The sequence below is a fragment of the Flavobacterium sp. PL02 genome (assembly GCF_035013205.1).
In the GTDB taxonomy this organism is placed as follows: Bacteria; Bacteroidota; Bacteroidia; order Flavobacteriales; family Flavobacteriaceae; genus Flavobacterium.
Window position 1 is genome coordinate 1 of the sequence record NZ_JAYGJP010000011.1, and the last position, 57517, is coordinate 57517.

Annotated in this window: 58 protein-coding genes and 1 tRNA gene (1 of these 59 cut by a window edge); 30 read left to right on the forward strand and 29 right to left on the reverse strand. The window is 32.4% G+C overall.

Features of this window, described 5'->3' with window-relative positions; all coding sequences use genetic code 11:
• Positions 1–81 precede the first annotated feature (81 nt).
• Positions 82–1407 (reverse strand): cytochrome P450, encoded by a 1326-nt coding sequence (locus tag SHI72_RS21210; protein ID WP_323491329.1) that lies wholly within the window; start codon positions 1405–1407, stop codon positions 82–84.
• A gap of 459 nt (positions 1408–1866) precedes the next feature.
• Here SHI72_RS21210 and SHI72_RS21215 point away from each other — a divergent pair, with 459 nt between their 5' ends.
• The gene (locus tag SHI72_RS21215) at positions 1867–2094 is read left to right on the forward strand and encodes a hypothetical protein (protein ID WP_323491330.1); all 228 of its coding nucleotides are present in this window, start codon (positions 1867–1869) and stop codon (positions 2092–2094) included.
• Positions 2095–2124: 30 nt separating this feature from the next.
• Here SHI72_RS21215 and SHI72_RS21220 read toward each other — a convergent pair whose 3' ends face one another.
• The gene (locus SHI72_RS21220) at positions 2125–2712 is read right to left on the reverse strand and encodes a riboflavin synthase (RefSeq protein WP_323491331.1); all 588 of its coding nucleotides are present in this window, start codon (positions 2710–2712) and stop codon (positions 2125–2127) included.
• A gap of 58 nt (positions 2713–2770) precedes the next feature.
• Between SHI72_RS21220 and pdxA the strand changes: the two genes are divergently transcribed.
• From pdxA to SHI72_RS21280, 12 genes are all read left to right on the forward strand, one after another.
• On the forward strand, positions 2771–3820 hold the full coding sequence (gene pdxA / locus SHI72_RS21225; RefSeq protein ID WP_039113098.1) for a 4-hydroxythreonine-4-phosphate dehydrogenase PdxA: 1050 nt from the start codon (positions 2771–2773) through the stop codon (positions 3818–3820).
• A 107-nt stretch (positions 3821–3927) separates the two neighbouring features.
• Positions 3928–4470 carry a YceD family protein gene (locus SHI72_RS21230; protein ID WP_039113097.1) on the forward strand — a complete coding sequence of 181 codons (543 nt, stop codon included), beginning with the start codon at positions 3928–3930 and terminating at the stop codon, positions 4468–4470.
• 9 nt (positions 4471–4479) lie between these two features.
• The gene (gene rpmF, locus SHI72_RS21235; RefSeq protein WP_007137315.1) at positions 4480–4674 is read left to right on the forward strand and encodes a 50S ribosomal protein L32; all 195 of its coding nucleotides are present in this window, start codon (positions 4480–4482) and stop codon (positions 4672–4674) included.
• Between the two features lie 172 nt (positions 4675–4846).
• A complete protein-coding gene (locus SHI72_RS21240) occupies positions 4847–5845 on the forward strand; it encodes a beta-ketoacyl-ACP synthase III (protein ID WP_323491332.1) in 999 nt (332 codons plus the stop codon).
• A gap of 22 nt (positions 5846–5867) precedes the next feature.
• Entirely contained in the window at positions 5868–6347 is a 480-nt protein-coding gene (accB, locus tag SHI72_RS21245) for an acetyl-CoA carboxylase biotin carboxyl carrier protein (RefSeq protein WP_035617503.1), read from the forward strand.
• An 89-nt stretch (positions 6348–6436) separates the two neighbouring features.
• Positions 6437–7783, forward strand: a complete 1347-nt coding sequence (gene accC / locus SHI72_RS21250) for an acetyl-CoA carboxylase biotin carboxylase subunit (RefSeq protein ID WP_039113095.1) — start codon at positions 6437–6439, stop codon at positions 7781–7783.
• A 261-nt stretch (positions 7784–8044) separates the two neighbouring features.
• Entirely contained in the window at positions 8045–8341 is a 297-nt protein-coding gene (locus SHI72_RS21255; RefSeq protein WP_086895680.1) for a hypothetical protein, read from the forward strand.
• A 56-nt stretch (positions 8342–8397) separates the two neighbouring features.
• The gene (locus tag SHI72_RS21260) at positions 8398–8694 is read left to right on the forward strand and encodes a hypothetical protein (protein WP_035617491.1); all 297 of its coding nucleotides are present in this window, start codon (positions 8398–8400) and stop codon (positions 8692–8694) included.
• A 56-nt stretch (positions 8695–8750) separates the two neighbouring features.
• Entirely contained in the window at positions 8751–9047 is a 297-nt protein-coding gene (locus SHI72_RS21265; protein WP_035617491.1) for a hypothetical protein, read from the forward strand.
• A gap of 48 nt (positions 9048–9095) precedes the next feature.
• Positions 9096–9392 (forward strand): hypothetical protein, encoded by a 297-nt coding sequence (locus SHI72_RS21270; RefSeq protein ID WP_039115474.1) that lies wholly within the window; start codon positions 9096–9098, stop codon positions 9390–9392.
• Positions 9393–9425: 33 nt separating this feature from the next.
• Positions 9426–9722 (forward strand): hypothetical protein, encoded by a 297-nt coding sequence (locus tag SHI72_RS21275; RefSeq protein ID WP_039115472.1) that lies wholly within the window; start codon positions 9426–9428, stop codon positions 9720–9722.
• A gap of 123 nt (positions 9723–9845) precedes the next feature.
• A complete protein-coding gene (locus tag SHI72_RS21280) occupies positions 9846–11177 on the forward strand; it encodes a sigma-54 dependent transcriptional regulator (RefSeq protein WP_323491333.1) in 1332 nt (443 codons plus the stop codon).
• On the opposite strand, the gene SHI72_RS21285 is transcribed toward SHI72_RS21280, so the two are convergent.
• Both SHI72_RS21285 and SHI72_RS21290 read right to left on the reverse strand, forming a co-directional pair.
• Positions 11174–13624 carry an ATP-binding protein gene (locus tag SHI72_RS21285; RefSeq protein ID WP_323491334.1) on the reverse strand — a complete coding sequence of 817 codons (2451 nt, stop codon included), beginning with the start codon at positions 13622–13624 and terminating at the stop codon, positions 11174–11176. The genes SHI72_RS21280 and SHI72_RS21285 overlap by 4 nt on opposite strands.
• 47 nt (positions 13625–13671) lie before the next feature.
• Positions 13672–15573 carry a S9 family peptidase gene (locus SHI72_RS21290; RefSeq protein WP_323491335.1) on the reverse strand — a complete coding sequence of 634 codons (1902 nt, stop codon included), beginning with the start codon at positions 15571–15573 and terminating at the stop codon, positions 13672–13674.
• Between the two features lie 312 nt (positions 15574–15885).
• On the opposite strand from SHI72_RS21290, the gene SHI72_RS21295 reads away from it, so the two are divergent.
• The 4 genes from SHI72_RS21295 to SHI72_RS21310 all read left to right on the forward strand — a co-directional run bounded on the left by SHI72_RS21295 (position 15886) and on the right by SHI72_RS21310 (position 19861).
• Positions 15886–16998, forward strand: a complete 1113-nt coding sequence (locus SHI72_RS21295; RefSeq protein WP_323491336.1) for an FAD-dependent oxidoreductase — start codon at positions 15886–15888, stop codon at positions 16996–16998.
• A complete protein-coding gene (gene mtgA, locus SHI72_RS21300; protein ID WP_039115465.1) occupies positions 16998–17795 on the forward strand; it encodes a monofunctional biosynthetic peptidoglycan transglycosylase in 798 nt (265 codons plus the stop codon). Before SHI72_RS21295 ends, mtgA begins: the two co-directional genes overlap by 1 nt.
• Complete coding sequence (locus tag SHI72_RS21305; protein ID WP_323491337.1) at positions 17770–18729, forward strand: lipid A deacylase LpxR family protein; 960 nt, start codon at positions 17770–17772, stop codon at positions 18727–18729. Before mtgA ends, SHI72_RS21305 begins: the two co-directional genes overlap by 26 nt.
• Before the next feature lie 115 nt (positions 18730–18844).
• The gene (locus tag SHI72_RS21310; RefSeq protein ID WP_086895673.1) at positions 18845–19861 is read left to right on the forward strand and encodes a type I restriction enzyme HsdR N-terminal domain-containing protein; all 1017 of its coding nucleotides are present in this window, start codon (positions 18845–18847) and stop codon (positions 19859–19861) included.
• Positions 19862–19934: 73 nt separating this feature from the next.
• Here SHI72_RS21310 and SHI72_RS21315 read toward each other — a convergent pair whose 3' ends face one another.
• A complete protein-coding gene (locus SHI72_RS21315; RefSeq protein ID WP_323491338.1) occupies positions 19935–20306 on the reverse strand; it encodes a VOC family protein in 372 nt (123 codons plus the stop codon).
• Between the two features lie 632 nt (positions 20307–20938).
• Positions 20939–21316 carry a membrane lipoprotein lipid attachment site-containing protein gene (locus SHI72_RS21320; protein ID WP_323491339.1) on the reverse strand — a complete coding sequence of 126 codons (378 nt, stop codon included), beginning with the start codon at positions 21314–21316 and terminating at the stop codon, positions 20939–20941.
• 351 nt (positions 21317–21667) lie between these two features.
• Between SHI72_RS21320 and SHI72_RS21325 the strand changes: the two genes are divergently transcribed.
• Genes SHI72_RS21325 through SHI72_RS21335 form a run of 3 tightly spaced genes read left to right on the forward strand, consistent with a single transcriptional unit; the run spans position 21668 to position 23801 of the window.
• The gene (locus SHI72_RS21325) at positions 21668–22123 is read left to right on the forward strand and encodes a carboxymuconolactone decarboxylase family protein (protein ID WP_039115462.1); all 456 of its coding nucleotides are present in this window, start codon (positions 21668–21670) and stop codon (positions 22121–22123) included.
• Between the two features lie 33 nt (positions 22124–22156).
• Positions 22157–22510 (forward strand): YciI family protein, encoded by a 354-nt coding sequence (locus SHI72_RS21330; RefSeq protein WP_035617460.1) that lies wholly within the window; start codon positions 22157–22159, stop codon positions 22508–22510.
• Positions 22511–22562: 52 nt separating this feature from the next.
• Positions 22563–23801, forward strand: a complete 1239-nt coding sequence (locus SHI72_RS21335; RefSeq protein WP_323491401.1) for an RNA polymerase sigma factor — start codon at positions 22563–22565, stop codon at positions 23799–23801.
• A 67-nt stretch (positions 23802–23868) separates the two neighbouring features.
• Here the strand turns inward: SHI72_RS21335 and SHI72_RS21340 are convergent, their stop codons facing one another.
• The 3 genes from SHI72_RS21340 to SHI72_RS21350 form a co-directional block, all read right to left on the reverse strand.
• Positions 23869–25377: a flotillin family protein gene (locus tag SHI72_RS21340; RefSeq protein WP_205625790.1), complete on the reverse strand. Its 1509-nt coding sequence runs from the start codon at positions 25375–25377 to the stop codon at positions 23869–23871.
• An 8-nt stretch (positions 25378–25385) separates the two neighbouring features.
• Positions 25386–25952: an NfeD family protein gene (locus SHI72_RS21345; protein WP_323491340.1), complete on the reverse strand. Its 567-nt coding sequence runs from the start codon at positions 25950–25952 to the stop codon at positions 25386–25388.
• Between the two features lie 232 nt (positions 25953–26184).
• Positions 26185–26258: transfer RNA gene (locus SHI72_RS21350), tRNA-Ala, on the reverse strand.
• Between the two features lie 104 nt (positions 26259–26362).
• On the opposite strand from SHI72_RS21350, the gene SHI72_RS21355 reads away from it, so the two are divergent.
• Genes SHI72_RS21355 through SHI72_RS21370 form a run of 4 tightly spaced genes read left to right on the forward strand, consistent with a single transcriptional unit; the run spans position 26363 to position 28571 of the window.
• The gene (locus SHI72_RS21355) at positions 26363–27130 is read left to right on the forward strand and encodes an enoyl-CoA hydratase/isomerase family protein (RefSeq protein ID WP_323491341.1); all 768 of its coding nucleotides are present in this window, start codon (positions 26363–26365) and stop codon (positions 27128–27130) included.
• 5 nt (positions 27131–27135) lie between these two features.
• Positions 27136–27312 (forward strand): hypothetical protein, encoded by a 177-nt coding sequence (locus SHI72_RS21360; protein WP_165572123.1) that lies wholly within the window; start codon positions 27136–27138, stop codon positions 27310–27312.
• 32 nt (positions 27313–27344) lie between these two features.
• A complete protein-coding gene (locus SHI72_RS21365) occupies positions 27345–27797 on the forward strand; it encodes a 6-pyruvoyl trahydropterin synthase family protein (RefSeq protein ID WP_039115454.1) in 453 nt (150 codons plus the stop codon).
• A gap of 15 nt (positions 27798–27812) precedes the next feature.
• The gene (locus SHI72_RS21370) at positions 27813–28571 is read left to right on the forward strand and encodes a UDP-2,3-diacylglucosamine diphosphatase (protein WP_323491342.1); all 759 of its coding nucleotides are present in this window, start codon (positions 27813–27815) and stop codon (positions 28569–28571) included.
• A 299-nt stretch (positions 28572–28870) separates the two neighbouring features.
• Here SHI72_RS21370 and SHI72_RS21375 read toward each other — a convergent pair whose 3' ends face one another.
• The 9 genes from SHI72_RS21375 to SHI72_RS21415 all read right to left on the reverse strand — a co-directional run bounded on the left by SHI72_RS21375 (position 28871) and on the right by SHI72_RS21415 (position 37901).
• Positions 28871–30082 carry a cytochrome c3 family protein gene (locus SHI72_RS21375; protein ID WP_323491343.1) on the reverse strand — a complete coding sequence of 404 codons (1212 nt, stop codon included), beginning with the start codon at positions 30080–30082 and terminating at the stop codon, positions 28871–28873.
• Positions 30083–30165: 83 nt separating this feature from the next.
• The gene (locus SHI72_RS21380; RefSeq protein WP_039115449.1) at positions 30166–30522 is read right to left on the reverse strand and encodes a hypothetical protein; all 357 of its coding nucleotides are present in this window, start codon (positions 30520–30522) and stop codon (positions 30166–30168) included.
• A gap of 279 nt (positions 30523–30801) precedes the next feature.
• Positions 30802–31725, reverse strand: a complete 924-nt coding sequence (locus SHI72_RS21385) for an alpha/beta hydrolase (protein ID WP_323491344.1) — start codon at positions 31723–31725, stop codon at positions 30802–30804.
• Positions 31726–31728: 3 nt separating this feature from the next.
• Positions 31729–33006 (reverse strand): MFS transporter, encoded by a 1278-nt coding sequence (locus tag SHI72_RS21390; RefSeq protein ID WP_323491345.1) that lies wholly within the window; start codon positions 33004–33006, stop codon positions 31729–31731.
• Between the two features lies 1 nt (position 33007).
• Positions 33008–34705 (reverse strand): single-stranded-DNA-specific exonuclease RecJ, encoded by a 1698-nt coding sequence (gene recJ / locus SHI72_RS21395; RefSeq protein ID WP_323491346.1) that lies wholly within the window; start codon positions 34703–34705, stop codon positions 33008–33010.
• A gap of 37 nt (positions 34706–34742) precedes the next feature.
• Positions 34743–35228, reverse strand: coding sequence for a hypothetical protein (locus tag SHI72_RS21400; RefSeq protein ID WP_323491347.1), 486 nt, complete (start codon positions 35226–35228; stop codon positions 34743–34745).
• Between the two features lie 26 nt (positions 35229–35254).
• Positions 35255–35599, reverse strand: coding sequence for a HopJ type III effector protein (locus tag SHI72_RS21405; protein WP_323491348.1), 345 nt, complete (start codon positions 35597–35599; stop codon positions 35255–35257).
• Positions 35600–35745: 146 nt separating this feature from the next.
• Complete coding sequence (gene rsmI, locus SHI72_RS21410; protein ID WP_039115477.1) at positions 35746–36483, reverse strand: 16S rRNA (cytidine(1402)-2'-O)-methyltransferase; 738 nt, start codon at positions 36481–36483, stop codon at positions 35746–35748.
• Between the two features lie 296 nt (positions 36484–36779).
• Positions 36780–37901 carry a hypothetical protein gene (locus tag SHI72_RS21415; protein WP_323491349.1) on the reverse strand — a complete coding sequence of 374 codons (1122 nt, stop codon included), beginning with the start codon at positions 37899–37901 and terminating at the stop codon, positions 36780–36782.
• A gap of 245 nt (positions 37902–38146) precedes the next feature.
• Here SHI72_RS21415 and SHI72_RS21420 point away from each other — a divergent pair, with 245 nt between their 5' ends.
• Together SHI72_RS21420 and SHI72_RS21425 are read left to right on the forward strand one after the other, a co-directional pair.
• Positions 38147–38737: a thymidine kinase gene (locus SHI72_RS21420; protein ID WP_039115440.1), complete on the forward strand. Its 591-nt coding sequence runs from the start codon at positions 38147–38149 to the stop codon at positions 38735–38737.
• 40 nt (positions 38738–38777) lie between these two features.
• Positions 38778–39224, forward strand: coding sequence for a hypothetical protein (locus SHI72_RS21425; protein ID WP_086894733.1), 447 nt, complete (start codon positions 38778–38780; stop codon positions 39222–39224).
• Between the two features lie 119 nt (positions 39225–39343).
• On the opposite strand, the gene rpoN is transcribed toward SHI72_RS21425, so the two are convergent.
• The 7 genes from rpoN to SHI72_RS21460 all read right to left on the reverse strand — a co-directional run bounded on the left by rpoN (position 39344) and on the right by SHI72_RS21460 (position 48730).
• The gene (gene rpoN, locus SHI72_RS21430) at positions 39344–40807 is read right to left on the reverse strand and encodes an RNA polymerase factor sigma-54 (protein ID WP_039115436.1); all 1464 of its coding nucleotides are present in this window, start codon (positions 40805–40807) and stop codon (positions 39344–39346) included.
• A gap of 138 nt (positions 40808–40945) precedes the next feature.
• Positions 40946–42394 (reverse strand): asparagine--tRNA ligase, encoded by a 1449-nt coding sequence (gene asnS / locus SHI72_RS21435; RefSeq protein WP_323491350.1) that lies wholly within the window; start codon positions 42392–42394, stop codon positions 40946–40948.
• Positions 42395–42876: 482 nt separating this feature from the next.
• Positions 42877–43938 (reverse strand): hypothetical protein, encoded by a 1062-nt coding sequence (locus SHI72_RS21440; protein ID WP_323491351.1) that lies wholly within the window; start codon positions 43936–43938, stop codon positions 42877–42879.
• 8 nt (positions 43939–43946) lie between these two features.
• The gene (locus tag SHI72_RS21445; protein WP_323491352.1) at positions 43947–45080 is read right to left on the reverse strand and encodes an SPFH domain-containing protein; all 1134 of its coding nucleotides are present in this window, start codon (positions 45078–45080) and stop codon (positions 43947–43949) included.
• A gap of 244 nt (positions 45081–45324) precedes the next feature.
• Complete coding sequence (locus tag SHI72_RS21450; RefSeq protein WP_323491353.1) at positions 45325–46011, reverse strand: zinc metallopeptidase; 687 nt, start codon at positions 46009–46011, stop codon at positions 45325–45327.
• A 96-nt stretch (positions 46012–46107) separates the two neighbouring features.
• On the reverse strand, positions 46108–46740 hold the full coding sequence (locus tag SHI72_RS21455; protein WP_323491354.1) for a response regulator transcription factor: 633 nt from the start codon (positions 46738–46740) through the stop codon (positions 46108–46110).
• Positions 46727–48730, reverse strand: coding sequence for an ATP-binding protein (locus SHI72_RS21460; RefSeq protein WP_323491355.1), 2004 nt, complete (start codon positions 48728–48730; stop codon positions 46727–46729). The genes SHI72_RS21455 and SHI72_RS21460 overlap by 14 nt, the downstream gene beginning before the upstream one ends.
• 174 nt (positions 48731–48904) lie before the next feature.
• Here SHI72_RS21460 and SHI72_RS21465 point away from each other — a divergent pair, with 174 nt between their 5' ends.
• The gene (locus SHI72_RS21465; RefSeq protein ID WP_323491356.1) at positions 48905–49312 is read left to right on the forward strand and encodes an MmpS family transport accessory protein; all 408 of its coding nucleotides are present in this window, start codon (positions 48905–48907) and stop codon (positions 49310–49312) included.
• 57 nt (positions 49313–49369) lie between these two features.
• Here the strand turns inward: SHI72_RS21465 and SHI72_RS21470 are convergent, their stop codons facing one another.
• The 4 genes from SHI72_RS21470 to SHI72_RS21485 form a co-directional block, all read right to left on the reverse strand.
• The gene (locus SHI72_RS21470; RefSeq protein ID WP_323491357.1) at positions 49370–49960 is read right to left on the reverse strand and encodes a hypothetical protein; all 591 of its coding nucleotides are present in this window, start codon (positions 49958–49960) and stop codon (positions 49370–49372) included.
• Positions 49950–50420, reverse strand: a complete 471-nt coding sequence (locus SHI72_RS21475) for an RNA polymerase sigma factor (protein ID WP_323491358.1) — start codon at positions 50418–50420, stop codon at positions 49950–49952. The genes SHI72_RS21470 and SHI72_RS21475 overlap by 11 nt, the downstream gene beginning before the upstream one ends.
• Positions 50421–50425: 5 nt before the next feature.
• Positions 50426–51271 carry an alpha/beta hydrolase gene (locus tag SHI72_RS21480; protein WP_323491359.1) on the reverse strand — a complete coding sequence of 282 codons (846 nt, stop codon included), beginning with the start codon at positions 51269–51271 and terminating at the stop codon, positions 50426–50428.
• Between the two features lie 227 nt (positions 51272–51498).
• Positions 51499–54651 carry a leucine--tRNA ligase gene (locus SHI72_RS21485; RefSeq protein ID WP_323491360.1) on the reverse strand — a complete coding sequence of 1051 codons (3153 nt, stop codon included), beginning with the start codon at positions 54649–54651 and terminating at the stop codon, positions 51499–51501.
• Between the two features lie 270 nt (positions 54652–54921).
• Between SHI72_RS21485 and SHI72_RS21490 the strand changes: the two genes are divergently transcribed.
• The 3 genes from SHI72_RS21490 to SHI72_RS21500 form a co-directional block, all read left to right on the forward strand.
• Positions 54922–55269, forward strand: a complete 348-nt coding sequence (locus SHI72_RS21490) for a winged helix-turn-helix domain-containing protein (RefSeq protein ID WP_039115420.1) — start codon at positions 54922–54924, stop codon at positions 55267–55269.
• A 118-nt stretch (positions 55270–55387) separates the two neighbouring features.
• Complete coding sequence (locus tag SHI72_RS21495) at positions 55388–57388, forward strand: TonB-dependent receptor (protein ID WP_323491361.1); 2001 nt, start codon at positions 55388–55390, stop codon at positions 57386–57388.
• Positions 57389–57405: 17 nt separating this feature from the next.
• A protein-coding gene (locus SHI72_RS21500) for a molybdopterin-dependent oxidoreductase (RefSeq protein ID WP_323491362.1) crosses the window boundary here: on the forward strand, positions 57406–57517 show its start. The gene runs 485 nt beyond the window's last position; the window shows 112 of its 597 coding nt (coding positions 1–112); the start codon lies at positions 57406–57408; the stop codon falls past the right edge of the window.

The following is a 57517-nucleotide window of genomic DNA, read 5'->3' on the forward strand; positions in this document are numbered from 1 at the left end:
TTCTACTAAAAAATCAGGCAGCATAAATTTTAAAAGGTCTATAGGAGTCATCTCAAATTCTTAGATTACAAAGTTCTTATTTTATTTTGACATTCCTCCCCAGGTTTTGTTCTTGATCCAAAAAACAACAGGAAAATTTTTTAATCCTCGTACAATTGTGCTAGCTCTCCATTTGGGGAGATTGGATTCAGTATCGAGTTTTATGTTTGGTAAACGTTTTAAGATGGTATTTAAGGCTATTTCGCATTCTAAACGCGCTAAAGGAGCTCCAATACAAAAATGGATTCCGTAACCGAAAGCAAGGTGCTGGGATGGTTTACGTGTAATGTCAAATCTTAAAGGGGTGTCAAATTGGGTTTCGTCTTGATTTGCAGAAGATAATAATGCTAGCACGCCTTCTCCTTTTTTAATTTTGATGTTGTTAATAATGATGTCTACTGAGGCTAATCGCAATGTTGAGGTTAGCACTGGTCCATTATATCTTAGTATTTCTTCGACTGCTGAGTGAATTAAATGAGGGTTGTTTTTTAATAGATTCAACTGTTCTGGATGAGTAAGTAAAGCATGCATTCCGTTGCTAATTAGGTTAACGGTGGTTTCGTGTCCAGCAATTATGAGTAAGAAGATTGTAGCATAAAGTTCGTCTTCAGTCATATGATCCTCAGTTTCTTCTAGCTTTAAAAAACTGCTAATTAGATCGTTTCCAGGGATTTTTCTGCGTAAAGCAAAAACATTTTTTAAATAATCGGTAAAGGCTTGTGAGTTTTCATTGATAGATTGTTTATTTTTCTCGGTTACCTGAATTTCAATTAAGATGTCGGACCAATTTCTGATTTTTTCTCGATCCTCGATCGGGAGGCCTAGTAATTCTGAAATTACGATAATGGGTAATTGGTATGCAAAATCATCAATAAAATCTATTTTTCGGGTGTTGTAGATGTTGTCTATTAGTTCATCAGTAATTTGTTGAATTCGAGAACGCATTTCTTTAATTATTTTTGGAGTAAATGCTTTTTTGGAAAAGTCTCTTAATCGAGTGTGCTGCGGGGGGTCTTTGGCAAGCATGTGCCATCTTCGGAGTATGTAAGCTGAGGTATTTTTTTCTGTTTTGCCTTTTAAAGGTTCGTTGGTTGATATTCTTAAGTTGTCAGGAGATTTAATAAATCTAGGATCTCGTAACACGCTTGTTATGTCTTCGTATCTGGAAATTAACCAGATAGGGAAGTCGTCATCTAATGTGATTTGCTGAATTGGAGCAATGTTTCTTAGTTTTTGAAACGTTAATTCAGGATTTGTAATAAATGATTCGTCGTAAAAATCAAATGGAACATTTGATTTCGTAGCATAAGGACAAGTGCTTTGGTTTTTGGTAAAGTCAATCTTGTTGTTGATAACGGGATTTTTCATAGTAGGTATTTTTAAAGGAGTTGTGTTTGGGTGAAACTCATTATAAAAATAAGGAAAAATCGCTCAATTTTAAATTAAAGCATTGATTTTTAGTAAATTAATTATTTTTGTACTTCTGAAGTAAATAAGAATTTGATAATGAAGAGCGGTTTTTGAGTTTTAGCTTATGTCTTGGTAATGTTTTTTTTGTGTAGGATTTTTAGTTTATTAAATACTGAATTGTATGGATGTGATAAGAAGTAAAATAACTTATAGTCAGGTGGTTGTGTTTTTTTTTGGTGATAATTGTTGTGTTTTTTAGAATTTGTTTAAGCTTTTTTTATTAAGGTATTGCAGCTTTCTATTAAATTTATACATTTGTCCAGCAATTTTGTTTTGAGTTTTTTCATTGCAAGATTTAATAAAAAAAACGGATTTCCTTTATTTATTGTGTTGAACTCAGGTAGCTAATATTTTTATATGAAAATTATTTCAAGTAAGTTTTTAATGGTTTTTTTCTTCATGTTTAATGTTGTTACTGTTTTGGCAGGTTCGACTCCGCCGGGGCCTCCGCAAAAAGGGCCAGCAGGACCAATAGGACCACCTACACCTATCGATGAAAATCTGGTATTTTTGCTTGTAGGGGCATTATCGTTCGGGATATATAGTATATATAAACATAAATCAAAACAAAAAACTCCAGCATAGCTGGAGTTTTTTGTTTATTAATACTTTTTTTTAGTTGTTTTTGTATAATCTTGATACATATTTCCCGATTACATCAAACTCTAGATTTATTTTAGTTCCAACTTTAAAATCTTTGAAATTAGTATTCTCAAAAGTATAAGGGATTATCGATACGCTAAATTGGTTTTTCTTAGAGTTTACAACGGTTAAGCTAACTCCGTTTACGGTAATTGACCCTTTTTCGATTGTAATATTATTCAGGTTTTCGTCATATTCGAAGGTGTAATTCCAGCTACCGTTCGCTTCTTCTATTGCAATACAGTTTCCTGTTTGATCTACGTGGCCTTGTACAATGTGTCCATCAAGACGATCGCTTAGTTTCATGCCTCTTTCTAGATTGATAATATCACCAGTTTTCCAATCTCCAATATTTGTCTTTTGTATTGTTTCAGCGATGGCTGTAACGGTGTAGAGTGAGTCCTGTGTATTTACAATAGTTAAGCAAATACCATTATGGGATACGCTTTGGTCTATTTTAAGTTCGTTTGTGATTGTAGAATCTACAGTTATATGAAGATTGTCTCTGTCTTTTCTTATTTCGGTTACTTTGCCAAGGGTTTCTATGATTCCTGTAAACATTTCTTATTTTATTTTACTAAATTTGCACATCAAAATTAGTAATAAATAACCTGAGGTCATGATAAAAAATGCAGAAAATATAATCGTTGGAATTTCAATAGGAGATTTAAACGGTATTGGAAGCGAAGTTGTTCTTAAAACATTCGAAGATTCTCGGATGCTTGAGCTGTGTACACCAGTTATTTTTGCAAATGTAAAAATTCTCTCTTTTATCAAAAAGAATTTTACTTCATCGGTAATGTTGCATGGAATTGATAAATTAGATCAGATTTTGCCAGGAAAAATTAATGTTTTTAATCTTTGGAGAGAAGGGATTGATATTAATCTGGGGGCTAATGATGATAAAGTAGGGGAGTATGCAATAAAGTCTTTTGTTGCAGCTACTAAAGCTTTAAAAGAAGGAATTGTGGATGTTTTGGTAACTGCACCTATCAATAAATATAATATTCAATCGGAAACGTTTAAATTTCCTGGGCATACAGATTATTTAGATCAGGAGTTAGAGGGTAATGCCTTGATGATGATGGTTCAGGATAATCTAAGAGTTGGTTTGTTAACAGATCATATTCCGTTAAGTGAGGTTGCATCGCATCTTACAGAAGAATTAATAGAGCGTAAAATCCAAACGATTAAACAATCATTGATTCAGGATTTTAGTATCAATAAACCGAAAATTGCAGTTTTAGGAGTTAATCCGCATTGTGGAGATGGTGGTGTAATTGGTAAAGAAGATGATGCGATTTTAAAGCCGACATTAAAGAAAATATTTGATAAAGGGACATTGGTTTTTGGACCTTTTCCTGCAGATGGTTTTTTTGGAAGTGGTCAATATGAAAAATATGATGCAATTGTAGCTACATATCATGATCAGGGATTGATTCCTTTTAAAACACTAGCGTTTGGTAAAGGAGTTAATTATACGGCTGGTTTAAACAAGGTGAGAACCTCGCCGGATCACGGTACAGCTTATGATATTGCAGGGAAAGACGTTGCAGATTACAATTCATTTAAAGAGGCTGTTTATTTGGCAATAGACATATTTCGCTCTCGTAATCAATATGAGGAGATTAGCAAAAAACCTCTTAAAATAAAAGAAAAACAGTTATAAACAAAAAAAGGTGAATAAGATTATTAGTTTTACAATAATTTTATATCTTTGCACCCCGATTCAGACTTCTGTGGTTCAGAATATGAATTAGGAAAAATGATGTTGAAATGAGCAAGACAAAAGAATATTTAATTCCTTTCGTAGGATTAAAGTTAGGGAAACACCATTTTGAGTATCAAATAAATAATGTGTTCTTTGAGAACTTTGATTATGAAGAATTTCAAAATTCTGATATCAAGGTAAATGTAGTTTTAGAGAAGAAAAGCAACATGTTAGAGTTGGGTTTCAAACACAAGGGTACGGTAAATGTACCATGTGACTTAACAAGCGAAGATTTTGATTTACCATTAAAGGGTAATATGAAGTTGATAGTGCGTTTTGGAGAAGCTTTTAATAATGACAATGAAGAATTGCTTATTCTGCCTTATGGTGAATTCGAAATAGATATAGCACAATATATCTATGAAATGATTGCACTTTCGGTTCCTCTAAAAAGAATTCATCCAGGAATTAAAGACGGAAGTTTGAAAACGGAAGCTTTGGATAAGCTGAATGAGTTAACTATAAAAGAACAAAAAGTAGAGAGTACAAAAGAAGAAGATATTGACCCTCGTTGGGACAAATTAAAGAAACTATTAACGGATAAATAATATAGTAAAATGGCACATCCTAAGAGAAAAATCTCGAAAACAAGAAGAGATAAGAGAAGAACACATTATAAAGCTACTGTAGCTCAAATCGCTACATGTCCTATTACTGGAGAAGCACATTTATACCACAGAGCTTACTGGCATGAAGGGAAAATGTACTACAGAGGGCAAGTTGTTATAGATAAATCTGTAGCTGTTGCTTAATACATTTTTGTAAATGATATTAGAACTCTCACTATGTGAGAGTTTTTTTTGTTAGTAATAATTTTCTTTATTTAAGAAAATTAAGACATTACGTTTAGAATTTTTTTTGTAATTTTCAAGTCTTTTAAAAATTTTTCAAATACCAGTATTTGGAAGGAAATAATTGAATATAATGAATACAATCACAGCCGCAATAACCGCTGTTGGAGCTTATGTTCCAGACTTTGTACTTTCAAACAAAGTCTTAGAAACTATGGTAGATACCAACGATGAATGGATTACTACCCGCACCGGAATAAAAGAAAGAAGAATTCTTAAAGATACTGATAAAGGAACCTCATTCCTTGCCATAAAAGCAGCACAAGATTTAATAGCCAAAGCTAATATTGATCCTCTGGAGATTGATATGATAATAATGGCAACCGCTACAGCAGATATGCCAGTAGCTTCTACAGGAGTTTATGTTGCTACAGAAATAGGCGCAACAAATGCATTCGCATACGATTTACAAGCAGCTTGTTCTAGTTTCCTTTACGGAATGTCTACAGCTGCAGCATACATTCAATCAGGAAGATATAAAAAAGTAGTACTAATAGGAGCAGATAAAATGTCTTCGATAGTAGATTATACAGACAGATCAACTTGTATTATTTTTGGAGATGGAGCAGGAGCAGTATTATTTGAACCAAATTACGAAGGTTTAGGCTTGCAAGACGAATACTTGCGTAGTGATGGAGTAGGGCGTGATTTCTTAAAAATACCAGCAGGTGGTTCTTTAATCCCAACTACTTTAGAAACAGTTCAAAATAATAGACATAATATTATTCAAGATGGGAAAACAGTATTTAAATATGCTGTTACCAATATGGCTGATTCAAGCGAATTGATTCTTAAGAGAAATAACTTAACAAATCAAGACGTAAATTGGTTAGTTCCACATCAGGCAAATAAGCGTATTATAGATGCTACTGCACACAGAATGAATTTAGAAGACTCAAAAGTATTAATGAACATCGAAAGATACGGAAATACAACTTCGGCTACATTACCATTGGTACTTAGCGATTTTGAGCATTTATTCAAAAAAGGAGATAACATTATTTTTGCCGCTTTTGGAGGTGGATTCACTTGGGGATCTATTTACCTAAAATGGGCTTACGATAAAAAATAAATTTAAACTAAAAACGAATATTATGGATTTAAAAGAAATTCAAAACCTAATCAAATTTGTAGCAAATTCGGGAGTTGCTGAAGTAAAGTTGGAGATGGACGATGTTAAAATCACCATTAGAACAACTTTAGAGGGTAATGTAACAGAAACCACGTATGTTCAACAATTGCCTACTCAAGCAACGTTACCACAAGCTGTAGTACCACAGGCTATTCCAGTAGTAACAAATACAGAAGCTCCAGCAGCAGCTGAAAATTCTAAATTTATCACTATAAAATCTCCAATTATTGGAACTTTTTATAGAAAACCTTCACCAGACAAACCAGCTTTCGCAGAGGTAGGTTCAACAATTGCAAAAGGAGATGTTCTTTGCGTTATTGAAGCAATGAAATTATTCAATGAAATTGAATCTGAAGTTTCTGGTAAAATTGTTAAGATTTTAGTAGACGATATGTCTCCAGTTGAGTTTGATCAACCATTGTTTTTAGTAGATCCATCATAAAAATTTAGATTTTAGATTTTGGGTTTTAGAAATTTTCTATAATCTAATGATCAAACTATCTAATTATCTAATTATCTAATTTTAAAAAGATGTTTAAAAAAATATTAATTGCGAATAGAGGGGAAATTGCACTTCGTGTAATTCGTACATGTAAGGAAATGGGGATTAAAACTGTTGCAGTTTATTCTACAGCCGATGCTGAAAGTTTGCATGTTAAATTTGCAGATGAAGCGGTTTGTATAGGTCCACCTCCGAGTAACTTATCGTATTTGAAAATGTCAAATATTATTGCTGCTGCCGAAATTACTAATGCAGATGCAATACATCCGGGATACGGATTTCTTTCTGAGAATTCAAAGTTTTCTAAAATATGTCAGGAACATGGTATCAAATTTATTGGTGCTGCTCCTGAAATGATTGACAGAATGGGGGATAAAGCTTCTGCTAAAGCTACAATGAAAGAAGCAGGAGTTCCTTGTGTACCAGGTTCAGATGGTTTATTAGAATCATTCGAACAAACACAAAAATTAGCTGAAGAATTTGGTTATCCAGTAATGCTTAAAGCTACTGCCGGTGGTGGTGGAAAAGGTATGAGAGCTGTTTGGAAAGCTGAAGAACTTCAAAAAGCTTGGGATAGTGCTCGTCAAGAATCATTAGCTGCTTTTGGTAATGACGGAATGTACCTTGAAAAATTAATCGAGGAACCACGTCATATCGAAATTCAGATTGTTGGTGATGCTTACGGTAAAGCATGTCACCTTTCTGAAAGAGATTGTTCTGTACAACGTCGTCACCAAAAATTAACTGAAGAAACTCCTTCGCCATTCATGACAGATGAATTGCGTGAAAAAATGGGTGAAGCTGCTGTAAAAGCTGCTGAATTTATTAAGTATGAAGGAGCTGGAACAGTAGAATTCTTGGTAGATAAACACAGAAATTTCTACTTCATGGAGATGAATACGCGTATTCAGGTTGAGCACCCGATTACAGAACAAGTTATTGATTATGACTTGATCCGTGAGCAAATTATGGTGGCAGCTGGAATTCCAATCTCTGGAAAAAATTACTTGCCACAATTACACGCTATAGAATGTCGTATTAATGCTGAAGATCCTTATAATGATTTTCGCCCTTCACCAGGAAAAATTACTACGCTTCATATGCCAGGAGGTCACGGTGTACGTTTAGATACTCACGTGTACTCAGGATATAGCATTCCGCCAAACTATGATTCTATGATTGCTAAATTAATTACTACTGCACAATCTCGTGAAGAAGCAATTAGCAAGATGAGAAGAGCTTTGGATGAATTTGTAATCGAAGGAGTAAAAACTACAATTCCTTTCCATAGACAATTAATGGATGATCCACGTTATATTGCAGGAGATTATACAACTGCTTTTATGGATACATTTAAAATGAAAGATCCAGAATAAAACATTACTATATTATTGTAAAAGCCTCACAGCAATGTGAGGCTTTTTTTGTTTCTGCTCTTTTCTAATGAATCTGTGTATACTTTTTACACACTTTTTATCCAGTTTACACACTTTGTAACTGGGTAGAATATAATTTGTTTTGTTTAAATAACTGATAATTAGTTAATTGGCTTGTTTTGTGGTTCGTTGAATTTTGCGGCATAATAATTTCTTTATCTGAAGTGTAAAAACAATACAAATAATTTAAAATCTATTATTATGAAAAAGTTAATCTTATCAGCCGCAATCGTATTAGGAAGTTTATCTTCATTTGCAACAACTTTACCAACTTCAGTTATAGATGTTAAAACTACATCAGTTCAAGAAGAATACACAGAAGTAAAAATCGAAGAATTGCCAGCAGCTATTACTGCAGCCTTGAAAAAAGCATATCCAGATGCAGTACTTAATAAAGCATATGTAAATGCTAACAAAGAGTACAAACTAGATGTTACTGTAGGAGATAAAGTAGGAAATCTTTTTGCTGATGCTACAGGAAATTGGATTAAAAAATAATTTAATCTAGAAACTATAAACCCAAAATAAAATAAAAACATTAAAAATATATCATTATGAAAAAGTTAATCTTATCAGCCGCAATCGTATTAGGAAGTTTATCTTCATTTGCAACAACTTTACCAACTTCAGTTTTAGATGTTAAAACTACATCAGTTCAAGAAGAATACACAGAAGTAAAAATCGAAGAATTGCCAGCAGCTATCACAGCAGCTTTGAAAAAAGCATATCCAGATGCAGTTCTTAATAAAGCATATGTAAATGCAAACAAAGAATACAAACTAGATGTTACTGTAGGAGATAAAGTAGGAAATCTTTTTGCTGATGCTACAGGAAATTGGATTAAAAAATAATTCAATCTAGAAACTATAAACCCAAAATAGAATAAAAACATTAAAAATATATCATTATGAAAAAGTTAATCTTATCAGCCGCAATCGTATTAGGAAGTTTATCTTCATTTGCAACAACTTTACCAACTTCAGTTTTAGATGTTAAAACTACATCCGTTCAAGAAGAATACACAGAAGTAAAAATCGAAGAATTGCCAGCAGCTATTACTGCAGCTTTGAAAAAAGCATATCCAGATGCAGTACTTAATAAAGCATATGTAAATGCAAACAAAGAATACAAACTAGATGTTACTGTAGGTGATAAAGTAGGAAATCTTTTTGCAGACGCTACTGGAAACTGGATTAAAAAATAATCTAACTTAGTGGTTTAAAATAAATTAAAAACATTAAAATCTATTATTATGAAAAAGTTAATCTTATCAGCAGCAATCGTATTAGGTGGTTTATCAGTTAATGCTGCAACTGTAGCGAGTACAGAACCAACAGTAAAAGTAATTAGTATTCAAGACGAATACACAGAAATTGGAGCAGATGCACTTCCTGCAGAGGTAAAAGCTACTCTGGAAAAATCTTTTCCAGGAGCAAAACTTGAAAAAGCATACAAAAATGAGAAAAATGTGTATAAACTAGAAATCGCTCATGGTGATAAAAAGTATACTATTTTCTCTGATGCATCAGGAAATTTGATTAAGAAGTAATTATAAGCCAAATAAATTAAAACATATATCATTATGAAAAAGTTAATCTTATCCGCAGCAGTTGTTTTTGGGAGTTTGTCAATTTACGCAGCAACTATAACAACTACAGAGCCAGTTGCTAAAGTTGTAACAGTGCAAGATGGTTACACAGAAGTTAGCGTAGATGTAGTACCGGTACCGGTAAAAACAGCTTTACAAAAGGCTTATCCGGATGCGAAACTTGATAAGGCATATGTGAATGAAAAGAAAGAATATAAATTAGAAATTTCAGTTGGTGACCAAAAGGCTACTGTCTATTCAGATGTCAATGGCAATTGGATAAAAATATAATTTAGGTAGATTAGTTTAGGTTTTTTTAAAAAGAGATTGCATCTGCAATCTCTTTTTTTTTGCAAAATTTTATGAGAATACAATTATTTTAGTCTTATTTTAGCATGAAAAGCCCAAACACTAATGCCAAAGATTTTATTAATAGAAGATGATATTTCGTTTTGTAAATTGTTAGATAAATTTCTAACAAAAAAATCATATACAGTTGTGACTGCTTTTTCTGCAGCCGAAGCACGAAATATAATTAAAGAAGAATCTTTTGATCTTATTATTACAGACTTAAGACTTCCTGATTCTGATGGAATTGGATTGATGTCTGAATTTAAAAAAATGTATCCTGAAATTCCAGTTATTTTAATGACAGGATATTCAGATGTAAATACTGCTGTAAAAGCAATAAAAAATGGCGCTGCAGATTATATTTCAAAACCATTTAATCCAGAAGAAGTTTTACTTGTAATTGCAAATGCTTTGCAAACTTCACCCGATCTTCCTGAGAAAGAACAAAAAGCTAAAGTTCAAAAAAAATCTAGTGAATTTGAATTTGTAAAAGGAATTTCTAAAGCTTCAAAAAAATTAGCAGAACATATCGAGTTAGTAAGTCCAACCAATATGTCAGTTTTAATTATTGGCGAAAGCGGTACAGGAAAAGAAATCATTGCCAAGAGTATCCATGAACAAAGCCCTAGGAAAGGCAATAGTTTTATTGCGGTAGATTGTGGTGCAATACCAAAAGAATTGGCTGCAAGTGAGTTTTTCGGACATTTAAAAGGTTCTTTTACAGGAGCAGTAACTGATAAAATAGGTTATTTTGAAGCGGCAAATGGGGGAACAATATTTCTGGATGAAATAGGGAATCTTTCGTATGAAAACCAAATTCAACTTTTAAGAGCCTTACAAGAACGAAAGATAAAACCTGTAGGTAGTAATAAAGAAATTGATGTTGATATACGTATTGTAACTGCGACCAACGAAGATTTGCGAGAAGCTGTAAAAAAGGGAGATTTTCGTGAAGATTTATACCACCGAATTAATGAGTTCTCTATACATTCACCTTCATTGATTGATAGAGAAGAAGATTTAATGCTTTTTGCAGATTTCTTTCTTGAAAAAGCAAATGATCAATTGAACAAAAATATTATTGGTTTTTCGGATGAAGTAATTACTATTTTTCAGAAATATAGGTGGCCAGGAAACTTAAGAGAACTTCAAAATTGTGTAAAGAGAGCAACGCTTTTATCACAAGGAGATTTTATAGAAAGTACTGTATTGCCAGTTGAATTTTTTCAGGTTCAGAAACAAGTTCCAAATGATTTCTCATTATCTGAAAATGAAAAAGAGGCTATTATTCATGCTTTAGCAAAAGCGAAAAACAATAAATCTGAAGCTGCAAAAATGCTTAAGATTACCCGAAAAACATTATATAATAAGCTGAAACAATACGATATAGATTAAGTTATTTCTTTTTCCAGAATTAAAAGTAGCGAACTAATCTTCGTTTTTAATGTAGTGAAAATTGTTTCTAAATCGGTGTCAGGGTATTTCTTTTGCTCTAGATTATCTAAAATTTTGCTGATTTCCGAAGCTTGAATTTGTTTAAACATTGGAGCAATTCTATGTGCAATAGCACTTATTTCCATGCTATCTTTCTCTGTAATACTTTTTTCTAAAATGACTAAGTTATCTTTTGTTGTTTTTATGAAAGTTTTAATTACCTCTCGCAGTGCTTCTTTGTCATTGGTTAAAAATGATTTTAAAGAGTCAAGAGAGAATCCTTTTTCTAAATTAGTATTATTGCTTTCATCATCTTCGGGAGTGATTTCGGTTGAATTATCAAAAAGTGAAAGTATTGTTTGTAGTAATACTTTAGGCGAGTATGGTTTTTTTACAACAGTTGTAAATCCTGCATCAGTATAAACTTTCAGATCTAAATCGTCTCTTCCTGTTAAAGCAATTATAGGTTGGTTTTTATATTGAGAATTGTTGGTTTCTTTTAGCTTTTCTAAAAACTGAAATCCATCAATTTCTGGCATTTGAATATCGGTTAAAATAAAATCAAAAGCAGTGTTCTCAATCGTTTTTAGCGCTTCATTGGCATTGCCAAAAGCTAGAACCGTGTAATTATGCTGTTTTAGAACCTCAGAAGTTAAACCTAATAAATTACTATCATCATCTATTACAATTGCGGTTTTGGCCGTGATAATAGGTGCGATGTGAGGCTCTTTATTTGTTTCTTCTAGTTCTGATTCTGTGTTAGTGTCGAAAACTAAAGGAAGTTGAATTTCAAAAGTGCTTCCTTTTCCAAAAACGCTTTTTAGATGTAAATCACCACCCAAAAGAGTTGCTATTTTTTTAGATATAGCAAGTCCCAGACCAGTTCCACCATATTTTTTTTCAATGCCTTCATTTGCCTGAGCAAATTCTTCAAACACAAGATTTTGGTTTTTTTTCTCAATCCCAATACCTGAATCTTCTATCTTAATAAAAACAAATTCTCCATTATGATTAATTGTAGCATCGATTTTTATAAATCCTTCTTCGGTAAATTTATAAGCATTCCCGATGATATTGCTTAAGATTTGTTTTAATCGAAACGAATCTCCAATTACTCTTTGGTTTAATCTCTCATCGGTTTTAATTATAAGTTCTATATCTTTTTGCTTATAAACAGATTGAATGTTTTTAGCAACATCAGTTATAATTTCAGGAAGCAAGAAAGGTTTTTTCTCAATTGCAATTTTCCCAGCTTCGATTTGAGAAAAATCTAGCAAATCCTGTACTAATTGCGAAATGTATTCAGATGAATTTTTGATATTCTTAATAAAATACGATTGCTTCGTGTTTAAGTCAGAATTGCCCAAAAGCTCAGTATAACCTACAATTGTACTCAAAGGGGTTTTTAAATCGTGACTTACCGTAGAGATAAGTTGCTCACGACTTTTTAGGAGGTTTTTGGTCTTAAAATTGGCAATTTCTAATTGCTTCTTATACAGCTGTGTTTTAGAATAATCACTGGCAATAAGTATAGAGAAAAAGACTGTAAGCAATAAACCAACAACGGCTGCTCCAGTTACAATTTGATTGATTTTTTTTAATGATTTTTCTTTATCCGTATTGTATTTTATCGAGTTAATTATGATTTCCCGCTCAATAATTCGCAATACTTTTCGGAGTTGTTCGGATATTAAAATCTCATTTTTAAGTAGTTTATTCTCCTGATAATTTAGAGATTCTTTTTTCTTTTCAGTTTCTCTTTTTACAGAACTTAATAATTTTTTGGATGTAGATAAAATCGAATCAGATGCTTTTTTACTTAACGTATTTGTACTGTCATCTGGGATATTTTGGTTGAGATAATCAACATATTTTTGCAGTACATTACGCTGATAGCTCCCCAGTTGTCCTGGGTTTTTGGTAAAATCTTCAAGTTGTAATTTACGTAATGAAAATTCCAGTTTTGTTAATTCGTCAATGGCATTGTTTACCGTAACTTCATCATTAGCCTTGTTTTTGATGGTTTTTAATTGACGAATATTTTTGGTCTTTTCTGCCAATAAATAATTTACGCTATCTAGTAGAACAATTTGTGATTGTGTAGTAACAATTTTTTTTATAGAATCAATTCGAATTCGTAAAGAATCCGATTCTCTAATGTAATGTTCAAAGTCTGATTCCGAATTAGACTGAATTGTCTTTCGGGCAAGACTTTCGGTTTTGTATACATTCGAAAAAAGCTGACTAACTTTTAAAATTTTAGTTTTTTCAAAAGCAATTTTGCTTTCTATTTTCGAATAACTGACATTTTCTGAATATAAAACCCACCCCACACTAATTACAAGCGAAGCTAATGCAATGTAGCTTATAAAAACTTTAAGCGGAATGTAACTCTTCTTACTTTCCATATTGTATGGTTGAAATAATTAGTATGAGATGTGTTTTTAAATTTTAATTATAGGGTCTCGTTTAACCATTTAAAGAATTCACTTTGCCAAACTTGAGCATTTTGAGGTTTTAAAACCCAGTGATTTTCTTCAGGGAAATACAATAATCTACTTTTTATACCGCGCAATTGAGCAGCTTGAAATGCTTCTTGAGATTGTCCAATTGGTACACGGAAATCTTTTCCACCCTGAATAATCAAGATTGGTTTATTCCATTTATCAACATGGTTTATGGGGTTAAAAGTAGTGTATGTTTTTTGAGCAATTGCATTGTCTTTTTCCCAGTATGCACCACCAAAATCCCAGTTGTTAAAGAAAACTTCTTCAGTAGTTCCAAACATACTTTGCGTGTTGAAAACACCATCATGAGCGATAAAAGTTTTGAAACGGTTCTTGTGGATTCCAGCTAAATAGAAAACAGAATAACCACCATAACTTGCTCCTACGCAACCTAAACGAGTTTTGTCTACATAGTTTTCTTTGGCAACATCATCAATAGCCGATAAGTAATCGTCCATAACCTGTCCGCCCCAATCTTTACTAATTTGTTCGTTCCATTCTACACCATGACCTGGCATTCCGCGGCGGTTAGGAGCAACAACAACATAACCTTTGGCAGCCATTAATGAAAAATTCCAACGGAAAGAATACGATTGTGTTAAAGCAGATTGAGGTCCGCCTTGGCAATATAAAAGAGTTGGATATTTTTTTGAAGCATCAAAATTTGGAGGTAAGATTACCCAAACCAACATTTTTTTGCCATCAGTTGTAGTAACATAACGTCTTTCGGTTTTGCTTAAAGTTAAAGTACTGTAAGTAGCTGTATTTACATTTGATAATTGTTCCCAAGTGTTTTTCTTTAAATTGAAAGAAAAAATCTCGTTTGCATGATTCATATCCGATCTTGTTACAATGATATTATCACCTACAAAACCAACGATATCATTTACATCATAATTACCATTTGTAATTTGAAGTACTTTTATAGCAATTTTAGTTAATCCAGGAAAGTTTACTTCAAATAATTGTTTTGTACCATCTATAGGAGCTGTAAAAAATACTTTTTTACCGTCTTTGCTCCACGTAAAGCTATCAACAGTTCCGTCCCAATTAGCGGTTAGGTTCATTTTCATACCTTTAAAATCAACAATAATGTCGTTTTTATCAGCCTCATAACCATCACGCTTCATTTGTAACCAAGTTAGGTTTCCGGTTGGTGAAAATTGTGGTGCCATATCGTAACCTAAATTTCCTTCGGTTTTGTTTGTTGTTTTACCAGTTTCAAGATTGTACTCGTAAATATCAGTATTGGTAGAAATAGCATATTGAGTTCCAGCTTTTTTCTTGCTTACATACAAGATACTTTTACCATCAGGTGACCAGATATAATCTTCGTCTCCACCAAAAGGTTTTTGCGGACTATCAAAAGTTTCTCCTTTTAAAATATCAATTCCAACGGCTCCATCTTTGTTTTCTTTGTAAAAAACATGATTAAATTTACCTTCATTCCAAGTATCCCAATGACGGTAATCCAGACCATTGTATATTTGAGCATCAGATTTATCCAGATTAGGGTAAAAATCTTTCCCTAAAACTTTATCGATTTTTACTTCTTCATTATACACTAAAAATTTCCCGTCTGGCGAAATGTTTTTATCTGCCAAAATGGTTTTTGTATCTGAAATTTCGGTTGCATTTCCACCATTTACAGGTAAAGTATAATATTTAGATGTCGAATTATTTTCGGCAATAGATGGTGTTGTAACCTTGTAAACAACGTTTTTTCCATCTTTTGAAAGTCCAAGTGCTGTAACTCTTCCTAATTTCCACAATAATTCTGGTGACATTACATTCTGTGCCATGGTGCTTAAACTCATCATTACTAAGGTTGTAAATAGTACTTTTTTCATAAATTTAATCTAAAAATTTTAAGGTTTTAAAAGTACAAAATTAATTCCATCAAGCTGGCTATAGTGTGTCGCCGATAGTCTTAAATAAATTATAAAGTTAACTACAGATTAAAGTGACCATAAAGATTTTCATTTTAATAATACCATTAAGAAATTAAGAGAAATTAAGCTTTGCTACTTAATGAAACTTAATTTCTTAATGGTGAAAAATATTTTTAAATGTTTAATAGTCGCTTTAATCTGTGGCTTGAAAATAAATTTAACTTGTATCGTAAGTGCTCAGAAAACATTATTTTTATAAAAAATATCGAAATGGAATTAAGCTATTGGGAACTTAAAAATTGGTTTACAAATGTAGATTTCACCATTGTAGGTAGTGGAATTGTAGGTTTGCATGCAGGATTGCGCTTACGCGAAAAATTTCCGAAAGCTAAAATTTTGATTCTCGAGAAAGGAATGTTGCCACAAGGAGCCAGTACCAAGAATGCTGGTTTTGCTTGCTTCGGAAGTCTTTCGGAAATAATTGAAGATTTAAAAACACATACCGAAGAAGATGTAATCCAGCTTATCGAAAAACGCTGGAGAGGGCTACAATTATTACGTAAACGTTTAGGAGATTATGCAATCGATTTTAAGCCTTATGGAGGATATGAATTATTCTTAAAGGAAGATGAAAATGGATATGACGAATGTTCAAGCAAATTATCTTTTGTAAATGAAATTCTCAGACCACTTTTTAAAACAGATGTTTTTGCTAAAGAAATAGATCGTTTTGAGTTTAAAGGTATTCATGAGTATTTAGTTTTTAATCCTTTTGAAGGACAAATTGATACTGGTAATATGATGCAGGCATTGCTAAAAGAAGCAATTGAAGCTGATATTTTAATCTTGAATCAACAAACAGTAACTTCCTATTTGGATACAGGGAAGAATGTCGAAATAATGTTGAAGGATTTTACTTTTACTACAAATAAAATTCTTTTTGCTACCAATGGATTTGCTAATACACTTACAAACGGTGGAGTTAAACCTGCCAGAGCACAGGTTTTAATTACCGAACCAATTCCTGATTTAGAAATTAAAGGCACATTTCATTTAGATAGAGGGTATTATTATTTTAGAAATGTGGGTAATAGGATTTTATTGGGAGGAGGACGAAACCTGGATTTTGAGACAGAAACTACCACTGAATTTGGGAACACAGAAATAATACAAAATAAATTGGAAGATTTGTTGAAAAATGTAATTTTACCAAATCAAAAAACAGATATCGCTCATAGATGGAGCGGGATAATGGGAGTAGGAAATAGTAAAAACCCTATTGTAACTCAATTATCAGAAAATGTATATTGCGGCGTTCGATTAGGAGGAATGGGAGTAGCAATAGGAAGTTTAATAGGAACAGAATTAGCAGATTTAATATAATGGCAGTAACCAAAAAACCGGCACCAAAAAAACCGGCACCAAAAAAAACAACACCAAGTAAAGCAAAACCAGCAGCGAAAAAGAAAAATCGCTCGTTTGGGAGCAAAATTGCTCGTTTCTTTTTTAAGCTACTTTTATGGTTCTTTGGGCTTTCAATATTTTTTGTAGTTTTCTTTAAATATGTTCCTGTGCCCTTTACGCCTTTAATGGTAATTCGTGGTATTGAAAATAAGTTGGCAGGCAAAGAAAATTATTTTAGTCACGATTGGGAACCAATAGAAAATTTATCGATGAACTTGCAAAAAGCAGTTATTGCAAGTGAAGATGGAACTTTCTTAACACACAATGGTTTTGACTTTAAGGCATTGCAAAAAGCATATAAAAGTAACGAACGCGGTAGAAGAATAAGAGGAGGAAGTACGATATCGCAACAAACTGCCAAAAATGTATTTTTATGGCAAGGGAAAAGCTATTTCCGTAAAGGGCTAGAAGCTTATTTTACAGTTTTAATCGAATTGGTTTGGGGAAAAGAACGTATTATGGAGGTATATCTTAATAGTATCGAAATGGGCGATGGTGTTTATGGAGCCGAGGCTGCAGCGCAACATTGGTACCGTAAGAGCGCAAAGAGTCTTACACCTATACAAGCTGCGGGAATTGCAGCTATCTTGCCAAATCCACGAAAATTTAAAGCAACTGGGTCATCTAGTTATATTAATAAAAGAAAAAATAAGATTGTTAAAGTAATGCGTAGCGTTGGTAAAATTAATTATGATGGTACCAAAAAAGGGACTTAGTATTCTGTTTATTTTAGCAACCACTTTTGTTTTTGCCCAAAGTAGAACCAGTGAGATTGGATTGATTACCGATAATGATTTATATACATCGTCTAAAAATGACATGTATTATACAAATGGTTTAGAGCTTTTCTACCGTTTTTTATCTAAGAATGACAACGAAAAGATAAACAAGAAAATTACAGAATTTCGTCTTGGACAATATATCTATAATCCAAGATTTATTAATCAATCGGCTGTTGATAAAAATGACCGTCCTTTTACAGGATATCTTTTTGTTGAAGCAGGTCGAAGTTTTTTTTATCAAAGCGAATCGGTTTTAAAGACAGATTTTCAGTTAGGTTTTATGGGCCCAAATGCTTTAGGGAAAGAAACCCAGGAAAGTTTCCACCATTTAATAGGGTATAAAAATGTTTATGGTTGGGAAAATCAGCTTAGTAATGCTTTTGCCGTGCAGGCGCATGTTATGTATTCTAAGAAATTATTCCCAACGAAATACAATGATTTTATTGATCTTCATTTTCAGTCTGAAGCAAATCTTGGGACTATTTTTACGGGAGTTTCTACAGGATTATTAACTCGAATTGGTTTTAAGAGATTACTCTCAATTTATGACTCTAATTTGCATGATGCTTCAGTAAGTTTCGAACCACAATTCAATATTAGAGAGTTTTACTTTTACGCAATGCCAAGCGTTAATTATCAATTTTATGATGCTACGATTCAGGGTAGTATGTTTAACAATTCAAGTCCAATAACTTTTGACCTACAACCGCTTCGTTTTAATGCAGAGTTTGGTTTAAAATACCGCCACAATAATTTTAATATGTCTTATTCTTTTATTTATCGTGGCAAAGAATTAAAGGGAGACCCTTATAATACCAATACGGGGTATTTTTACGGTTCTATTCGATTTGGGTATTTGTTGAAGTAGGACTTATTTTCTTAATGATATTTTGAGTTTATCTTTTTAAAAAAATTAGGAATTGATTTATTTTGATTAGATTAGACTTTGTTTTGAAAAATCTAACTAAGAAAATAACCTATAAATGACTACAAACATACCTAAACAATCTATTAATCAATTAAAAAAAACTCTTGAGAATTTTAAAATTAGCGATGCAATTGAATTGTGTACTAATGAAGCTCAAACACGTAAATTTTTAATTGAACCATTTTTCGAAATGTTAAACTTTGTTTCGAATGATTTAATACCAGAATACAATGCTGATTTTGGTGAACGCATAAGTCAAAAAATTGATTATGCTATTTTGCTAAATAAGAAAGATACAATTTTAGTAGAGGCAAAAAAGTATAATAGTAGATTAAGTGATAAAGAAGCGGGTCAGCTAAACGGGTATTTTAATAATACTAAAAATTCAAGAATTGCGGTATTGACAAATGGAATCGAATATAGATTTTATTCAGATGTTTTGCAGCCAAATGTAATTGATAATAAGCCTTTTTTTGTTTTTAACTTATCTAATTATTCAGATAGAGATTTAGAGACGCTAATTAAGTTTGATAAGAGGTATGTTGTTATTAATGAAATTATTAAAACTGCACAAGAAGCAGTTTTTGTCGAAGATTTTGAAAATAGTCTATTAAAAGAATTGATTGCTCCTTCAAAGGATTTATTGAAAATTATTCATAGAAATATGAATTTTAAAACTAAATTCAATGACGATACTCAAGGTAAAATGATAAGTATGATTAATTCATCTTTATTAAAATCTCTTTATGATAAAAAAGTCATTGCTGAATCAAACTCCAATACTGGTGGAATTATTACAACTGAATCTGAAATTCAAGCATATCATACAATAAGAACATTACTTATTCAAAATAAAAAAATTCCAAATGAAAGAATTTTTTATAGAGATTTTAAAAGCTTCTTTAATATTAGTATTGATGATAATGTCAAAAAAGTGATTTGTAAGTTGGTTTTTAATGATTCAAAAATGAAGATTCTTATTGAAAATAATGAGTATCTGCTAACGAGCATTGATGATGTTTTGAAATATAAAAATGAATTAACTAATAGAACACTTTCTTTGATAGAATAAATAAAAATAAATTAGAGTGAGTACGAAGTCAGGAGACTTCGTACAGCGGATTAAATAAATCACTATTGTTTATTTACCATTCCATAAAAGCAATAAAGTGATTATCAGGATCTTTTAGGAAAAGTACTTTTCCACCAGGAAAATCCCATGGACCTGAAAATGTGCCTGCAGGTAATTTTTCTATATCAGATTCATTGCTTTGAGGGAGTTGGTTTTTTATAAGTGTGTCGTATAATTGGTCTACCGATGCTTCATATATTTCTATATTTCCTTCATTAATAGGTTTTTGTAAGGTACTTATTTTTAATTCGACATGACTGTTAATCGGTGCAAAGAAGGTTTTTGCTTTGTTAGTAAAGGTTTCGGTTTTGAGATCAAAAACTTTTTGATAAAAATCAAAAGAAGCTTCGAGATTAGAACTATAAAGCCAGAAATGAATTTTCATACAACTATTTTTAAGTAAAGTTAAATTAGATAGTCCAGATTTGCAATTTGTATCCGCTATCAATATCAAAAAAAAGTTCTTGTAAAATCTAAAACCTCTAATCTAGCCCTGATGGAAACGACATCCTTTTTATCCGTCTTTTTGCGGATAAAAAGATATAGTGTACAGCGGGAAATAGGTCTTTTAAAAATGAAACCTTCTGCTTCTTAAAAAAATAAGCCGCAATCACATAAGAGCGATTACGGCTTTATATCTGTCTTTTCTGGAACATTTTTAATTTGTATTTAATTTCTACGTACTAATTCAGAAATATTTAAAAATGTTATATCATAAAAAAACAAATAAATTTTTATATCAATACTCAGTCGATTTATATTGAGTAGTTTGTGTTTTGTGTAACTATATTTCATAAGACTACTATAGAAACTAATTGTTACAGTGTTACAGTGTTATTTTTATCTTTTTACTTAAAAAACACAACTTACTGTAATAAAATCGTGTTTTTGTAATAAAAATCACAAGGAGTTGTTTGTGAATTTGTACTAGTGGACATAAAAAACCGTAAATCATTTAATTTAAAAATAATTTACGGTTTTGAACTCACTTTTATTTGAGCAAGAATTTCTAGATACTTATTGTTTTATGTAATTTCCAGGCAGATGTCCTTTTGATTCCATTTTTGTATCGGATGTTTTTACAAAGTTAAATCGGATTATGGAACCTTCTTTACCTTGAGAAAAATCAGATACATATAAATTTGGGCTAGAAGATATTTCTTGTGGTAATGTATTAGAGAACTTGGTTGTTTGTTTGCTAAAAGAAAAAGAATCACCTGTTGTGGTATATTTTATATCACGTGATGTAAAAGTTAATATTGCTCCAGAAGTTTCCTCTTTCCAAGTTCCTTGAATCCAGTTAGGGGGATTAAAAATGCCATAAGTATCTTCATCGTTAGATGAGCAAGAAGTAATAATAAGCATTAAACTAAATAATAGAATAATTTTTTTCATGTATAATAATTAAAAGATTAAATAATGGAAATATAACAAGAGGCTATGTTTTGTTATATTGCTCCTTAAATTCAAAAAACGTACCATTTATTAAGCATTAACTACGTTTTAACTCTTGTTTTATCAAGATTTAGAACAAGAAGCTTTGTTTGCAATAATTAGAAAACAGAGTATTTATTTTCTTAACTTAGTTTTTTTAACAGAAATATTAAAATAATTTTAAGATATAAATAATTGTATTTCAGTTGATTGGTTTTTATTTTAAAAATAAATGAAAAATATTTTATTTAATATGTCCAATTCTGAAAGTTCGATTGTTATTAGGGTATAACAATTAAAAATTTAAACAAAATGGAATCAAGAATTAACATTCAGGAAAAAGGACAAAGCGCATTAAAACCACTTTTTGGAATTGGAGCATATTTAAAAAAATCGGCAGTAGAAGAAATGCTATTAGAATTAGTTTACTTTAGAGTATCACAAATTAATGGTTGTGCTTATTGTCTGGATATGCATTCTAAAGATTTGCGTGCCAAAGGAGAAACAGAGCAACGTATATATGGTTTGAGTGCTTGGCGTGAGACTCCGTATTATACTGAGAGAGAAAGAGCAGCACTGGCCTGGGCTGAAGCATTAACAAAATGTGAAGTGCCAGATTCAGTTTACAACGAAGTGAAAAGTCAATTTTCAGATGAAGATTTAATCGATTTAACGATGGCAATTACAACAATCAATACTTGGAATCGTATTAATCTTGCATTTCCATATGGAGTAGGTACCTATCAGGTTGGACAATTTGGAGGTTAATTAAACGATTCAATAATAGTAAAATAATAAGAAATGGAAGAATTTGTATTGATATTTAGAAGAGATAGCATAACCAAAGAAATTCAGCCTTCGCCAGAAGAAATGCAATCATCAATTAAATTATGGCAAGATTGGTTAGGCGGAATCGCTGCTCAGGATAAATTGGCTAGACCACTACAACGCTGGGATGGTGAAGGTAGAGTTGTGAAGCAAAATAATAATGTAACTAATGGACCTTTTGTAGAAATTAAAGAAGCAATAGGTGGTTTAATTATGATTAAAGTAGCTAATTATGACGAGGCAGTAGAAGTTGCCAAAGGTTGCCCAATCCTTTTATGGGGCGGAAATGTAGAAATACGAATGGCTGTTGTTTTTGAGGGTCATTAACTAAAAATGAAAAATGCTTTTGTATTTTATGAAAGCATCAGGATTTTATTTTATGGAAGACAATCAGCTTTTACCACATTTATTTAGAACAGAGTATCGAAAAATAGTTTCGGTGCTCTGTTATTTATTTGGGATTAATCATATCGAAATTGCCGAAGATATTGTGAGTGATACATTTCTTTCGGCTACCGAATTGTGGAGTTTAAAAGGGATTCCCGATAATCCGACTGCTTGGCTTTATACGGTTGCCAAAAATAAGACAAAAAATTATTTAAAACGTGATGCTCTTTTTGAGCAAAAACTTTCGGTAGAAATAAAACATAATGCTCCTAAAGCCGAAGAAATCGAGATAGATTTATCTAGCAAAAATATTATAGATAGTCAGCTTGCTATGATTTTTACGGTTTGTGACCCTTGTATTTCGTCTGAATCGCAGGTTGCGCTTGCGCTAAATTTGCTTTGTGGTTTTGGAATCCAAGAGATTGCGGACGCTTTTTTGACTAATAAAGAGGTTATTTATAAACGTATAAATCGAGCGAAAGACAAGCTAAAAACGGAGCAAATAAAAATTGAACAACCCTCTTTAAATGAGATTGATAAAAGATTAGATACTGTTTTAACAACCATATATTTATTGTTTTCTGAAGGATATTATTCGACTTCCCAGAATACGATTTTGCGTAAAGACCTTTGCGTCGAAGCAATGCGATTGTGTTACTTACTTATCGAAAACGAAGGGACCAATAAACCAGCGGTAAATGCTTTATTTGCGTTGATGTGTTTTCACTCTTCGAGATTTGAAGCTAGAATGAACGAAAATGGCGAAACGATTTTATATGAAGATCAAGATGAAACTCTCTGGAACAAAGAATTAATAAATAAAGGTGAAGAGTATTTAAGTAAATCCTCAACTGGAAATAAAATATCAAAATATCATCTTGAGGCAGGAATAGGGTATTGGCATACGCATAAAGAAGATACAGCCGAAAAATGGGAGAATATTCTGCAATTATATAATAGTTTATTGATTCTGGAATATTCGCCAATTGCAGCTTTAAACAGAACTTATGCTTTGGCAAAAACTAGTGGAAAAACCGTAGCGATACAAGAAGCAGAAAAATTAAATCTCTCCGATAATCATTTTTACTATTCATTATTAGGTAATCTATACACAGATATCGATAATGAGAAAGCGTTGCAACATTTTAAAATAGCTTTAAAACTAGCCAATACAACAGCAGATAAATCGACAATTATTAAAAATATAGATAGACTTATTATTTCAGAATAATAATAAAATTAAATAGGGTTCCGCTTTAATTAAAGTGGAACCCTATTATTTTTAAATATACACGATTTTAGTCTTCGTTCTTTTTGTCTAAATGTTCTTCAGGACTGTCTATTCCTTTTAAATATGTTGGTAAATTTAATCCTGCCATATTAAACAAGTCGTTTAAAGGAGGAACAGTTTTCATCATCCCAGAAACAAAGTTTGCGGTAGATGAATTACCGTTTTCATTTTGTCCGCTGCCAGAATCCCAAACAGTAATTTTATCAATTTTAATATTTTTAACAGCCTCAACTTGTATTCTTACTAGTTCTGGTAGTTTTTCTAATAACAGTAATTGGAATGCTTTACTTGGATCTCCACCAGCTGCAGCCACAACTTCTTTGTAACCTTCTGCTTGTTTCGTTAAAATCTCAAAAAGGCCTTTTGCTTCAGCTTCCATTTTAGCAAAAATCGCATCTGCTTCTCCTTTTGCATTTTCTCTTATCGTTTCTGCAGCAGCTTGTGCTTCGATAATGGCTCTTTGTTTAGCAATTTCGGCAGGAATTACAATGTTTGCAATTTGTGTAGAACGTTCTCTTTCTGAACGTGCTAATTCGGCTATTTGTTCTGCTACATAAGATTCTTCCAGAGCTTTTGCTTGTTGTACTTTTTCGGCAGTAATTGCAATACGTAGTGATTCCGCTTCTTTTTCTCTACGAAGTGCTTCTGAATTTGCAATAGCAATTCTTGCTTGGTTTTCTCCCTCAATAGCAATCGCATTAGCCTCTGATGTTTTAACTCTGGTATCTCTGTCTGCTTCTGCTTTTCCAATGGTTTCATCTTTTGCAGCAGTTGCAATACTAATTTCTCTGTCTTTTTGGGTAATAGCAATCTTTACATCTCTATCTCTGTGAGTTTCGGCTATTTGAGTGTCTTTTTCTCTATCGGCTAGTGCTTTTCCTGTTTCTCCTATTTTTTCTTGTTCAGCGACACTAATTTTGGCTTCGTTAATTGCTTTTGCGGCAGCTTCTTTTCCTAATGCTTCAATATAACCTGATTCATCTTTAATGTCGGTAACGTTTACGTTGATTAATTTTAAACCGATTTTTTTCAGTTCACTATCAACGTTTTTAGAAATGTTGTCAAGGAATTTATCACGGTCAGAGTTAATTTCCTCAATAGTCATTGTTGCAATTACCAAACGTAATTGACCAAACAAAATATCTTTGGCTAATTCCTGAATTTGTTCAGATGATAATCCTAAAAGTCTTTCTGCTGCAGTATTCATACTATCAGATTCGGTAGAAATAGCAATTGTAAAACGACAAGGAACATCTACTCTAATGTTCTGGCGGCTTAAAGCATTTGTTAAGTTTGCCTCGATTGATAAAGGTTTTAAGTCTAAGAATGCATAGTCTTGGATTACTGGCCAGATAAAAGCACCTCCACCGTGAACACATTTTGCTGATGTACCTCCAGTACGCCCGTAAATGACTAATATTTTGTCAGATGGGCAACGTTTGTATCTCGATACTAATGCTGAGATTGTTGCAAATAAAACTACAGCTGCAACGACTATGATTATCATTGGTGTCATCATGTTTATTAAATTATTTCTACTATTAGGATATTGTCGTTTTCTATTTTTACGACTTTTACGACTGCACCAGATGCAATTGTATTCTTTTCGGTCATTGCTTCTAATTCGTGAAATGCACCATTTACACTAATCATAATTTTACCTTTTCCTTTCTTACTTTCGGGAATCGTTAAATAAACTTCGGCAGTTTTGTTTAATGTATTTATGATTTTAAAAGAATTGTCTTCGGCTAATTTTTGTAGTTGTTTAATAATTATGAAAAACAAAAAGACAAACACAATTCCGACCAATAGAGCTAAAATGACAATTAAGGTTTTATTAGGAACGGTTGCATAAAAGGAAATTCCTGTCCAGCTAAAGCCTAAAAGAAAATTAATTAAATTCCTTAATGAGAATAAATGAAACTGTTCGTCAGTGCCTCCTAAATCAGTATCAAAATCAGCATCAAGCCCATGAAAGGAGTCAGCACCAATAAATGATAGGATAGTTTGAATAATAAAAATTACACTTGTAGGTATAGCAACAAACCAAAAGGCGCGGAGCAAAGGATCTAAGTTCTCTAACATTTCCATAATTGTGATTCTTTTTAGCTAAAAAAGCCTTTAGCTTCTTTATAAATAGATAGCATTTTGTATTTGCTATAAATTTTTTGCAAAAGTAGAGCTAGTTTAAATCAGCAAGGACCACAATAAGGTTTTAAAGTAAAAGAATAAGTTTGAATATATGTGAGTGATTTTTAGAGTATTATAAAAAAAAGAAAACCCTTGTAAAAACTAATTTACAAGGGTTTATTGTTTTATTTTGTGGAGAATACCGGATTCGAACCGGTCACCTCTTGCCTGCCAGGCAAGCACTCTAGCCAAATGAGCTAATCCCCCAAAGTGATTGCAAATAAAGTCAATTAATTATCAAAAAACAAATTTCAAATAGTATCGACTGAAAATATTCTTCAAAACCGTAACTTTACAATAAAAACAACAATATGAGTTCAGAAAATCAAAATGGTTTACTTCATACCATAATCCAAAATAAAATAGCAACTATTGAGTTTGGTCATCCGGCTAGTAATTCTTTTCCTAGAACTTTGCTTAATAAACTAACTAAGGAAATTGATAATTTGAGTAAAGATAAGTCTGTAACAGTTATTATTTTAAGAAGTGAAGGAAGTGGTGCTTTTTGTGCAGGAGCTTCTTTTGATGAACTTTTAGCAGTTGAAAATGAAGAACAGGGAACCGAATTTTTCTCTGGATTTGCACATCTTATCAATGCTATGCGCAATTGTTCTAAAATAATTATAGGGCGTATTCAGGGCAAAGTTGTTGGAGGTGGAGTTGGTATTGCTGCTGCTTGCGATTATGCTTTTGCAACGCAAGATAGTTCTGCTAAACTTTCGGAACTTGCTATCGGGATTGGACCTTTTGTTATAGAACCAGCTGTTTCTAGAAAAATAGGGAAAACGGCAATGACTGAGATGACTCTTGCTGCTCACGAATGGAAATCGGCAATTTGGGCAAACCACAAAGGTCTTTTTGCCAAAGTGCTTGAAAATGAACTGGAGTTGGATGAAGAATTATCTCATTTTGCTTTAAAATTAGCAAGTTATAATCCTGATGCATTGGCAGAGATGAAGAAAGTTATTTGGGAAGGAACAGAAAATTGGGATTCATTACTTTCTGAACGCGCTCGTATTTCAGGAAAATTAGTTTTGTCTGATTTTACAAAAAAAGCCTTGGCACAATTTAAAAATTAATAAATATGAATATTGTTTTATTCGCTCTTAAAGTGGACGTTGCAGAGAAAATGAAGTCTGCTCCCGATGCAAGTTATCAAATAGGAGTAGTTATAGGTTCCTTTATTCCGTTCGTGATTTTAGTAGGAGTTGCCTATTGGATGTATAGTAGAGCCAAAAAAAGAGAAAAAAACGGTTTTTAATTTTGTAAATTTGCAATCTAAAATACAACTCGATGAGTAATATCAGAATTACAAAACAATTTAGTTTCGAAACAGGACATGCGCTTTACGGATATGATGGAAAATGTAAAAATGTCCACGGACATAGTTATAAACTTTCTGTAACAGTTATTGGCTCTCCAATTACAGACCGTGATAATGTAAAGCATGGAATGGTAATTGATTTTTCGGATTTAAAGAAAATTGTAAAAGAAGAAATCGTTGATCAGTTTGATCATGCTACCGTTTTTAATGAAACGACACCACATATAGAATTAGCAAAGGAATTAAAAAACCGTGGACATCACGTGATTTTAGTTGATTATCAGCCAACAAGTGAAAATATGGTTGTTGATTTTTCTGAAAGAATTATCAAAAGATTGCCAACAAATATCTCTCTTTTCTCTTTAAAACTTCAAGAAACTGAATCATCATTTGCTGAATGGTACGCAAGCGATAATTTGTAATCGAAATCTATTTTCATGCAATTACCCAATAATAAAAAAGTATATTTTGCTTCCGATCAACATTTTGGAGCACCAACACCTGAGTTAAGTTTTCCCCGCGAACAAAAATTTGTTGCGTGGCTTGATGAGGTAAAAAAAGATGCTGAAGCAATTTTTTTATTAGGTGATTTATTCGATTTTTGGTTCGAGTATAAAACCGTTGTGCCAAAAGGATTTATTCGTGTTTTGGGTAAATTGGCAGAAATTCGCGATAGCGGAATCCCTATATATTTCTTTGTAGGGAACCATGATTTATGGATGAGTGACTATTTTCAGACTGAACTTAATATTCCTGTTTATCATGATAATGCAGAATTCACTTTTGGAGTTAAAACATTTCTGATTGGTCATGGCGACGGAAAAGGTCCTGGAGATAAAGGATATAAAAGAATGAAAAAAGTCTTTACAAATCCGTTCTCAAAATGGATTTTTCGTTGGCTCCACCCAGATGTTGGTGTAAAATTAGCCCAATACTTATCTGTAAAAAACAAATTGATTTCTGGCGACGAAGACGTGAAATTCTTGGGTGAAGAAAACGAATGGTTGGTATTGTATGCTAAACGCAAACTTGAAACCAAGCATTATAATTATTTTGTTTTTGGTCACCGTCATTTGCCTATGATTATTTCTGTAGGTGAGGATTCTAATTATGTAAACCTAGGGGATTGGATAGGATATTTTACCTACGGTGTTTTCGACGGTGAAACTTTTGAACTAAAAGAATTCGGGAAATAATTGCCTTGTTCGTTTAACTACTTAAGTTTGATTATAACAAGTATTCAAAAGTTTATATTCTCTTAAATTGTTTAAGTAGATTGGGTAAGAGTGAACCATTTAAGTTATGTAAGTTCATTTAATGCAAGTATTCTAAATCTTATATTTTCTTAAATGACTTATATGGTTGGAATAATTTTATTGAATTATGTTGAAGTTTTAGAAAAACTTAGATAGTTAATGATATAAGTTCATTTAAGCCGAATACTTTAAAACTTATATTTTCTTAAATGACTTATATGTTTAAAGCTACCTAATAATTACTTTTTCTTATTCGGGTAAATAGCAATTTTATGTGTTCTTAACATATAATTGGAGTCTTTGGATGCTTTAGAAAGTCGAAAACTAATTACTCCCGATGGTTTTTTCGGCATATGACATTCTATGCAATTATCTTTTAGTAAGTTATCCGAGATTGTTTTAATTGTTGGCGTATTGTGTTTTACAGTGTTATGGCAACTCATACATATTTTTGAGTATGTAGCTAAGTTTTTTGTTGCATTTTCATGTGGATTATGACAAGAAATACAATCCATAGTTTCGCTTTTTGTAAAACATTTACTTTGTAGTAATAACTTAAATTGGTTTCCGTGCACATCAAAATCGGTTGTGTCGGTTGGGCTATGCGAACTTCTAAAATACTCCGAAAGATTGTCTCCGGGTTTAAAGTCAAATCTAGATTTCATTTTCATTCCGTCATTTCCAGAATGACATAATGCACAAGCGTCTAATTTTTGTTGTCTGGTCAATGATTTATAGGTAACAATGTTTTTTGCAACTTTTAAGTCAGGGAATTTTAAGTGTTGGTTAACGTGTTCTTTGGCAGGTCCGTGGCAACGCTCACAGTCAATACCATAAACGATTGTTTTTTTATTAATCACATCTTCTACATCCATAGACATAAAGTTCTTGTCTTTAGAGCTTTGGTCTACATTTCTGCTGCTTATATTAGAGCTATGGCATCCGTAACAATCTTTGACCACCTTTCGGTCAAAATAAGGTTTTTCAGCCGAAAACCCTGGGCTTGTTGCCCAACTATGAACAGATGTGTAATAGGAAAGCGGCAATTCGTATGTATTGTTATTACGCCAGAATACGGAAGTTTGAGCGTGTTTGGTTCCAAAAACTATTTCGAGTTTGCGGGCTTCAACTTCTTTTCCGTTTTTGTATAAAACCTGATAAAGACTATCATTTCGTTCTTCCATGACCATCTTGGTGTTTTTATCGTAAACAAAAACATGGTCTCCAGAATTAAAATTACCTAAAACATTCCCCTTTATAGCTGCTGCGGTTGCTTTATAGTGTGAACTTTGTATTGCTTTTTGATATACGGCTTGATGACATTGTATGCAGCTTTCGGAGCCAGCATAATCGGTTCCGCGTGGATCAATATATTCATCGGATTTATTGCTGCAGTTAGATAATAAAACAACTAAAAATAAAAGGATAAAAAGCGTACTGGTATTTTTCATTAATGTAAATATACTTTTTTTTGAATAAAATCAAAATATATTTAATTATGAAAGAATTGATGTTAAAAAACAGAGAATTTATCTTAATTTAAGCCAACTCCGTAAACATATTCTTCAAGTTCAATCTTAAATAAAGAACCTTTTACCAAATCTTCAATCGCTTTTAGTTCATCCATAGAAACAGCTAAATCTATTTGGGTACAAGGAGTTTTTAGCAAAAACTTATGGCATTTGTTTTTTAAAGCACATTCATCACAACATGCATTTGTAAGTAAACTATCTTCGATTAAATCATCAAAATCTTTTAGTTCAGATACTGAAAAGTAGAACCCTGTTTCTTTAAAAATCAGTTGTATTTTGTCAAAAAGGGTCTCATTATGGTTTTTCCAATAAAAGGAAATTCCAAAGTCGTTATGATATATTTGTTCTATTTCTCTCATGTTCTTCAATTATAGAAACAAATATAATTATTATTTATATCAATTCTAAATAAAAAAATCATAAAATAGGTTAATTTTTGTTAACGAAATAAATAGTCTAAAATTAGATTAGGTGAGTTTTGATCAACATTCTTAATTATTGCATTAAAAAGGGGGAATGAACCATATAAGTTATATAAGAAAATATAAGACGAAGCTTATTTGCGTAAAGCTTAAATGAACTTATATAACTTATATGGTTTTATATAACTGAACTAAATGATTTAAAAATTGCCTGATTTATTTAAGCCACTTATAAATGCTATCTAGAAATTCTTTTTGTTGGTCTACAAATAAATAATGAGAGCAGTTTTCGATAGATATGAAATTTTGTTTGCCAACAATATTCTTTAAAGCAGCGATTTCTGAAGCAGAAAAAATACCATCTTGTTTTCCATATATAGCATAAATAGGCATTCCTTTCTTTTTTAATTGCTGAAGAATAGGCTTTGTATCGATATTGTTTTGCTTTTCATTTTTATAAAACAACAGAGGAGCATTTTTATTTCGAATATTCGTTTTATAAAAATCACTTATTTCATATTGATGATATAATGCTTTAGATTCAGTTGTAGGTTTTGGTATTTTAAAGAAACTATTCTCTCCAGCCAGTTCGAAGCAACCTTTTCTATATTCAGCAGAATTTTTGTCAAGTTTTTCTACATGAGAAACTTTATCAAGCATAGCTAAATCATTATTCTTAGTATAGATTTTTTTGACAGAATCCAGAATATGATTGTACGTTTTTTGTTGTGAAAATAAAGCTCCGATAAGAATTAGAGAATTAATTTTTTCAGGATATTTTTCAGAATAAAGTGTAGCAACCAAGCCGCCAAAACTATGAGCGAGTAATGTTGCTTTTTTTAGATTGTAAGTTTTATAAATGGCATTTAAATCCTTAAAGGCTTCATTATAGGTAAATGTGGCATTTGGGTCTGTAGATCTTCCTTCGCCTCTACGGTCATATGCAATTACATAAAACCCTCTTTTAGAAAGTTCTTCGGCAGTATTAGTGCCTTCAAAAAGAGTAGCGTTTCCACTTGGTCCACCGTGGATGAATATAATTGGTGTATCCGTTTTGTTTCCGTATGTTTTTATATATAATGCTTGAGCATTCGCTAAGAATGTCAAAAAAAGAAACGAGAATAAGAATGTTATTTTCATTTACTACATGTTTTGATGGTCTTCCATGTCTTTTTGTAAATCTAGTTTTCTAAAAGTTGGAGACGATATTCCAAAACCTAAAACAGTTAATAGTGTCATGCTTCCGCCAAAAACTACTGAAATTACAGGTGTCATTAATCTAGCAGTTAAACCACTTTCAAAAGCTCCCAATTCGTTAGATGAACCTACAAACATGGAGTTTACTGCAGCAACACGACCACGCATATGATCCGGAGTTTTTAGTTGTAAAATGGTTTGTCGGATAACAACCGAAATTCCATCGGCAATACCACTTAAAAATAAAGCGGCAACCGAAAGCCAGAATATGGTAGAAACACCAAAGAGAATAATGCATAGTCCAAAAACAAAAATAGCGCCCAAAAGTTTCATTCCCGCTTTTTTATACAAAGGAACATAGGCAGAGATTAGCATCGTAATAAAAGCTCCAATTGCCGGAGCGGCTCTTAATATACCAAATCCTTCTGGGCCAACTTTTAAAATGTCTTGAGCAAATATGGGTAACAAAGCAACTGCTCCACCAAACAGAACTGCGACCATATCCAGAGATAATACACCTAAGATGGTTTTGTTGTTAAATACAAACTTGATTCCTTCTTTTAAACTTTCCATGATTGGTTCACCAATTTTTGGATTCAAAATAGGTTTGGTACTTATTTGTGATAAGGCAATTAAGGCAAAAAGTGAACAGGCAAAAACAGAACACATAGACCAATGTACGCCAATCCAGTTAATAGAGAAACCCGCAATTGCAGGGCCTAAAACAGAACCTACTTGCCAAACAGAACTACTCCAGGTTGCAGCATTTGGGTATAATTTTTTGGGAACAATTAAAGATATAAGGGAGAAAATTGTTGGGCCTAGAAAAGCTCTTACTAATCCGCCTAAAAAAACCAAAAAGTAAATAGAATATAAAATAGCTTCTTTAGAGAAACCACTTACTACTTTTGGCCATGTCAATAAAAATAAACCAAAACTAATAACCGAAAAGCCTAAAATACATTTTACTAATAATCCCTTTTTTTCATTTTGATCTACAATATGACCAGCAAACAGGGCCATAGAAACTGCAGGAATTACTTCCATCAAACCTATAATTCCTAGCGAAAGAGGATTTTTGGTTAAACTATAAACTTCCCATTCGATTACAATAAATTGCATTGACCAGGCAAAAACCATGGCAAAACGCAATAATAAAAAAACATTAAATTCTCTGATACGCAATGCTGCGTATGGGTCATTTTTCTTGGCTTTATCTTTCATGTTACTGGATATCTTTTAACATTAATTGAGTAGAAACGTTGCCATTCCATTCGTTTTCTGAGATGCAATAAGCTGCTTGAAATGGTTTTTGATTAGTTGTAAGATCTAATTTTTTGCCTAAACCAAATCCTATTGCCGAAATTCCTTCGGTCCCGAGACTTCGGGATTGCTTTACAAAAAGTTTAAGATGGTCTTCATCTGCACCCATTGCTTTTGCATAACCTGTATCTTTTATGTTTTTGGTCATAAAAACAGGAGTCATATTAAGAGGCCCAAAAGGTTCGAACTGTTTTAAGATTCGAATTAATTTTGGAGTAATATCTGTAAAATTGATTTCGGCATCGATCTCAATTTCGGGAGTTAGTATTTCGGGTAGAATAGTTTTTTCTACTTGTCTTTCAAAAGCTTCTTTAAAAGCAGGATAATTTTCTTCTTTTAAAGTCATTCCGGCTGCATACATATGTCCTCCAAATTGTTCTAAATGAGAGGAACAAGCATCAAGAGCATTATATACATCAAAACCTTTTACAGATCTTGCCGAAGCAGCATATTTATCACCGCTTTTTGTAAAAACAAGCGTGGGGCGATAATACGTTTCTATTAATCGGGAAGCTACAATACCAATTACGCCTTTGTGCCAGTCTTCCTGAAAAACAACTGTCGAAAAGCGATTCTGTTCCTGATTTTGTTCTATTTGCTGAAAAGCTTCTTTGGTAATTTGTTTGTCTAGATCCTTACGGTCGGCATTGTATTTTTCTATTTCAGATGCAAATTGTTGCGCTTGTTCAAAGTTGAATTCAGTTAATAATTCGACAGCGTGATTACCGTGTTTGATACGACCAGCTGCATTAATTCGTGGAGCTATGATAAAAACAACATCGGTAATGTCGAGTACTTTTTTCTTTACTTGGTGAACCAAAGCTTTTATTCCTGGTCTTGGATCACTATTAATAACTTGTAAGCCGTAATAAGCTAAAACTCTATTTTCACCCGTCATTGGTACAATATCTGCAGCAATTGCAGTTGCAACCAAATCTAAGTAAGGAAATAAATCGTCAATAGTTTGATTACGATTTGTTCCTAAAGCCTGAATTAATTTAAAACCTACACCACAACCACATAATTCATCATAAGGATAAAAACAATCTTCTCTTTTTGGATCTAAAACGGCAACCGCATCGGGAAGAAATTCTCCAGGACGGTGGTGATCACAAATAATGAAGTCTATGTTTCGTTCTTTTGCGTAAGCGACATGATCGATAGATTTTATACCACAGTCTAAAGCGATAATCAATGAAAATCCATTGTCATCAGCAAAGTCAATTCCCATGAAAGAAACTCCATAACCTTCGGCATAACGATCCGGAATGTAGGTTGCTACATTCGGGTAGTATGATTTTAAGTAAGAAGAAACTAAAGAAACAGCCGTTGTACCATCGACATCATAATCGCCAAAAACAAGAATGTTTTCCTGATTGGCAATTGCAAGTTCTATTCGGGAAACTGCTTTGTCCATATCCTTCATAAGATACGGATCATGAAGATGTTCTAACGATGGACGAAAGAAATTCTTAGCATCATCAAAAGTTTCAATACCACGTTGGATTAATAAAGTTGCAACAAAATCTTCTACATTTAGAACTTGAGCTAAATGTTTGATTTTATCTTCGGAAGGTTTTGGTTTTAATGTCCAACGCATGGTTGATTTTAGATTTTAGTTTAAAGTTATCTAAGATTTATTTTAGCTTATTAAAGTTGTCATTTATTAAAATAATTAAATCGTCAGAATTTTTATTTTGACTTTTAAAGTTGTAAAACTGACTATTTAAAGACTTGTCCAGTGCTTTTCCATTATTAATTTTTATTAAGTAAGGAAAACCTTTTCGATCAGAAATGGCAAATAGCATATGGGAAATATACTCTCTAGCATATGCGGATTTTAAATTTTTACCTTCCATGAAAATATATTCAATGTCGTCAGCAAGTTTCGGAATAACGTTTTTTTCAATATAGTGATGCCCGTTTTTTCGAGTATTATAACAGAAGAATTTTTTTCCTTCAATTGATGATAAATAATTAATATATCTTTTTTTAAAGCGTTTTCTTTGAAAAAAATCAAATATTAAAAAAAGTATAATAAAAGGAAGAAATAATATAGATAAAGGAATGCCTATTATAAACAGAAATATTATTACTGCAATTTCCTTTAGTCTTTCCTTCATATTTTATTAAATAATGATGTTAGCATTTATTTTTGTTTCAAAGCTTCACCTTCAAACTGAATTCCGTCCCAACCTGTGTTCATGAAATTACGGATGTTTTGATGATTGGTTCCGTTTGGATCTCCTAAAACTTCTTTAAAATAAAAAGCTCCAAAACAAGCCAAGGTTTCTTCCTTAGAAAGGTTTTGTGCTTTTGCAAGAGCAAATAATTTACAAGAACCTGAGTTTTCGCCAGTAGCATTGTGTTGAGTTCCATTCTGGAATGCAGTTGGTGTAAACGTGTAATTTTCTTCGATTACAGCAATAGTTTCAGGGAAAGTTATTTCGGTTGGAGTTTGTTTTAGTTTTTCTAAAAAGGCTTGGATTGTCATAGTTTTAAGCTTTATTGGCATCTGCTCAGTTTTGCAGATAATTTTTTTTGCCACAGATTAAAGGATTTAAAGGATTTTTTTTGAAAATATAAATTGTTCAATTTTTAATCTGTGAGAATCTTTTAATCTGTGGCATAAATTATTTTTTAGTTCTCTTCTTCTTCGTCTTCTTTGTCGTCCTTAGAAAATTTACTTTTCTTAGGTTCTTTTATTATTGTTTTTCCAGCAACAACTACGACAATTTCTCCGCGTGGAGCTGTTTTTTCAAAGTGTGCCAATACTTCTTGTGCAGTTCCACGAACGTTTTCTTCGTGTAGTTTTGATAATTCTCTGCATACACAAACTTGTCTGTCTTCACCAAAATAAGTGATAAATTCAGCTAAAGTTTTTACTAATTTATGTGGAGAAACATACAAAATCATGGTTCGGGTTTCTTCGGCTAGAGCCAAATAACGAGTTTGTCTTCCTTTTTTATCAGGCAAGAAACCTTCAAAAACAAATTTATCATTTGGTAATCCGCTATTTACCAATGCAGGAACAAAAGCGGTTGCACCGGGTAAACATTCTACTTCGATTTTATTTTCGACACAAGCACGAGTAAGCAAAAAACCAGGATCGGATATTGCAGGAGTTCCCGCATCCGAAATCAAGGCGATAGTTTCTCCGGCTTTTAATCTTGCGATTAAACTCTCGGTAGTTTTGTGTTCGTTATGCATATGATGGCTGTACATATGTGTGCCAATCTCAAAATGTTTTAAGAGTTTGCCACTTGTACGGGTATCTTCGGCTAAAATTAAATCTACTTCTTTAAGAATGCGAATGGCTCGAAAAGTCATGTCTTCAAGATTGCCAATAGGCGTGGGAACAATATATAATTTAGACATAATTTTTTCTGAATTCTGTTTAATCAATTTTTAGTTAACACAAATGATTCTATCTAACTCTTTGCGAAAGGACGCGGATTATGCGGATTCGCTATCGCGAAAACACGGATTAAAACGGATTTTATTTTTGATTGTTTTTAAATCAGTTTTAATCCGCGGCTTTACTTTTGTAAATCCGTATCATCCGCGTCCCTTTATAGACAATTTAAGTTAGTAACTCTTTACTTCATCCGTCCTTCGCTATCGCTCGAGTGTCAAAGTCCTAAAATACTTTCTTGAAATTTGTGTTTTATTTTTTATGAGAATTTTTTCTCGATAATGCTTACGAAACGTTCCGCATATTCGTCTTTTCCTTCCCAGTTGTTGTAATCTGGTTTCACCATGTTTTCAAGAAACTCATTGGCTTCGCCAAAACTATCAAATGTGATTAATTGGTTTAAAACGCGATTGTAATCTTCTGGGCTATTCCCGAAAAGATTTTTTGTAAATGCAATACGGTCGTTAAGATCAACATGAAATCCTTTTGAAAGTTTTTCGTTTAAAGAAACTGGTCTGGATTCTTCTAAAACTGCTGTTGTAGTTGTTTCTTTTGTAACTACTTCTTTCTTTTTCTCTTTAAACTCTATTGGAGCTGATGGAGTAGGAGATACGGCTTCAAAACTATCAACTTTTACAAATTGGGCATTACTATAATCAATACCTAAATCCTCAAATGAGATATGTACAACGTCTGATTTTTTTGGAGTTTCTTCTTCTGTTTCAGGAGTTAGCTCAAAAGCAGGAGAAAAATCAAGAGTTGGAGCTTCTACTACTTCTTCAACTTTTTCCTCTTCGGCTTTTATTGGTTCAGGAACTTCCGTAACAACTTCTTCTGTAATCTCTTCAGTTTCGATTACTTCTTTTAAAAATGGCTCAGGAATATCTTCGATAGATTCCTCGGTTTCCGCAACAACTTCTTCTATAATCTCTTCCGTTTTGGTTTCAATTACTTCTTTTAAAAATGGCTCAGGAATCTCTTCGATAGCTTCTTCAGTTTCTGCAACAACTTCTTCTATAACCTCTTCCGTTTTGGTTTCTATTACTGCTTCTGCAACTGGTTCAGTAACCTCTTCGATAGGAGTTTCTATAACTTCATTTACAATGATTTCTTCTTTTGCAATCGGTTCTTCGATTACAATAGTTTTTTCTGGTTGTATTGCTTCTTCTTTTTCAAATGCAGTTGCAATGGTAGTATCTATTTGGCTACGACCGATAGTTGGTTTAGCATCTTCAAAATTTTCATCAATAAATTTCAAAACGGCCAATTTTTCATATAATTTCTGCGTTTCAAGATATAATTGATTGATATCGGACTTGTTTTTAAGTTTTAAAATTCGATGTGCAATGCTGATTAAATCGGCTTCCAATTTTTTTTTCATAACGTTTGAAAATTATAATGTGTTAGGCTTGTTTATTAATGCGTATTCTTTTTGATGAAAATCAAAAAATGAAAGAAACATTGTGCAATATTTTTTTTATTTCTTTAAATTACTGCTCCCGAATCTTTGATTTGATAAAAATTTTCTACTTTTGAAAAAACGTAAAAGTATCGAATTTTTATGTTGATTTATTACCAGTACAAAGTAATAAAAACTATTCATCTTTAAAGGTAGAAAAATACAAAATGTTTCTCGAAAATACAGTAAATCACAAAGAACAATTTGGATGGATTGAAGTTATTTGTGGGTCAATGTTTTCGGGTAAAACCGAAGAATTAATCCGCAGATTAAAACGAGCTCAATTCGCCAAGCAAAAGGTCGAAATTTTTAAACCAGCTATTGATACTCGTTATCATGACGAAATGGTTGTGTCGCATGACGCAAACGAAATTCGTTCAACACCAGTTCCTGCAGCAGCAAATATTGCTATTCTTGCACAAGGCTGTGACGTTATCGGGATTGATGAAGCTCAGTTTTTTGACGACGAAATTATTACCGTTTGTAACGACCTTGCTAATCAGGGAATTCGTGTAATTGTAGCAGGATTGGATATGGATTTTAAAGGAAATCCGTTTGGGCCAATGCCGGGACTTATGGCTACAGCTGAATATGTAACTAAAGTTCACGCTGTTTGTACAAGAACAGGAAATCTGGCTAATTATAGTTTCCGTAAAACCGACAATGATAAATTGGTTATGTTAGGCGAAACCGAAGAATATGAGCCGTTAAGCCGTGCAGCTTATTATAATGCGATGAAAAAGAATCAGGAAAAATAGACTTATTATTTTTCTGGAAACAATAACTAAATAAATAATAATGCAGGAAAAAAGCAAGAAAAGAAAAGTAATTACGCAAGTAATAATAGCAGTTGTAATTGTGGCGATTCTGGCAATTTCTGCAAATTTGATTCAGTATTATTTTTTTAAAGGACCATCTGCTGTCGATAAACATATGACGGAATTGGTTAATAAGTACAATAAAAATTGTCCATTAACGATTCAGGAAGGAATTCGTTTAGACAGCGTTAGTTTAATTCAGGAAAGAGTTGCTCAATACAATTTAACCTTAGTAAATAACGACAAAGAAACTACAGATGTTGGCGCTTTAAGCAAGAACATCGAAGAAAGTTTGCTAAGTACTGCCAAGGCAAATCCGGGACTTAAAGATTTTAGAGATAATAATTTCACTCTGATTTATAGTTATAACGATAAAAAGAATGAGTTTTTATTCAAGATAAAAATAATTCCTGAGCAGTATAAATAAAGAAATTACAAAAAAGAAACCCGACAATTATTAATTAATTGTCGGGTTTCTTTTTATGTTTAATTAATAGAAGAATTAAAACTTTAATTTTCTTAATTTCTTAATGGTAAAAAAAACAATTACATTTTTTTACGCATTCTTGCTACAGGAATATCAAGTTGCTCACGATATTTTGCAATAGTTCTTCGAGCAATAGGATATCCTTTTTCTTTAAGAATTTCGGCAAGTTGATCATCAGGAAGAGGTTTTCTTTTGTCTTCTTCTTCGATTGTATTTTGTAAAATCTTCTTGATTTCTAGAGTCGAAACATCTTCGCCCTGATCATTCTTCATTGCTTCCGAGAAAAATTCTTTTATCAGTTTTGTTCCATAAGGAGTTTCAACATATTTACTGTTTGCAACTCGCGAAATTGTCGAAATATCCAACCCAACCATATCGGCGATATCTTTAAGAATCATCGGTTTTAGTTTGGTCTCATCACCATCCAGGAAGTATTCTTCCTGATAATGCATAATCGCATTCATGGTTACAAATAATGTTTCCTGACGTTGTCTGATTGCGTCGATAAACCATTTAGCCGAATCCAGTTTTTGTTTTATAAACTGTACAGCATCTTTTTGAGCTGTCGATTTATCTCTGGAATCCTTATACGTTTGCATCATTTCCTGATAATCTTTAGAAACGTGTAACGATGGAGCATTTCTTCCGTTTAAGGTCAATTCAAGCTCGCCGTCAACAATACGTATCGCAAAATCGGGAACTACATTCTCGGTAACTTTATTGTTTCCTGTAAATGCACCTCCTGGTTTAGGATTTAATTTTTCTATCTCGTGAACTGCTTTTTTAAGTTGTTCATTCGAAACATTATATTTTTGTAACAGTTTATCGTAGTGCTTTTTGGTAAAAGCATCAAATTGGTTTTCGATAATATCAATTGCCAATTCTACGTATTCTGTTGGAGTTCGGTGTTTTAATTGTAGCAATAAACATTCCTGTAAATCACGTGCGCCAACGCCCGAAGGTTCTAGTTCGTGAATTACATTCAGCATTTTTTCGACCATTGCCTCATCCGTATAAATACCTTGCGTAAATGCCATATCATCTACAATATCAGGAATACTTCTTCGTATATATCCCATATCATCAATGCTTCCTACAAGGAATTCGGCTATTTCACGCTCTTCATCATTTAAGATAAAAGTATTTAACTGATTAATTAAATCCTGATGAAAACTAACAGGCGATGCAAATGGAGTTTCGCGTTCCTGGTCGTCATCACTATAATTATTGGCTTGCGTTTTATAATCTGGAGTATCGTCGTCGCTTAAATATTCGTCGATGTTAATGTCGTCTGCTTCGATTCTGTCCGATTCAGCATCATCATAATCATCGTATTCTTCATTAGCAAATTCGTCAGCTTCGTACTCTTCTTCTTTTCCAGCTTCTAGAGCTGGATTTTCGTTCATTTCTTCTAATAAACGTTGCTCAAAAGCTTGCGTAGGCAATTGAATTAACTTCATCAACTGAATTTGCTGAGGAGATAATTTCTGAGATAATTTTAAATTTAAAAATTGCTTTAGCATATTTTGGGTTAAGAGTTATGAGTTATAAGTTATGAGTTGCTTGACTTATAACTTATAATTCATAACGTTTTTATTTTTAAAATAATTATGAGTTAAGGTTTAACGCTTAACTCATAACAAATAACAAATAACTTTCTACTAAAACTCTGCATTTCCAGGAGTTCTCGGGAAAGGAATCACGTCTCTAATGTTTGTCATTCCAGTTACAAAAAGAACAAGTCTTTCAAATCCAAGTCCGAAACCTGCGTGAGTTGCAGAACCAAATCTTCTGGTGTCTAAATACCATGATAATTCTTCTTCGTCTATTTCTAAGGCTTTCATCTTTTCGATTAAAACGTCGTAACGTTCTTCTCTTTCAGAACCTCCTACGATTTCTCCAATTCCAGGGAAAAGGATATCCATTGCGCGAACAGTTTCTTTTCCTGGTTCAGTGTTATCATTTAAACGCATATAAAACGCTTTTATGTTGGCAGGGTAATCAAATAAAATTACCGGACATTTAAAGTGTTTTTCCACCAAGTAACGCTCGTGCTCCGATTGTAAATCAGCTCCCCATTCGTTAATGATATAGTTGAATTTTTTCTTTTTATTTGGAGTAGAATCTCTTAAGATATCAATAGCTTCTGTATAAGATACACGTTTAAAGTTGTTCTCTAAAACGAAGTTTAATTTCTCTAACAAAGCCATTTCGCTTCTGTCTGCCTGAGGTTTAGATTTTTCTTCATCTAGAAGTCTAGCTTCCAGGAATTTTAAATCATCCTTACAGTTGTCTAAAGCGTATTTAATTACGTACTGAATAAAATCTTCAGCCAAATCCATGTTGTCATCAAGATTATTAAAAGCAACTTCAGGCTCAATCATCCAAAATTCTGCCAAGTGACGAGAAGTATTTGAATTTTCTGCTCTAAAAGTTGGTCCAAAAGTATAAATCTGACCCAAAGCCATTGCATACGTTTCACCTTCTAATTGTCCAGAAACGGTTAAATTTGTTTCTTTTTCGAAGAAATCTTCTTTATAGTTTACTTTTCCATCTTCAGTTCTTGGAGTATTGTCAAATGGTAAAGCTGTAACTTTAAACATTTCTCCAGCACCTTCAGCATCAGATCCAGTAATAATTGGCGTATTTACATACACAAAACCTTTTTGTTGAAAATAATTATGAACCGCAAATGATAATACCGAACGTACACGCATAATTGCACCAAACATATTCGTACGTACACGTAAATGCGCATTTTCACGTAAGAAATCTAAGCTCGGTTTATTTTTTGGTTGTATTGGGAATTTCTCTGCATCCGAATCTCCTAAGATTTCTAGTTTTGTAACCTGAATTTCAACACTCTGACCAGCACCTTTACTTTCAATCAAATTTCCTGTTACAGAAATCGCAGCACCAGTAGTGATTCTCTTTAAAGTTTCGTCTGGTGTATTTTCAAAATCAACAACACATTGTATATTATTAATGGTAGAACCGTCATTAAGAGCGATGAACTGATTATTTCTAAAAGTTCTTACCCATCCTTTTGCATTAACCTCCTGAAGCGTCGTAGTACTGTTTAATAAGTCTTTAACTTTTGTGTGTCTCATTTTAATTTTAGAATTGATATTAAAAATTGTCTTTCAATCGAAATGCAAATATAATCGAAATGTTTGTAATTGCCATAAGGAGTTGCGAAGTAAGGAGCTATTTCCTGCTATCCGCTATATCTTTATGTTTTTAAAGAAAAAACATAAAGGATGCCGCTACTATCAGGGCTAGAAGTGGGAGTAAAATAAGGTAATTAGATAATGTGTTAATGTGAAAATTAGATAATGTACAAATCCTGCAAGGTTTTTTAACCTTGTAGGTATAAGAATCAATAAAAAAATACCTAACAAGTTTTATCCCGAAGCTTGGGGATTGTTAGAATAACAATACAGAATTTATTAGCATCAACAAAATTAGAATAATACCTACAAGGTTTCTAAAACCTTGCAGGATTATAAAAAAAACAAACCTGATAGGCTTTTAGGTCTATCGGGTTTATAATTATCTAATTATCTAATTTTCTCATTGAGACATTATCCTATTAAGCAGCACCGAACCAAGTCAATAAAATAAGTAGTAATACAAGAGCACCTGTAATTATAAAAAGAACTATTGCAACTTTCTTAAAAAAATTATGAATAGGGCTCTTAGGTCTTATGCCAGCTACAACTCCGGTATTACCATTAATGTAAAGAATATTTTTTTTGCCATTATAATCATAAGTAACAACATAAAGTGGTAATAAAATATGTTTGAATTTTATGTTATGATATTGACTCTGGATAGACTTAATTGTTGTATTACCGCCTATTCCAAATTGAGAGCTTACTTTTTGACGAATAGCTTCGTCAACAGCTTTTTTACCTACGTAAAAACCTTGTTTTAAACTTATTTTATATTTTTCTACAATATAATCACTCAGATATTGGTCGTTTGTATTAACAAGATTCTTGGTAATCCAAGGACCTGCTTTTGTTAGCAAACTCGCATCTACAGTTCCAGAAGCAGGAACTACAACATCATCAAAAGAGAGAGAAAGATTCCCCGAAGTAGATTGCGTATAAGTATTGTTACCGTTTACTTGTTTTCTTTCCAGTGCATAATTTGTGCTGGTTTGCATATCATATGTCCAATGAGGAACATAAACTCCAGATAAATCGATAGAAGACGGTTGGATTTTTTTTGTAAACCAAGTGTCTTTTGCCCAATTATATGCCAATAGAGATGCCTTTTGTTTGTCTATTTTAAAAGGCAATAAATATTGAGGCTTTATAGTTTTATCTTCTTTTTTATTGCCATCCATTAATGGAGTGTTGCAATACGGACAATCTGAAGATTTTGAATTTATATTTATAGTCGAAGCAGCACCACAACTTTTGCATTGTAACGTTTCTTCAACAACTGAATTTTCTGACTCTAATTTTTCAAGATAAGCTACAAAATCATTTTCTTCAATAATCGTTTGTTCCTGTGGGATGTTATTTTTGGTATTACAATATTCGCATATTAAGGTAGTTGTTCCTGGCTTATATTTTAATCCAGCTCCACAATTATTACAGTCGAAAGCTTTTAATGTTTCGTTTTTAATTTCGGCGTTTTCCATTTTATAAATTAGATGTTAGGTAGAGGAGGAGGAGTTTGAGTAAATAAATTTTGTAACCCAGGGACACTCGATGCTTTTTCCCATCCCGTCATTCCTTGATTCCATACCAAAGTATCTGCTAATAATTGTCCTTTTTCAATTAAAAGCGAAATCTGACTTTCGTTAAAAGGTCCAGCTTGCGCATTATTAATAGCTACAAAATATGTTATTCCCGTTGTTGGTAAAGGCGGAGGTGCTTGAGGAGGCATCTGATGACTCGAAAAAGAGGAGAAAGAGCTTGTTTGAAAAGGCTCTTCAAAAGATTGCATCATTTGTCTCGCCATATTCATACCAGTTCCAAAACTAAAGGCAGTTCCTGCTATTCCAGATGGATTTTCGGCAGCTTTTTCAATAGATTGAGCTGTTTTATACTGCGTAAACTTTTTCATGTCGATTTTGTTAAGACGACTTAATTCAAAAATCTCTTTCTTAACATCCTCTGGCATAGAAGTGTTTTCAAGTAAGAATTTGCTAAGTTCAATTCCGTAAGCAGCAAAATCATCTTTCATGATAGTAAAGACGGTAGCCGAAAGCTCACTAGTGTTGCCTACATAAGATTCTATAGGTAAGTTGGCTTCGCCTATAGCATCGGTAAAACGAGATACTATTATGCTTTTTAATTGTTCGTTAATTTCTTCGGTAGTAAAATGCCCGTCAGTACCAACAATTTCTAGTATGAATTTTTGAGCATCGACAATTTTAAAAGTATAAGTTCCAAAGGCTCTAATTTCAAGCATTCCAAAACGGTCATCATTTAAAATTAAAGGGTTTTTTGTTCCCCATTTTTGGTCGATGAAATTTCGAGTGTTTATAAAATAAACCTCTGCTTTAAATGGACTGTTAAAATCGTATTTCCAGCCTTTTAAAGTAGATAAAATAGGTAAGTTTTGGGTATTTAAATTGTAAGTTCCTGCGTTAAAAATATCGGCAATCTTACCTTCATTCATAAAGATGGCTTGTTGGCCTTCTCTAACAATAAGTTTACTATTGTTCTTTATTTCGTTCTGAAATCTTTCAAATCTGTAAACAAGAGTGTTATTGCTATTATCTATAAATTCGATAATATCTAGAAACTCATTTTTTAACCTATCAAATATTCCCATTTTTAATCTAATTAATTTAGAAATCAAATGTAAGAATAATTTGTTTTCTTTTAAAGTGAGTTAAATTTAAAAAGAGGCAAATAAGTTAATGAGCTAATTAAGATAATTAGAAAATGTGTCAATTTAGAGAATGTACAAGTCCTATAAGGTTAAAAGAAACCTTGCAGGACTGAAAAACAAAATCGTATAAATAAAAAAATCCGTTTTGTAAAAAACGGATTTTTTTATAGAACCTTAGAACTAATTAATTTCTTCTTCCTCCCATATAAATAGAGACATAATATAATAAAGTAGCAATCGAACCAATAGCAGCTACTACATATGTTCTTGCAGCCCATTTTAAAGCATCTTTTGCACCAGCTTGTTCTTGTTGTGTAAGCATTCGTTTGCTTTCTAACCAAGCAAGAGCACGATTACTAGCATCATATTCTACAGGCAAAGTCACAATCGAAAAGATTGTAGTTGCTGCAAAAATGATAATCCCAATTAGTAATAATTGCGGAAAGCTACGAAGCATTAGGATACCTGCAAGCAAAATCCATTGCATATAAGTCGAAGCAACACTTACAATCGGTACTAATTTAGAACGCATTGTTAACCATTGGTATCCTACTGCATGCTGTACAGCGTGCCCACATTCGTGTGCAGCAACGGCAGCCGCAGCGGCATTACGTTGGTTGTAAACGGCCTCACTTAAATTTACTGTTTTATCTACTGGATTATAATGGTCTGTTAGCTGACCAGGAGTCGAAATTACTCTAACATCACGGATACCATTATCGGCAAGCATTTTTTCGGCAATCTCTGCACCGCTCATTCCGTTTTGTAATTGCAATTTCGAATATTGTTCGAATTTACTTTTTAGTCTTGAACTAACTAACCAGCTAAATAACATAATCGCTCCAGCAAGAATTAAATAACTCATTCCCATATCTTTTGTTTTTTAGTTTATTGTTTAAAGTTATGAGATAAATAGCAATTTCTGAACCAAATTAAAAAAATGTCATTTTGTCATTTTAAACTTTATTTAGTTTAAGAGGTTATTTTTAAGAAGATGCGTCATTAATTCGGCAACATTTTTCATCTTATATTTTTGCAGAATGTTTCGTCTATGGGTTTGCACAGTCAAAAAACTTAAAAATAATTCATCGGCAATTTCCTGAGTCGATTTTCCTTTAGAGAGTAATACTGCAATATCTTTTTCTCTGCGACTTAGACTTGGAACTTGTTCTAAATCTTCAGATAATGGCTGGCTAATAATTGTTTTTACTTCGTCACTAAATACAATTTCGCCATCGATAGCTTTATAAATGCAACGTTTAAACTCTTTAAAAGAAGCATTTTTAAGGATATAGCCATTTCCTCCGTTTTGGATAAATTGCATTACCAGACTTCTTTCAGACTGACTGCTCATTCCGATTATGATTACTCTTGGATGTTTTTGCTTGATTGTTTTACATAGATCGGCACCATTTATTACGGGTAAAAAAATGTCCATTAAAATTAAATCGACTTTGTTAGCTTCAATATAATCAAGAAGTGTAACTCCAGATTCTAATGTTTGAACAAGTTCTATCTTATCTAAATCGGTGAGTAATCCTGAAACTCCCGAAATTACAATCGGGTGATCATCTACAATAACAGTTTTATAAGTCTTCATGTTTTACTTTTAATTCGATATAGGTAGAAGTTCCTTTGTTTTCTTTACTATCAATTTCTAATTTTCCGTTTAAGAATTCTACACGGTTTTTAATATTTCTTAAACCCATTCCAGTATTGTTTTTTAGTTTAGAGGCATCAAAACCAATCCCGTTGTCTTCGACTGTAATAAAAAAAACATCTTGGTTCTGAGAACAAGAAACCAGAATTTGTGATGCCTTGGCATATTTTAACGCATTGTTTAATAATTCCTGAATAATCCTGTAAATCATGATTTCATAATTCTTAGGTAAATTCTGGTTTTGTACCAAATACTGAAACTCAATATTAGTTTTTGAGTTTGAATTGGCTATGCATAAATCTCTTAACGCATTTTCTAAATTTAATTTTAATAAACTTTCAGGCATTAAGTTTTGAGAAATATTTCTTAGTTCCTTAATCGAGTTGTCTAGTAAAGTTCCGACTTCTATTTTATTTGTAGCATTTTCTTTTTCGGCCAGATTCATATGCATTTTTAATCCTGAAAGCATACTACCAAGACCGTCATGTAAATCTCTTGCGATTCTTTTCCTCTCCACTTCTTCACCTTCTATCAAGGCGTTTGAAACGGATAGCTTTTTCTGGTTTTCGAGAGCAGTTAATTCTTGTTGGTGATTAACTTCTTTTTGGAAACTTAATTTTTTTTGATTTTTGTTTAATATCCATAAAAACAAAACCGTAAGAAATAAAACGAATGATAACACACCAAAAAGGATAGAGTTTAAGCGATTGTTATTTGCTAATAAAGCTGCTTTATCATTCTGGGATTGCAGGAGTGTTATTTTTTTCTCGCTTTCAGCCTTTTTATATTTAGCTTCAAGTTCTACAATTTCGTTCTGAAACTTAGATTCATTCAGGCTATCATTTACAGTATTGTATTTGTTAGAATAGAAATAAGCTTTTTCATGATTTTTGGTTGCATTGTAAACTTTTGCCAATTCATTGTAATAGTTTTTTTTATCTACAATAAACGGAGTGTTGTCTAAAAGATATTCTAGATTTTTTTTGGCTTTTTCGTAATCTTTTAACTTAAAGAGAACCTCATATTCGGCAAATTTTAATCGGTTTAAAGCAATGAGATTTTGATGTTTTTGGGCTGATTTAATTCCTTTTTCATAACTTTCTAAAGCTTTAGAATGTTGGTTTTGTTTTGCATAATATATTCCTTCTGCATAAAAGTAAGAATCGTTAAGATTTGATTCTGGATATTTTGATAATTTAGAATATGCTTTATCTAATGTTTTTCTGGCATCATAAAAGCGCTTTAATTCTACCAGATTTTCAGCATTGATAATATAAGTCTCCATTTTAGATTCTGCTAGAGTAGGAGATCTTTTGGTTGCTTTTTCGATGTAATATTGTGCTTCATTTAGATACTCACTTGCCTTTTCGCGTTCATTCGTATTCATAAAAATAATAGCAATGGCTTTGTATAAACTACTTATTAGTTCATAATCGCCACTTTTCTTTGCAACAGGAATAGCTTCATAAACTAATATTTTCATGTAGCCCTTTTCATTGTTTTTTCTTTGTTGCATGATGCCATAATTCTGGAGTATAATGGCACGTAATCTATAGGCTTCGGTAGTATTATATTTTTTTAATTTATTATTGGCTTCAACTAGTGTTTTTTCATAGCCATCGGCATCACCTTTTTCTAGAAAACTAAAAGCGTTATAATAAATAGAAACATCATTTAAAAAGGGAAATTTAGTTTTTAGTTTATTGGCTTCTTGGAGATATTCTTTAGATTTTTTTACATCCTGAACCATTAGGTACAATTTTGATAATCTAAAACTATATAAAGTTTTTAAACTGTCGGATTGGGTGTTTTTGGTGACTCTGGCAATACTATCTATATAAACGGTGTCATCATCTAGCGAAAGTATAACTTGTGAGTAAGTGGTAGTTGAGAAGAATATAAGGAATAAATAAAAGCCGATTTTGGTCATAAATTGTGTTTTATCAAATTTATTAAAATTAAATTTTTCTCAAAATCTTTTTCAATTTTTTACCTGATATCAGGTAGAATAAATTACATTTTATCAGGTATTGTCCTATTTTTTGTTCAGGTTTATATTTGTTAAAATGATTATTAAATATAAATAAACCCAAAGAATTCAATCATGAAAACGACTTTAAAAAAAATTATGTTCTTGCTAACCTTGGTTTTTGTAACTGCATCATGTAGTAGTAGCGATGACAATAATGAGCAAGAACAAGTAACTAAATCAAGAGATGTAAAATATGAAATAACAGGAAATTTTACTGGAGAACTTAGCGCAATTTATTTTGATAAAGGCGGAAGTCCACTAAATGAAGATGTTACAAGTCTTCCTTGGACTAAACAAATTACTGTAGATGCAGGTGTTCCAGGAATAACATTCAGCGCAAACGGTCATGGTGGTGTTAAGGACCAAACATTAACTGCTAAAATCTATGTTGGCGGAGAAGTAGTAAAAGAATCTACTGCAAAAGCAAACAGTGATGGAATCATTATTGTAACTCTTGCACCTTTTCTTTTTCCACAATAATTTATATAAAAACATTAAGGTTAAAAAAAAGCTTTGTAATAATACAAAGCTTTTTTTTTATGATTCTAATTGATTATTCACTTCTTCAAATTTTGCAATTAGATCATTCAACTTTGACTGTTGCTTTTTAATTTGTTTTGGACGAATATAAAACCAATTAAAGCCCATCCAAAGCAAAGTTACTCCGTAAGTAAAAACGATCCATAAAGTCGCCATTCTCGATGTATATTCATAGAGATAAAAACAAATTCCAACTCCAAGTAAAAAAAAATACAAACTCAACATTGTAGATTGCATAAATTGTTGCTTCTTTTTAATTAAAATTAGTTTCTGTAAATATTCCTGATTGGTTTGAGCGGTAACAATATTTTTATACGTTGATACTAATCGATTATAAAAAACCAAATAAATAACCATTGCTAAAATCGTTAAAACGATTCCAATTTTTGTCGAAATAAATTCCGGTTGATAAGTGTACCAAACAAAAATAATGAAGGCACAGGTTGCAAAAAGCAAAATATTGGTAATCCATAAAGTACGTACTCCAGCTTTTTTAAATTGCTTTAATCTTGCCAGTAAATCTTCTATATTGGGCTGACTTACGGTTTGTTTTTTCCATAAATCTTTAAAGTCTATATTATTGTCCATTTTCTTTAAATTTTAGAGTTAGTTTTTCTTTAATTCTATGAATTTTCACTCTTATATTCGCTTCCGAGAGACCTACGATTTTGGCTATTTCGGCTTGCTTTACATCCTCAAGTTCAAGCGAAATAATAATACGGTCGGTTTCTGGTAACTCGGCAATGCATTTGTATAAAAACTGAATTTGTGGTTCCAGTGAATATTCTTTTTCTTCTGTAATATGTATCGGAAGTTCTGATTTAGGGAAACGTTTTCCTTTTTCTATTTGTCGCAAACAATTATTAGATGCAATCTTAAAAATCCATGTTCCAATACTAGCTTCGTTTCTAAAAGTCTGAAGCTTTTGCCAGACAATAATAAAAGTTTCCTGAGCTATATCTTGCGCAATGTCATAATCATTTACGTAACCCATGCACAACCTAAAGATCTTTTGCCAATAGGATTTGTATAATTCTTCAAACTCCATTATTTCTATTTTATAAAGTTGGATAGTTGGGCTAAATACCAATCTTTATCATCGTACATAATAAAATGTAATCCTTTGTTGGCATATTGAAGATTAGCATTCTTTAAGTTTTTATATTGAGCTTCGATAGCAGGTTTCATGTTTACAAAATAAGCTTCAAGTAATATGAGTGAAGGACATTTTATGGTTGCGATTTTATCTCTTAAATCAGTGTTAGAAAAATCACAAAACATTTCGGCAAATGTTTTTCTGTCGGATTTAACACTCCAGCTAAGTAATAAATCTTGTTTTGTAGCATCTTCTAAAAGTCTTGGAAGATATTTTTTTTGATTTTCAGAAAATTGCTCCTCAGACATTGCTGTCATTTTATTGATTATTGGCGTACAATCATTATTTTCTTTTGCTTTAAAAGAAGGATCCATTAAAGCCGACAAACAAGGAAGAGCATCAACTACTATAATTTTACCTATCAATTCCGGATAATCTGCGGCGAGAGCTAATGCGAGTCCGCCACCCATACTATGACCTACTAAAATTGGTTTTTCTATTTTGTTAGCTTTTATGTAATTAGCGATTTCTGTTTCCCAATTTATAAAAGAAGCATTTGGTTGCGGTTTTACTCCTGCAAAACCCGCCATTGTAAAAACATAACAGGTAAAATCTTTTTCGAAGTTAGGTTTTGTTTCGTTCCACACATCTCCAGAACTAGCAAATCCGGGTAAGAAGATTATAGATTGTTTTCCTTTTCCAGTTTTGGTAATTTCAAACGGATATGATTTTGTTTGTCCGAATACATTTAAACATAATGCTGAAAATAAAAGGGCGATAACTAAGAAGATATACTTTTTCATTTTAATAGTTTTTAGTTGTTAAATGATAGAATTTGCCTTTTAGATACAGGAGTTGTTAAAATGTTACAACAAAAATAAAAATTTCAATAAAAAATTTCAAATTCCAATGTTGGTGGGGATTTTAAGAATGGAAATTTTAATTTGATAAAAAAACTTTGCACAAAAAAAATTCCAAACCCAACAAAAGTTGGAATTTGGAATTTATAAAATATTGTAAATTGAATTTATTATCCAACCAAATTAATGATTTTTCCAGGAACAATAATTACTTTGTTTGGTGTTTTACCATCCAATTGTTTTAATGTTCTTTCGTCTTTCATAATGATTTCTTCGATTTGTTCTTTGGTTAAATCCAAAGGCAATTCGATAGTGAAACGCATTTTTCCGTTAAACGAAACTGGGTATTCTTTGCTACTTTCTACTAAATACTTAGGTTCAAAAGTAGGGAAAGCAACAGCTGCAATAGATGTTGTATGACCTAATAATGACCATAATTCTTCCGCAATATGTGGTGCATAAGGCGAAATTACAATTGCTAAAGGCTCAAGTATAGCACGAGAATGACAGTTTTGTGTAGACAATTCGTTTACACAAATCATAAACTGAGAAACAGAAGTGTTGAAAGAGAAACTCTCCACATCTTCTACCACTTTTTTAATGGTTTTATGTAATGATTTTAAGTTGTCTTTTGTTGGTTCGTCATTGGTAATAATTAAACCATTATCATCAAAATACAAACGACATAGTTTTTTCAAGAAACCAAATACTCCTGAGATTCCAGCAGTATTCCAAGGTTTAGCTTGCTCTAATGGTCCTAAGAACATTTCATATAAACGTAATGTATCTGCGCCATATTCATTACAAATATCATCTGGTGTAACTACATTATAATATGATTTCGACATTTTTTCGACCTCGCGACCTACAATATATTTACCGTTTTCTTCGGTTATAAAAACTGCATCAGCGTAGTCTTTTCTCCAAACTCTAAATCTTTGAATATCTAATTCATCAGACGAATTTACAAAAGAAACATCTGTGTGTAATTTATTGAACGACTGTTCATCAATTGTAATTCTTCTGGTATTAATAGTGGTTTTATCAAATAATAAATCTGATAATTCTTTTAGTATTATACTCTCTTGATTAAACATCACAACTTCACTTGCTCTGTCTAAATAGACTTTAAATTCAGAATTCGAATTGCCATAGTTTTTTATAAGTTCAGAATACTCTTTAGAACTATAATACAAATCTCTGTACTTTATAAACTCTTTATAATATTTCAGACTAACATAAACAGATTTTCCGTAAAGATTATCTCCAACATCATTTTGACTGGAATTATTTCTTTCTCCTGAAACACTCGTAACATTTAATCTATAAACAAAAGCACTAGTCCCCAAAATCATTCCCTGATTAATCAGTTTTTTGAATGGTTCTTCGGTTGGAGCAAAACCTTTGTCTTTTAAAAATTTATTCCAGAAACGAGAATATAATAAATGTCCGGTTGCGTGTTCGCTTCCACCAATATATAAATCGACACTTTCCCAATATGCTAATGCTTCTTTACTTGCAAATTCATTTTCGTTATGAGCATCCATATAACGCATCCAGTACCAAGAACTTCCTGCCCAACCTGGCATAGTGTTCAATTCTAATGGAAAAATAGTAACGTTATCAACCAAATTAGTATTTACAACAGTATTGGTTTTAGTATCCCAAGCCCAAACGTTTGCATTTCCTAATGGAGGCAATCCGTCTTCGGTTGGTAAATATTTCTCTACTTCAGGTAAAATAATTGGTAAATGTTGCGCCTCAATCATTTGTGGCAACCCATTTACATAATATACAGGGAAAGGCTCTCCCCAATAACGCTGACGTGAAAATACTGCATCACGCAAACGGTAATTGGTTTTTCCTGTTCCTTGATTTAATTTCTCTAATTCGGCTATCGCTTTTTGAGTAGCTTCTTTATAATTTAATCCGTTTAAGAAATCAGAATTTGCAATTTCTACATTGTCTTTTGAACCGTAAGCCGCTTCAGAAATATCAACATTAGCAAAAATATTTTTTATAGAAGGCATTCCTTGCTCTCCTTTAAAGAAATTTGCAAAAGCATAATCTCTTTCGTCTCCACAAGGAACCGCCATTACAGCACCAGTTCCGTATCCTGCTAATACATAATCACCAATCCAAACCGGAATTGGTTCTTTGGTAAAAGGATGTTCAGCATAAGCACCTGTAAATACTCCCGAAATAGTTTTTACATCGGCCATACGCTCACGCTCAGAACGTTTTGCAGTTTTTTCGATATAGGCTTCAATCGCTGCTTTTTGTTCTGGAGTTGTAATCTCAGCAACCAAAGGATGCTCAGGAGCCAATGTCATAAACGTAACCCCGAAGATAGTGTCGGGACGAGTGGTGAAAACCGAAATAGTTGCTGGTTGTTGGTTGTTGGTTGTTGGCAGCACATTGAAAGAAACCATTGCTCCAACTGATTTCCCAATCCAGTTTCTTTGTGATTCTTTTATAGATTCACTCCAGTCGATATCGTTAAGACCTTGTAACAAACGTTCTGCATAAGCAGAAATACGCATGCTCCATTGTGTCATTTTTTTACGGATTACAGGATAACCACCACGCTCAGAAACACCATTTACGATTTCGTCATTTGCCAAAACTGTTCCTAAACCAGGACACCAGTTTACTTCAGTTTCTGCCAAATAAGTTAATCTGTATTGTAATAGTATTTTTTGTTGTTCATCTGATGAAAATGATATCCATTCGCTTGACGAAAAACCTATTATATTATCATCGCAAACTGCATTTACAGTTGCATTTCCTTCTTTTTCGAAAATAGAAATCAAAGTCGAAATATCTTCGGCTTTATCAGCATCTTTATTGTACCAAGAATTAAACAATTGGATAAAAATCCATTGAGTATGCTTGTAATAATCAGGATTTGAAGTACGAACTTCTCTGTCCCAATCAAATGAGAATCCTATTTTATCTAATTGCTTTCTGTATCCGGCAATTTGTTTTCCTTCTTTATCTACACCACCATCAATATTTACGCGAGTAGTATCTTCCGGGCGTTGACCTGTTTGTATAGCATATTGCTCAGCGGGTAATCCGAAACTATCGTAACCCATCGGGTGTAAAACATTAAAACCTTGGTGTCTTTTAAAACGAGAATACACATCAGAAGCAATATAACCTAGCGGGTGCCCAACGTGTAATCCCGCTCCAGATGGATAAGGAAACATATCGAGTACGTAATGTTTCGGCTTTTCGGAATTATTTTCGGCTGCAAAAGTTTTATTGTCTGCCCAATATTTTTGCCATTTGGCGTCTATTTCAATCGGATTGTACTTCATTATAAAAGATTCAAAGGTTCAGAGTGACAAAGATTCTAAGGTTTTATCACTGAATTATAAGTTGGCAAATTTACGTTTATTGTGCATTGTACCAAAGTTATTTTTTAAGATATAGGATTAATGATAAAAATCAGTATTTAAAAAAACGGGAATACATAAATTTGTGGTTTGCAGGTAAGAATGATTTTTTTGTTTTTTAAAATATTTAAGCAATTGAGAGAATAATTTTACTTAAAATTTGAGTATTTTAGATGCGTTTTTAAAAGATAAATGGGAGATAAGAAAAAATATTCTATTGAAGTTCGACTTTGGATTGAAGAAGCCGAAGGTCCTTTTTTGGGTATTGGCAAGATTTGGTTATTGGAGAATATTAAAAAAACGGGTTCTATTACCAATGCTGCCAAAGAAATGAAAATGGCGTACAGACAAGCGTGGCAATTGGTTGAGGAGATGAATCAGCGTGCCGAATCGCCTTTGGTAGAGAAACTTCTGGGAGGAAAAGGTGGTGGAGGTGCACGATTGACTGAAGCTGGAGAAACTGCAATTACTGTATTTTATGAAATCGAAAAAAGAATTAAAGATTTTGCTCAAAAAGAAGCTCAAAATTTAAGGTTCTAAAATTTTTTAATAATCAGTATTCATTTTAAAACATACTGAAAAAAAGTGTTGACTAATTATAATCAAAATGCTAATAATCAGTGTTCTTTTAAAAACATACTGAAAAACTATTAAAATTATGAAGTTAAAAATTATAATGTTTTTACTATTTCCGCTCATTGGTTTATGCCAACAAAACAATCAAGTTGCTGTCGATTCGGTAAAACCTACTAATATGTTTATGCTTGGAGAAGTTATTATAAAAAATAATAAAACTAAGGATACGCTAAATAGGGTAACGACAAAAAAGATGGAATCGCAAAATAAAATGGATGTTTCGCAGGCATTAAATATGCTTCCGGGTGTGAGTTTAACAGCTTCGGGACCAAGAAACGAATCTATGGTTTCTATTCGTGGGTTTGATTTAAGGCAAGTTCCTGTTTATATGGACGGAATTCCTGTTTATGTTCCTTATGATGGTTATGTCGATTTGGCTCGATTTACCACTTTTGACCTTGCTGCGATTGATGTTTCCAAAGGATTTTCGTCGGTGCTTTATGGTCCGAATTCACTTGGTGGCGCAATTAATCTTATTTCTAGAAAGCCTTCGGAAATATTAGAATATGATGGTTCACTAGGAATGATTAATTCAAACGGATATAAAGGCAATATTAATATAGGTTCTAATCTGGGGAAATTTTATGTTCAGGGAGGCTATTCATATTTGCATCGCGATTCGTTTAGAATGTCGTCTAATTATGTTCCTTCTAAAAATGAAGATGGTGGACAAAGAGATAATTCCTATCGTACCGACCAGAAAATTAGCTTTAAAATAGGGTGGACACCAACCGAAAAGAGCGAATACGCAATAGGGTACATTAATCAACAAGGAGAGAAGGGGAATCCTGTTTATGCGGGAGACGATGTACTTAATTCGCTTTTAGCAAAACCGCGTTATTGGCAATGGCCAAATTGGGATAAAGAGAGTTATTATTTTATCTCTAATTCTAGTTTTGACGATAAGAACAGTTTTAAAACCAGAATATACTACGATAAATTTAAAAATAAGTTGGATAGTTATGATGATAATACATATTCAACCCAAACGAAACCGTATGCTTTTCAGAGTAATTATAACGATTATACGTATGGAGGAAATCTGGAATATGACACACAATTAATTCCGAAAAATAACCTTAAGATTGCGTTTCATTTTAAAGAAGATGTGCATCGGGAAAATAATCTTGGCGAACCTGTGCGTAATTTTGTAGACAATACAATACTGATTGGGATTGAAGATGTTTATAAAATCTCGAACAAATTTACTTTGGTTCCCGGAGTGAGTTATAATATCAGGAAAAACAAAGAAGCAGAAGATTATAATAGTACTACAAAAGTAATTTCAGATTATCCAACGGCAGATGCAAGTGATGCTTTTAATGCGCAAATAGGATTTTTTTATCAGTTAAATGAAAATCAAAAACTAGGAGCAACCGTTTCGCAGAAAACACGATTTGCAACTATTAAAGATCGTTATTCATACCGAATGGGAACTGCAATTCCTAATCCAGACCTAAAGCCTGAAAAAGCAGTAAACTATGAAATAAATTATACTGCTAATCTTTTTAGCAAAATAACATTTCAAACGGCTGTATTTTATAGTTCGCTAACTGATGCGATTTTAAATGTAAGTAATGTTATGCCTGGTAAATCGCAAATGCAAAACTTTGGAAAAGCCGAATATATAGGAGTTGAGGCGCAATTGAATTATTCGCTATTGCAGAATTTATCTTTTAATGTAAACTATACTTATATCGAAAGAAATAACTTAACAGATCCTACCATTCATTTTACCGATGTGCCTAATACTAAAGTTATGGGAACGGTAGAGTATCAGCCAATAAAATTACTGAGATTAATAGCTAACTCTGAGTTTAATTCGTCTAGAATTAGTACTAGTTATGGCACGAGAGTTCCAGATTATACCCTTTTAAATCTTTATGGCTCGGGTAAAATTGCTAAAAACTTTAGTATCGATGCTGGAGTAAATAACATATTTGATAAGAGCTACAGTCTTGTAGAAGGATATCCTGAGGAAGGGCGCAATTTTTTTGTGACGCTTCGTTTTTTTAATAACTAAATCAAAAATAATTTTATATGAAAACTCAAAATTATATTCTTATTCTATTAATAGCATTTTCATGCACGATGTGTAATTCTTCTAAAAAGGAAAAAGAAGATGCTGTTGCAACTGAAAAAGTTTCAAAAG

Excerpts from the sequence above, each read along its gene's own strand:
- SHI72_RS21445 (WP_323491352.1), bottom strand. The coding sequence starts at position 45,080 with ATGGGAATATTTGATAGGTTAAAAAATGAGTTTCTAGATATTATCGAA.
- SHI72_RS21260 (WP_035617491.1), top strand. The coding sequence starts at position 8,398 with ATGAAAAAGTTAATCTTATCAGCCGCAATCGTATTAGGAAGTTTATCT.
- SHI72_RS21405 (WP_323491348.1), bottom strand. The coding sequence starts at position 35,599 with ATGACAATCCAAGCCTTTTTAGAAAAACTAAAACAAACTCCAACCGAA.
- SHI72_RS21210 (WP_323491329.1), bottom strand. The coding sequence starts at position 1,407 with ATGAAAAATCCCGTTATCAACAACAAGATTGACTTTACCAAAAACCAA.
- SHI72_RS21215 (WP_323491330.1), top strand. The coding sequence starts at position 1,867 with ATGAAAATTATTTCAAGTAAGTTTTTAATGGTTTTTTTCTTCATGTTT.
- SHI72_RS21365 (WP_039115454.1), top strand. The coding sequence starts at position 27,345 with ATGAGTAATATCAGAATTACAAAACAATTTAGTTTCGAAACAGGACAT.
- SHI72_RS21320 (WP_323491339.1), bottom strand. The coding sequence starts at position 21,316 with ATGAAAAAAATTATTCTATTATTTAGTTTAATGCTTATTATTACTTCT.
- SHI72_RS21465 (WP_323491356.1), top strand. The coding sequence starts at position 48,905 with ATGAAAACGACTTTAAAAAAAATTATGTTCTTGCTAACCTTGGTTTTT.
- SHI72_RS21385 (WP_323491344.1), bottom strand. The coding sequence starts at position 31,725 with ATGAAAATAACATTCTTATTCTCGTTTCTTTTTTTGACATTCTTAGCG.
- SHI72_RS21285 (WP_323491334.1), bottom strand. The coding sequence starts at position 13,624 with ATGGAAAGTAAGAAGAGTTACATTCCGCTTAAAGTTTTTATAAGCTAC.
- rpoN (WP_039115436.1), bottom strand. The coding sequence starts at position 40,807 with ATGCTAAAGCAATTTTTAAATTTAAAATTATCTCAGAAATTATCTCCT.
- SHI72_RS21230 (WP_039113097.1), top strand. The coding sequence starts at position 3,928 with ATGAGCAAGACAAAAGAATATTTAATTCCTTTCGTAGGATTAAAGTTA.
- recJ (WP_323491346.1), bottom strand. The coding sequence starts at position 34,705 with ATGCGTTGGACATTAAAACCAAAACCTTCCGAAGATAAAATCAAACAT.
- asnS (WP_323491350.1), bottom strand. The coding sequence starts at position 42,394 with ATGAGACACACAAAAGTTAAAGACTTATTAAACAGTACTACGACGCTT.
- SHI72_RS21380 (WP_039115449.1), bottom strand. The coding sequence starts at position 30,522 with ATGAGAGAAATAGAACAAATATATCATAACGACTTTGGAATTTCCTTT.
- rsmI (WP_039115477.1), bottom strand. The coding sequence starts at position 36,483 with ATGTCTAAATTATATATTGTTCCCACGCCTATTGGCAATCTTGAAGAC.
- SHI72_RS21310 (WP_086895673.1), top strand. The coding sequence starts at position 18,845 with ATGACTACAAACATACCTAAACAATCTATTAATCAATTAAAAAAAACT.
- SHI72_RS21440 (WP_323491351.1), bottom strand. The coding sequence starts at position 43,938 with ATGGAAAACGCCGAAATTAAAAACGAAACATTAAAAGCTTTCGACTGT.
- SHI72_RS21415 (WP_323491349.1), bottom strand. The coding sequence starts at position 37,901 with ATGAAAAAAAAATTGGAAGCCGATTTAATCAGCATTGCACATCGAATT.
- SHI72_RS21370 (WP_323491342.1), top strand. The coding sequence starts at position 27,813 with ATGCAATTACCCAATAATAAAAAAGTATATTTTGCTTCCGATCAACAT.
- SHI72_RS21470 (WP_323491357.1), bottom strand. The coding sequence starts at position 49,960 with ATGGACAATAATATAGACTTTAAAGATTTATGGAAAAAACAAACCGTA.
- SHI72_RS21315 (WP_323491338.1), bottom strand. The coding sequence starts at position 20,306 with ATGAAAATTCATTTCTGGCTTTATAGTTCTAATCTCGAAGCTTCTTTT.
- SHI72_RS21360 (WP_165572123.1), top strand. The coding sequence starts at position 27,136 with ATGAATATTGTTTTATTCGCTCTTAAAGTGGACGTTGCAGAGAAAATG.
- accB (WP_035617503.1), top strand. The coding sequence starts at position 5,868 with ATGGATTTAAAAGAAATTCAAAACCTAATCAAATTTGTAGCAAATTCG.
- SHI72_RS21390 (WP_323491345.1), bottom strand. The coding sequence starts at position 33,006 with ATGAAAGATAAAGCCAAGAAAAATGACCCATACGCAGCATTGCGTATC.
- SHI72_RS21295 (WP_323491336.1), top strand. The coding sequence starts at position 15,886 with ATGGAATTAAGCTATTGGGAACTTAAAAATTGGTTTACAAATGTAGAT.
- SHI72_RS21455 (WP_323491354.1), bottom strand. The coding sequence starts at position 46,740 with ATGAAGACTTATAAAACTGTTATTGTAGATGATCACCCGATTGTAATT.
- SHI72_RS21280 (WP_323491333.1), top strand. The coding sequence starts at position 9,846 with ATGCCAAAGATTTTATTAATAGAAGATGATATTTCGTTTTGTAAATTG.
- SHI72_RS21485 (WP_323491360.1), bottom strand. The coding sequence starts at position 54,651 with ATGAAGTACAATCCGATTGAAATAGACGCCAAATGGCAAAAATATTGG.
- SHI72_RS21255 (WP_086895680.1), top strand. The coding sequence starts at position 8,045 with ATGAAAAAGTTAATCTTATCAGCCGCAATCGTATTAGGAAGTTTATCT.
- SHI72_RS21480 (WP_323491359.1), bottom strand. The coding sequence starts at position 51,271 with ATGAAAAAGTATATCTTCTTAGTTATCGCCCTTTTATTTTCAGCATTA.
- pdxA (WP_039113098.1), top strand. The coding sequence starts at position 2,771 with ATGATAAAAAATGCAGAAAATATAATCGTTGGAATTTCAATAGGAGAT.
- SHI72_RS21345 (WP_323491340.1), bottom strand. The coding sequence starts at position 25,952 with ATGGAAATGTTAGAGAACTTAGATCCTTTGCTCCGCGCCTTTTGGTTT.
- SHI72_RS21425 (WP_086894733.1), top strand. The coding sequence starts at position 38,778 with ATGCAGGAAAAAAGCAAGAAAAGAAAAGTAATTACGCAAGTAATAATA.
- SHI72_RS21240 (WP_323491332.1), top strand. The coding sequence starts at position 4,847 with ATGAATACAATCACAGCCGCAATAACCGCTGTTGGAGCTTATGTTCCA.
- SHI72_RS21375 (WP_323491343.1), bottom strand. The coding sequence starts at position 30,082 with ATGAAAAATACCAGTACGCTTTTTATCCTTTTATTTTTAGTTGTTTTA.
- SHI72_RS21450 (WP_323491353.1), bottom strand. The coding sequence starts at position 46,011 with ATGGGAATGAGTTATTTAATTCTTGCTGGAGCGATTATGTTATTTAGC.
- SHI72_RS21220 (WP_323491331.1), bottom strand. The coding sequence starts at position 2,712 with ATGTTTACAGGAATCATAGAAACCCTTGGCAAAGTAACCGAAATAAGA.
- SHI72_RS21265 (WP_035617491.1), top strand. The coding sequence starts at position 8,751 with ATGAAAAAGTTAATCTTATCAGCCGCAATCGTATTAGGAAGTTTATCT.
- SHI72_RS21400 (WP_323491347.1), bottom strand. The coding sequence starts at position 35,228 with ATGAAGGAAAGACTAAAGGAAATTGCAGTAATAATATTTCTGTTTATA.
- rpmF (WP_007137315.1), top strand. The coding sequence starts at position 4,480 with ATGGCACATCCTAAGAGAAAAATCTCGAAAACAAGAAGAGATAAGAGA.
- SHI72_RS21475 (WP_323491358.1), bottom strand. The coding sequence starts at position 50,420 with ATGGAGTTTGAAGAATTATACAAATCCTATTGGCAAAAGATCTTTAGG.
- SHI72_RS21325 (WP_039115462.1), top strand. The coding sequence starts at position 21,668 with ATGGAATCAAGAATTAACATTCAGGAAAAAGGACAAAGCGCATTAAAA.
- SHI72_RS21330 (WP_035617460.1), top strand. The coding sequence starts at position 22,157 with ATGGAAGAATTTGTATTGATATTTAGAAGAGATAGCATAACCAAAGAA.
- SHI72_RS21340 (WP_205625790.1), bottom strand. The coding sequence starts at position 25,377 with ATGACACCAATGATAATCATAGTCGTTGCAGCTGTAGTTTTATTTGCA.
- SHI72_RS21305 (WP_323491337.1), top strand. The coding sequence starts at position 17,770 with ATGATGGTACCAAAAAAGGGACTTAGTATTCTGTTTATTTTAGCAACC.
- SHI72_RS21495 (WP_323491361.1), top strand. The coding sequence starts at position 55,388 with ATGAAGTTAAAAATTATAATGTTTTTACTATTTCCGCTCATTGGTTTA.
- SHI72_RS21335 (WP_323491401.1), top strand. The coding sequence starts at position 22,563 with ATGGAAGACAATCAGCTTTTACCACATTTATTTAGAACAGAGTATCGA.
- mtgA (WP_039115465.1), top strand. The coding sequence starts at position 16,998 with ATGGCAGTAACCAAAAAACCGGCACCAAAAAAACCGGCACCAAAAAAA.
- SHI72_RS21460 (WP_323491355.1), bottom strand. The coding sequence starts at position 48,730 with ATGACCAAAATCGGCTTTTATTTATTCCTTATATTCTTCTCAACTACC.
- SHI72_RS21290 (WP_323491335.1), bottom strand. The coding sequence starts at position 15,573 with ATGAAAAAAGTACTATTTACAACCTTAGTAATGATGAGTTTAAGCACC.
- SHI72_RS21270 (WP_039115474.1), top strand. The coding sequence starts at position 9,096 with ATGAAAAAGTTAATCTTATCAGCAGCAATCGTATTAGGTGGTTTATCA.
- SHI72_RS21355 (WP_323491341.1), top strand. The coding sequence starts at position 26,363 with ATGAGTTCAGAAAATCAAAATGGTTTACTTCATACCATAATCCAAAAT.
- SHI72_RS21490 (WP_039115420.1), top strand. The coding sequence starts at position 54,922 with ATGGGAGATAAGAAAAAATATTCTATTGAAGTTCGACTTTGGATTGAA.
- SHI72_RS21420 (WP_039115440.1), top strand. The coding sequence starts at position 38,147 with ATGTTTCTCGAAAATACAGTAAATCACAAAGAACAATTTGGATGGATT.
- SHI72_RS21275 (WP_039115472.1), top strand. The coding sequence starts at position 9,426 with ATGAAAAAGTTAATCTTATCCGCAGCAGTTGTTTTTGGGAGTTTGTCA.
- accC (WP_039113095.1), top strand. The coding sequence starts at position 6,437 with ATGTTTAAAAAAATATTAATTGCGAATAGAGGGGAAATTGCACTTCGT.